54 protein-coding genes and 1 pseudogene are annotated in these 56,964 nt (G+C 29.9%); 8 read left to right on the forward strand and 47 right to left on the reverse strand.

The window, feature by feature from the left end:
* Positions 1–193: 193 nt before the first annotated feature.
* From Q3304_RS17690 to Q3304_RS17830, 29 genes are all read right to left on the reverse strand, one after another.
* On the reverse strand, positions 194–388 hold the full coding sequence (locus Q3304_RS17690) for a hypothetical protein (protein WP_054271985.1): 195 nt from the start codon (positions 386–388) through the stop codon (positions 194–196).
* Positions 389–696: 308 nt separating this feature from the next.
* The gene (gene lysS, locus Q3304_RS17695) at positions 697–2,226 is read right to left on the reverse strand and encodes a lysine--tRNA ligase (RefSeq protein WP_407815141.1); all 1,530 of its coding nucleotides are present in this window, start codon (positions 2,224–2,226) and stop codon (positions 697–699) included.
* Positions 2,227–2,240: 14 nt separating this feature from the next.
* The gene (greA, locus tag Q3304_RS17700) at positions 2,241–2,720 is read right to left on the reverse strand and encodes a transcription elongation factor GreA (RefSeq protein WP_054271987.1); all 480 of its coding nucleotides are present in this window, start codon (positions 2,718–2,720) and stop codon (positions 2,241–2,243) included.
* A 108-nt stretch (positions 2,721–2,828) separates the two neighbouring features.
* A complete protein-coding gene (gene dusB, locus Q3304_RS17705; RefSeq protein ID WP_054277779.1) occupies positions 2,829–3,797 on the reverse strand; it encodes a tRNA dihydrouridine synthase DusB in 969 nt (322 codons plus the stop codon).
* Between the two features lie 138 nt (positions 3,798–3,935).
* On the reverse strand, positions 3,936–4,706 hold the full coding sequence (locus tag Q3304_RS17710) for a type III pantothenate kinase (protein ID WP_021386477.1): 771 nt from the start codon (positions 4,704–4,706) through the stop codon (positions 3,936–3,938).
* Between the two features lie 18 nt (positions 4,707–4,724).
* Entirely contained in the window at positions 4,725–5,315 is a 591-nt protein-coding gene (locus tag Q3304_RS17715) for an ECF transporter S component (protein WP_021386471.1), read from the reverse strand.
* 183 nt (positions 5,316–5,498) lie between these two features.
* Complete coding sequence (locus Q3304_RS17720; RefSeq protein WP_407815142.1) at positions 5,499–6,467, reverse strand: P1 family peptidase; 969 nt, start codon at positions 6,465–6,467, stop codon at positions 5,499–5,501.
* A complete protein-coding gene (locus Q3304_RS17725; RefSeq protein ID WP_054271990.1) occupies positions 6,460–7,437 on the reverse strand; it encodes a biotin--[acetyl-CoA-carboxylase] ligase in 978 nt (325 codons plus the stop codon). The genes Q3304_RS17720 and Q3304_RS17725 overlap by 8 nt, the downstream gene beginning before the upstream one ends.
* Before the next feature lie 299 nt (positions 7,438–7,736).
* Positions 7,737–9,704, reverse strand: a complete 1,968-nt coding sequence (gene ftsH, locus Q3304_RS17730; protein WP_407815143.1) for an ATP-dependent zinc metalloprotease FtsH — start codon at positions 9,702–9,704, stop codon at positions 7,737–7,739.
* A gap of 33 nt (positions 9,705–9,737) precedes the next feature.
* A complete protein-coding gene (gene tilS, locus Q3304_RS17735; RefSeq protein ID WP_054271992.1) occupies positions 9,738–11,126 on the reverse strand; it encodes a tRNA lysidine(34) synthetase TilS in 1,389 nt (462 codons plus the stop codon).
* A gap of 182 nt (positions 11,127–11,308) precedes the next feature.
* Positions 11,309–11,737: a DUF1934 domain-containing protein gene (locus Q3304_RS17740; RefSeq protein ID WP_054271993.1), complete on the reverse strand. Its 429-nt coding sequence runs from the start codon at positions 11,735–11,737 to the stop codon at positions 11,309–11,311.
* Between the two features lie 16 nt (positions 11,738–11,753).
* Positions 11,754–12,560 carry a glutamate racemase gene (gene murI / locus Q3304_RS17745; protein ID WP_054271994.1) on the reverse strand — a complete coding sequence of 269 codons (807 nt, stop codon included), beginning with the start codon at positions 12,558–12,560 and terminating at the stop codon, positions 11,754–11,756.
* Between the two features lie 200 nt (positions 12,561–12,760).
* Complete coding sequence (locus Q3304_RS17750) at positions 12,761–13,246, reverse strand: cell wall hydrolase (RefSeq protein WP_054271995.1); 486 nt, start codon at positions 13,244–13,246, stop codon at positions 12,761–12,763.
* Positions 13,247–13,296: 50 nt separating this feature from the next.
* Complete coding sequence (spoIIR, locus tag Q3304_RS17755; RefSeq protein ID WP_054271996.1) at positions 13,297–13,956, reverse strand: stage II sporulation protein R; 660 nt, start codon at positions 13,954–13,956, stop codon at positions 13,297–13,299.
* 144 nt (positions 13,957–14,100) lie between these two features.
* Positions 14,101–14,781, reverse strand: coding sequence for a GntR family transcriptional regulator (locus Q3304_RS17760; RefSeq protein ID WP_223195706.1), 681 nt, complete (start codon positions 14,779–14,781; stop codon positions 14,101–14,103).
* Entirely contained in the window at positions 14,765–15,655 is an 891-nt protein-coding gene (gene ispE / locus Q3304_RS17765) for a 4-(cytidine 5'-diphospho)-2-C-methyl-D-erythritol kinase (RefSeq protein ID WP_407814920.1), read from the reverse strand. The genes Q3304_RS17760 and ispE overlap by 17 nt, the downstream gene beginning before the upstream one ends.
* A gap of 117 nt (positions 15,656–15,772) precedes the next feature.
* Positions 15,773–17,323: an SPOCS domain-containing protein gene (locus Q3304_RS17770; RefSeq protein WP_054271999.1), complete on the reverse strand. Its 1,551-nt coding sequence runs from the start codon at positions 17,321–17,323 to the stop codon at positions 15,773–15,775.
* Between the two features lie 92 nt (positions 17,324–17,415).
* Positions 17,416–17,682 carry a Veg family protein gene (locus Q3304_RS17775; RefSeq protein ID WP_009892135.1) on the reverse strand — a complete coding sequence of 89 codons (267 nt, stop codon included), beginning with the start codon at positions 17,680–17,682 and terminating at the stop codon, positions 17,416–17,418.
* Positions 17,683–17,829: 147 nt separating this feature from the next.
* On the reverse strand, positions 17,830–18,690 hold the full coding sequence (yabG, locus tag Q3304_RS17780; protein ID WP_407814919.1) for a sporulation peptidase YabG: 861 nt from the start codon (positions 18,688–18,690) through the stop codon (positions 17,830–17,832).
* Between the two features lie 83 nt (positions 18,691–18,773).
* Positions 18,774–19,712, reverse strand: coding sequence for a dipeptidase (locus Q3304_RS17785; protein ID WP_054277782.1), 939 nt, complete (start codon positions 19,710–19,712; stop codon positions 18,774–18,776).
* Positions 19,713–19,821: 109 nt separating this feature from the next.
* The gene (locus Q3304_RS17790) at positions 19,822–19,983 is read right to left on the reverse strand and encodes a hypothetical protein (RefSeq protein ID WP_054272001.1); all 162 of its coding nucleotides are present in this window, start codon (positions 19,981–19,983) and stop codon (positions 19,822–19,824) included.
* A gap of 9 nt (positions 19,984–19,992) precedes the next feature.
* Positions 19,993–20,490, reverse strand: coding sequence for an SEC-C metal-binding domain-containing protein (locus Q3304_RS17795; protein ID WP_407814918.1), 498 nt, complete (start codon positions 20,488–20,490; stop codon positions 19,993–19,995).
* A gap of 115 nt (positions 20,491–20,605) precedes the next feature.
* Positions 20,606–21,316, reverse strand: coding sequence for a UPF0489 family protein (locus Q3304_RS17800; RefSeq protein ID WP_407814917.1), 711 nt, complete (start codon positions 21,314–21,316; stop codon positions 20,606–20,608).
* A 144-nt stretch (positions 21,317–21,460) separates the two neighbouring features.
* A complete protein-coding gene (locus tag Q3304_RS17805; RefSeq protein ID WP_407814916.1) occupies positions 21,461–21,991 on the reverse strand; it encodes a hypothetical protein in 531 nt (176 codons plus the stop codon).
* A 16-nt stretch (positions 21,992–22,007) separates the two neighbouring features.
* The gene (locus tag Q3304_RS17810; protein ID WP_054272005.1) at positions 22,008–22,238 is read right to left on the reverse strand and encodes a hypothetical protein; all 231 of its coding nucleotides are present in this window, start codon (positions 22,236–22,238) and stop codon (positions 22,008–22,010) included.
* A 14-nt stretch (positions 22,239–22,252) separates the two neighbouring features.
* Positions 22,253–23,647 carry a sodium:solute symporter family protein gene (locus Q3304_RS17815; protein WP_054277784.1) on the reverse strand — a complete coding sequence of 465 codons (1,395 nt, stop codon included), beginning with the start codon at positions 23,645–23,647 and terminating at the stop codon, positions 22,253–22,255.
* Between the two features lie 127 nt (positions 23,648–23,774).
* Positions 23,775–25,028, reverse strand: a complete 1,254-nt coding sequence (locus Q3304_RS17820) for a nitrate/nitrite transporter (RefSeq protein WP_054272007.1) — start codon at positions 25,026–25,028, stop codon at positions 23,775–23,777.
* Positions 25,029–25,076: 48 nt separating this feature from the next.
* Positions 25,077–26,231, reverse strand: coding sequence for a PLP-dependent aspartate aminotransferase family protein (locus Q3304_RS17825; RefSeq protein ID WP_054277785.1), 1,155 nt, complete (start codon positions 26,229–26,231; stop codon positions 25,077–25,079).
* Positions 26,232–26,795: 564 nt separating this feature from the next.
* On the reverse strand, positions 26,796–27,365 hold the full coding sequence (locus Q3304_RS17830) for a recombinase family protein (RefSeq protein WP_074178786.1): 570 nt from the start codon (positions 27,363–27,365) through the stop codon (positions 26,796–26,798).
* A 202-nt stretch (positions 27,366–27,567) separates the two neighbouring features.
* On the opposite strand from Q3304_RS17830, the gene Q3304_RS17835 reads away from it, so the two are divergent.
* The gene (locus Q3304_RS17835; protein WP_054272009.1) at positions 27,568–27,795 is read left to right on the forward strand and encodes a single-stranded DNA-binding protein; all 228 of its coding nucleotides are present in this window, start codon (positions 27,568–27,570) and stop codon (positions 27,793–27,795) included.
* A 219-nt stretch (positions 27,796–28,014) separates the two neighbouring features.
* Here the strand turns inward: Q3304_RS17835 and Q3304_RS17840 are convergent, their stop codons facing one another.
* Complete coding sequence (locus Q3304_RS17840; RefSeq protein WP_054272010.1) at positions 28,015–28,758, reverse strand: DUF3298 and DUF4163 domain-containing protein; 744 nt, start codon at positions 28,756–28,758, stop codon at positions 28,015–28,017.
* A 168-nt stretch (positions 28,759–28,926) separates the two neighbouring features.
* Between Q3304_RS17840 and Q3304_RS17845 the strand changes: the two genes are divergently transcribed.
* From Q3304_RS17845 to Q3304_RS17855, 3 genes are read left to right on the forward strand one after another with little or no spacing between them, the layout of a single operon-like run.
* Positions 28,927–29,799, forward strand: coding sequence for a class I SAM-dependent methyltransferase (locus Q3304_RS17845; protein ID WP_054277786.1), 873 nt, complete (start codon positions 28,927–28,929; stop codon positions 29,797–29,799).
* Entirely contained in the window at positions 29,799–30,464 is a 666-nt protein-coding gene (locus tag Q3304_RS17850; protein WP_407814915.1) for an RluA family pseudouridine synthase, read from the forward strand. Before Q3304_RS17845 ends, Q3304_RS17850 begins: the two co-directional genes overlap by 1 nt.
* Before the next feature lie 20 nt (positions 30,465–30,484).
* Complete coding sequence (locus Q3304_RS17855; RefSeq protein ID WP_054272013.1) at positions 30,485–31,342, forward strand: MerR family transcriptional regulator; 858 nt, start codon at positions 30,485–30,487, stop codon at positions 31,340–31,342.
* A 146-nt stretch (positions 31,343–31,488) separates the two neighbouring features.
* Here Q3304_RS17855 and Q3304_RS17860 read toward each other — a convergent pair whose 3' ends face one another.
* The 5 genes from Q3304_RS17860 to Q3304_RS17880 all read right to left on the reverse strand — a co-directional run bounded on the left by Q3304_RS17860 (position 31,489) and on the right by Q3304_RS17880 (position 36,469).
* Positions 31,489–33,411: an ABC transporter permease gene (locus Q3304_RS17860; protein ID WP_407814914.1), complete on the reverse strand. Its 1,923-nt coding sequence runs from the start codon at positions 33,409–33,411 to the stop codon at positions 31,489–31,491.
* 6 nt (positions 33,412–33,417) lie between these two features.
* Positions 33,418–34,038 (reverse strand): ABC transporter permease, encoded by a 621-nt coding sequence (locus tag Q3304_RS17865; protein ID WP_407814913.1) that lies wholly within the window; start codon positions 34,036–34,038, stop codon positions 33,418–33,420.
* Positions 34,035–34,724, reverse strand: a complete 690-nt coding sequence (locus Q3304_RS17870) for an ABC transporter ATP-binding protein (protein ID WP_054272015.1) — start codon at positions 34,722–34,724, stop codon at positions 34,035–34,037. Before Q3304_RS17870 ends, Q3304_RS17865 begins: the two co-directional genes overlap by 4 nt.
* Before the next feature lie 82 nt (positions 34,725–34,806).
* Positions 34,807–35,796, reverse strand: coding sequence for a sensor histidine kinase (locus Q3304_RS17875; protein WP_407814912.1), 990 nt, complete (start codon positions 35,794–35,796; stop codon positions 34,807–34,809).
* Positions 35,783–36,469, reverse strand: coding sequence for a response regulator transcription factor (locus tag Q3304_RS17880; protein ID WP_054272017.1), 687 nt, complete (start codon positions 36,467–36,469; stop codon positions 35,783–35,785). Before Q3304_RS17880 ends, Q3304_RS17875 begins: the two co-directional genes overlap by 14 nt.
* Positions 36,470–36,829: 360 nt before the next feature.
* Between Q3304_RS17880 and Q3304_RS17885 the strand changes: the two genes are divergently transcribed.
* The 3 genes from Q3304_RS17885 (at position 36,830) to Q3304_RS17895 (ending at position 38,057) form a co-directional block, all read left to right on the forward strand.
* On the forward strand, positions 36,830–37,159 hold the full coding sequence (locus Q3304_RS17885; protein WP_054272018.1) for a PadR family transcriptional regulator: 330 nt from the start codon (positions 36,830–36,832) through the stop codon (positions 37,157–37,159).
* Between the two features lie 4 nt (positions 37,160–37,163).
* Positions 37,164–37,613 carry a permease prefix domain 1-containing protein gene (locus tag Q3304_RS17890; RefSeq protein WP_407814911.1) on the forward strand — a complete coding sequence of 150 codons (450 nt, stop codon included), beginning with the start codon at positions 37,164–37,166 and terminating at the stop codon, positions 37,611–37,613.
* A 66-nt stretch (positions 37,614–37,679) separates the two neighbouring features.
* Entirely contained in the window at positions 37,680–38,057 is a 378-nt protein-coding gene (locus tag Q3304_RS17895; protein ID WP_407814910.1) for a DNA polymerase III subunit delta, read from the forward strand.
* Positions 38,058–38,114: 57 nt separating this feature from the next.
* Here Q3304_RS17895 and carB (Q3304_RS17900) read toward each other — a convergent pair whose 3' ends face one another.
* From carB (Q3304_RS17900) to Q3304_RS17930, 7 genes are all read right to left on the reverse strand, one after another.
* Positions 38,115–41,321 carry a carbamoyl-phosphate synthase large subunit gene (gene carB, locus Q3304_RS17900; protein ID WP_407814909.1) on the reverse strand — a complete coding sequence of 1,069 codons (3,207 nt, stop codon included), beginning with the start codon at positions 41,319–41,321 and terminating at the stop codon, positions 38,115–38,117.
* A 181-nt stretch (positions 41,322–41,502) separates the two neighbouring features.
* The gene (carA, locus tag Q3304_RS17905; RefSeq protein ID WP_054272032.1) at positions 41,503–42,552 is read right to left on the reverse strand and encodes a glutamine-hydrolyzing carbamoyl-phosphate synthase small subunit; all 1,050 of its coding nucleotides are present in this window, start codon (positions 42,550–42,552) and stop codon (positions 41,503–41,505) included.
* A 257-nt stretch (positions 42,553–42,809) separates the two neighbouring features.
* Complete coding sequence (carB, locus tag Q3304_RS17910) at positions 42,810–46,016, reverse strand: carbamoyl-phosphate synthase large subunit (RefSeq protein WP_074178769.1); 3,207 nt, start codon at positions 46,014–46,016, stop codon at positions 42,810–42,812.
* A gap of 52 nt (positions 46,017–46,068) precedes the next feature.
* Positions 46,069–47,112 carry a glutamine-hydrolyzing carbamoyl-phosphate synthase small subunit gene (gene carA / locus Q3304_RS17915; protein WP_407815156.1) on the reverse strand — a complete coding sequence of 348 codons (1,044 nt, stop codon included), beginning with the start codon at positions 47,110–47,112 and terminating at the stop codon, positions 46,069–46,071.
* Positions 47,113–47,137: 25 nt separating this feature from the next.
* Complete coding sequence (gene pyrF / locus Q3304_RS17920) at positions 47,138–47,854, reverse strand: orotidine-5'-phosphate decarboxylase (protein WP_054277797.1); 717 nt, start codon at positions 47,852–47,854, stop codon at positions 47,138–47,140.
* Between the two features lie 375 nt (positions 47,855–48,229).
* Positions 48,230–48,865, reverse strand: a complete 636-nt coding sequence (locus tag Q3304_RS17925) for a DUF1847 domain-containing protein (protein WP_407815157.1) — start codon at positions 48,863–48,865, stop codon at positions 48,230–48,232.
* A gap of 23 nt (positions 48,866–48,888) precedes the next feature.
* Positions 48,889–49,803, reverse strand: coding sequence for a nitroreductase family protein (locus Q3304_RS17930; RefSeq protein WP_407815158.1), 915 nt, complete (start codon positions 49,801–49,803; stop codon positions 48,889–48,891).
* 368 nt (positions 49,804–50,171) lie between these two features.
* On the opposite strand from Q3304_RS17930, the gene Q3304_RS17935 reads away from it, so the two are divergent.
* On the forward strand, positions 50,172–51,401 hold the full coding sequence (locus Q3304_RS17935; protein WP_223153288.1) for an aminopeptidase: 1,230 nt from the start codon (positions 50,172–50,174) through the stop codon (positions 51,399–51,401).
* Between the two features lie 204 nt (positions 51,402–51,605).
* Here Q3304_RS17935 and Q3304_RS17940 read toward each other — a convergent pair whose 3' ends face one another.
* The 5 genes and pseudogenes from Q3304_RS17940 to Q3304_RS17960 all read right to left on the reverse strand — a co-directional run.
* Complete coding sequence (locus Q3304_RS17940) at positions 51,606–53,987, reverse strand: homocysteine S-methyltransferase family protein (protein ID WP_407815159.1); 2,382 nt, start codon at positions 53,985–53,987, stop codon at positions 51,606–51,608.
* Positions 53,965–54,684, reverse strand: coding sequence for a vitamin B12 dependent-methionine synthase activation domain-containing protein (locus Q3304_RS17945; protein ID WP_074178765.1), 720 nt, complete (start codon positions 54,682–54,684; stop codon positions 53,965–53,967). The genes Q3304_RS17940 and Q3304_RS17945 overlap by 23 nt, the downstream gene beginning before the upstream one ends.
* On the reverse strand, positions 54,674–55,129 hold the full coding sequence (locus Q3304_RS17950; RefSeq protein WP_021386558.1) for an S-ribosylhomocysteine lyase: 456 nt from the start codon (positions 55,127–55,129) through the stop codon (positions 54,674–54,676). The genes Q3304_RS17945 and Q3304_RS17950 overlap by 11 nt, the downstream gene beginning before the upstream one ends.
* A 273-nt stretch (positions 55,130–55,402) precedes the next feature.
* Positions 55,403–56,590, reverse strand: a complete 1,188-nt coding sequence (locus tag Q3304_RS17955; protein ID WP_407815160.1) for a sensor histidine kinase — start codon at positions 56,588–56,590, stop codon at positions 55,403–55,405.
* A pseudogene (locus Q3304_RS17960) lies at positions 56,580–56,792 on the reverse strand (helix-turn-helix domain-containing protein); the annotation flags it as partial. The pseudogene Q3304_RS17960 and the gene Q3304_RS17955, both read right to left, overlap by 11 nt.
* Positions 56,793–56,964: the final 172 nt, after the last annotated feature.

The following is a 56,964-nucleotide window of genomic DNA, read 5'->3' on the forward strand; positions in this document are numbered from 1 at the left end:
TTCATGTTTGCCCTTTTCTTAAGGACAAGTAATACTATATCATCTTAAAAATGTTTCGTCAACACTTTTTCAATATTTTTTTATTTTTTATTTCTAAAAAGGTTATAACTCTTTGTTTTTTTTAATAAATTTAATTAAAACTAATAGATATAACCCTTGATATTACAAGCAATACCTGCATATATAGTTTTACCTATTTTGCAATTTTATTTTCATAAGAATATGAATTAGCTCTGACTCTATCTGCCCAAACATTTATGCTCTTAACTTTATTAACCTTAGTTGTACTTTCAAAGATATCCATTGCATCTTTACAAAAATATACCATAACATCAAGAACTAAAAATCCAACACAGAATAAACATAAAAAATCAATTACTTGAAACATCAGACATTCCCCCAATAATTTTTTATATATAGTATTCTCAGAAAATATTCCTTTTACCTTCTCAAAAATTATTCTAAATATTTTCATAATAAATTACTTTCAATCATATTTTCTAAATATAAAGTCTCAATCAACAAAAATTAATATCATTTTTTAATGTTTGTTGGTAATTTATAAATTAAATATCTAAAAAGTAATTTGTCACATATAAAAAGCATTCTACAGTAACACTTTAAATAAAATAAAGCTATTTATTGCTAATTTAACAGCTATACTTAATTTAAAACTTAGTAGAATGCTTATATTTTTTAGTTCTCTTCTTCTTTATTTAGATTATTATCAATAGGTTTCATAGTAGGGAATAATAATACATCTCTTATAGATGGAGAGTTAGTTAATAACATAATTACTCTATCTATACCGATTCCTAATCCTCCTGTAGGAGGTAAACCTACCTCTAATGCTTTTAAGAAGTCTTCATCCATTTCAAAGGCTTCATCATCACCTAATTCTCTTTTTCTCAATTGGTCCATGAATCTTCCTTTTTGGTCAATTGGGTCATTAAGTTCAGAAAACGCATTAGCTAATTCCCATCTATTGGCAAATGCTTCAAATCTATCAGTTCTTCTTGGGTCTTCATTATTTCTTTTAGATAATGGAGATACTTCAACTGGATGATGAGTTATAAATGTTGGTTGGATTAACTTATCTTCTCCAAACTCTTCAAAGAAAGCATTTATTACTTCTCCTCTTCTCATTCCAGGTTTTATTTCTATACCTTTTTCTTTAGCAACTTCTAACGCTTCTTCGTCTGTATCTATAGTAGAAAAATCTACCCCAGAATACTCTTTAACACACTCTTCCATGCTCATTCTTTTCCAAGGAGGTGTAAAGTTTATTTCTGTTCCTTGATAGTTAATTATCATGCTTCCTGTAGCAACTTCTGCCATATGTGCGATAACATTTTCTGTTATTTCCATCATATCAGTATAATCAGCATATGCTTGATATAGTTCTATTGCAGTATATTCAGGATTGTGTTTTAAATCCATACCTTCATTTCTAAACATTCTTCCCATTTCATAAACTTTATCAAATCCACCAACAATAAGTCTCTTTAAGTATAATTCATTAGCTATTCTTAAATACATTGGTATATGTAAAGTATTATGGTTAGTTATAAATGGTCTAGCATTTGCTCCACCTGCTATAGTATTTAATATTGGAGTCTCAACCTCTAAAAATCCTCTATCATCTAAGTATGTTCTCAATGCTTTTAACGCTTTTGTTCTAGTTAAAAAAGCATTTTTTACTTCTGGATTTACTATTAAGTCAACATATCTTTGTCTATATCTTAATTCTTGGTCTTTTAATCCATGATATTTTTCTGGTAGTACTTGTAAAGATTTACATAGTAATACTACAGATTTAGCCTTTACAGATATCTCACCCTTTTTAGTTTTAAATATTTCCCCTTCAATTCCAACTATATCTCCAATATCATATGTTGAAAATACACTATACTCTTCTTCCCCTATAGCATCTAATCTTACATAAGATTGAATTCTTCCTTCTTGGTCTTGAATATCTATAAAACCAGCCTTACCTTGTATTCTCTTACTCATTATACGTCCTGCTATTTTTGTAGTTTTACTTTCAAGAGAATCAAAGTTATCTTTTATCTCAGTAGAATAATGAGTTCTATCATATCTACTTTCTTTAAAAGGGTCTCTATCTGATTCTTGTAATTTTTTTAGTTTATCTCTTCTTACTTGAAGTACTTCACTAAGGTCTTCCTGAATTTGTGCTTCTTCATTGCTTTGTTGATTATTTTTCATTTTTTTCCTCCAGATTATCTTCTTATTTCTAATATTTCAAACTTAGCAACTCCATCAGGAACTTGCACTTCTACAATCTCTTTTACAGCTCTACCTAAAAGTGCTTTCCCTACAGGAGACTCGTTTGATATTTTACCATCATATGGGTCTGCTTCTGTCGAACCAACTATAGTATATTCAACATCTTCATCAAATTCTAAATCCTTAACTTTAACTATTGATCCTATTGTGACAACATTAAGGTCTATTTTGCTTTCATCTATGATAACAGCTTTTCTAACCATATTTTCTAATTTTAGAATTCTTTCTTCAACTTGTGCTTGTTCCTTTTTAGCTTCATCATACTCAGCATTTTCAGATAAATCACCAAAAGATATAGCAACCTTGATTCTCTCTGCAACTTCTTTTCTCTTTACAACCTTTAAGTTTTCTAATTCTTCTTCTAATTTATCATATCCCTCTTGTGTCAATAAAAACTCTTTATTTTCTTCCATTATAAATACAACTCCTTCACAGATTTCTTAGGAATTTTCCTAATTATATTTTAAAAATTTTATAATCTTTTTTTAATTTATGCGCTATATTATAAGTCACTATTATTTTTATGTCAAGGAGTCTTCCATATAGTACTCCAATTTCGACACAACTTCTTGATAGTCTTCTATTTTGTTAATTTCATCCCTTAATCTTGCAGAATTCCTAAGTCCTTTTAAATACCAAGCGATGTGTTTCCTCATTTCTCTTACAGCTACATACTCTCCATGCTCTTCTACTGCAAGTTTTAAATGCTTAATGGCAGTACTTATTTTTTCGTTAAGAGTTGGCTCTGGCAAAATCTCACCTGTATTCATATAATGATTTATTCTTTTGAATATCCATGGGTTACCTTGAGCACCCCTACCTATCATTATAGCATCACAACCAGTTTTGTCTAACATATTTATTGAATCTTCTATTGTAAATACATCACCATTTCCTATAACAGGTATGTTTAAATTTTTCTTAATTTCTGCGATTATATTCCAATCTGCTTTACCTGTATAAAACTGTTCTCTAGTCCTTCCATGTATCGCTAGAGCACTTATTCCACAAGCTTCTGCTATCTTTGCTATTTCAACAGCATTTACACTATTATCATCCCACCCTTTCCTTATCTTTAAAGTTACTGGCTTTTTTGAATTCTTCACCACTGCCTTTAATACCTTCTCCGCGAGCTTAGGATTTTTCATAAGTGCTGACCCATCTCCATTTTTAACTACTTTTGGAGCTGGACATCCCATATTTATATCGAGAATCTCATTTGAATAATCATTCATTATCTCTGCTGCTCTTCCCATAAAATCTGGCTCTGAGCCAAATATCTGAACAGCTACTGGATGTTCTTCCTCTTCTATCTTAAGCATTTTTTTAGTATTTTCATCATCATAGCAAAGTGCCTTACCATTTATCATTTCTGTATATAAAAGTCCACAACCTTGTTCTTTACAAATTAATCTAAATGGTAGGTCTGTTACTCCTGCCATAGGTGATAGAAAAACTTTATTTTTCAATTCTAAATTTCCTATTTTCATTGCTTTTCTCCTATTTTTTTCCTTTATTTTACGATTTGATTTTAAAGTTCATATTTCCTCATTATAATATACCACATAAAGCTATGAAACTATCATAAAAAGGGAATTGGATATATAACCCAATTCCCTGTATATTAATTATTCTTGGTTTTTTTCATATATTATTCTTAATCCTTCTAGTGTTAAAAAACCATCTACATAATCTATACTTTTTGTCTCTGAAGCAATCAGTTTAGCTAATCCACCTGTAGCTATAACTTTAACATCATCACAATTTAATTCTTTCTTCATCATGCTTATTATTTTATCCACTAAACCAACATATCCATAAATTATTCCAGATTGCATAGCTGATACAGTACTCTTACAAATAGTCATACCTGGTTTAGTTAATTCTACTCTAGGTAATTTAGACGCACTTTGAAATAATGCCTCACTAGATATTTTTATTCCTGGCGCTATTGTTCCACCTAGATATTCACCTTTTTCAGAGATAGCGCAAAACGTAGTTGCTGTTCCAAAGTCAACAAGTATACTTGGTGCTCCATATTTTTCTATTCCTGCTACAGCATTAACTATTCTGTCTGCTCCGACTTGCTTTGGATTATCATATTTTATATTTAGACCTGTTTTTATGCCTGGACCTACTATTAATGGATGTTTTTTACAGTATTTTATACAAAAGTTTTCAAGAGAATGCATAACATTTGGTACTACAGATGATATTATCACATCATTAATAGAATTTATATCCACATTATCATACTCAAATAAGCTACTTATTAGGATTCCATATTCATCAGATGTTTTTTCTCTATCTGTTTTAATTCTCCAATAATTAACTAATTTATCACCTTTATATATACCTAAAACCATATTAGTATTTCCAACATCAAATACTAGAAGCATATGTCATTAACCTTCTTTCTATTTTTTGCTTTTCTTAAGTACAGTGGCAACGGCAGCTACTACTAAAGCTCCTACTATTGCTTCTGGTACTCCATTTGCTGCGGCAAGAGCCATTATTACTTTTCCTGCTGAACCACTTTGACCCATTGCATGAAGATATTTGTCAGCATATAAGACATATATCATTCCTAAAACTCCAGCTGTATTTAACAAGGAACCTATCGCTCCTGTAATTAAACCTGATATGTATACCTTATTTGTAGCCTTAATTATTAATTGATATACATAATAAGCCAATATACCTATCATAACTCTTGGTAATATTGAAACTAACGGATTTATAAAAACAAAGGATGTTATGGTTGGATTTATTATAGCATTTAAGAGACTTGATACTCCAAATATAAACCCTATTGCACCCCCAACTATTGGCCCCTCTATAATAGCCCCAATAATAACTGGTATATGCATTATAGTTGCTTTTGTAGGTCCAACTGGAATAAATCCCAATGGAGTCATAGATAGCATAATAGAAATAGCTGATAGTACTCCTATTATAGTCATTTTTCTTACATTTACTTTTCTTACTGATGCACTTGTGTTCATCATAAAAAATACACCTCCGTTCCAGCTCATAACGATGCCGGACTACTTAATTTTTTTGTTTTTCGGTCTTTTTTCTTATATTTCTGAGTCAGGCTACCATTCTAGGATGCCCGCTCTAACAAGAATAATTTTATCAAGACGAATTACTATTGTCAACAATTTGACAAGAAAAATATGCTAATTTCATCATATTTCTCGTTTTTTTACTATATCTTTATACGCTATTATATTTTTTACACTATCTGCTTTTTTCACCGCATTTATTATACTTTTTTCTACTGCTTCTACAGCTAATGAACCTAATAATGTTATATCTGTTTCTATTTTTCCTGTTGATATTGTGAATATTGTATCTCCATCATGAGGTGTGTGAATAGGAAAAATGGCTTTTGCATAACCATCATGCCCCATTTGAGATATCTTTTTACATTCAGCTTTAGTTAACTTAGCATTTGTTGCAATTACTCCAATTGTAGTATTATCTATACTAAATCCACCTTTACTTTCACCTTGTTTCATTAGCTTATATGTATCAATAGTCTCTGTCTTTTTATCATTTAAAGCCCCTGCTATAACCTTACCATTTTCATAAACATCTCCAAGAGCATTTACAGCAACCAATGCAGATACAATTAGACCATTATCCAATTTTATGGAATAACTACCTATACCACCTTTCATGGCATACCCTTGGCCTCTTATCTTTCCAACAGTGGCTCCACATCCTGCTCCATAATTTCCTTGATTTAAAATATCCTTGCTTGCGACTTCACAAGCTCTATAACCCATTTGTAAATCTGGTCTACACTTAAAATCTCCTGCTCCCAAATCAAATAACACTGCTCCAACAACTATAGGTACTTTTCCTACACCTACATCAAATCCAATTCCTTTTTCCTCTAAGTATCTACTTACACCACAAGTAGATTCAAGACCATATGCAGAACCACCAGCCAAAACTACTGCATGAACTTTTTGAACCATATTCACAGGGTCCAATAAATCGGTTTCTCTAGTCCCTGGAGCAGAACCTCTTACATCAACACCACAAGTAGCTCCTTCTTCACATATTACTACTGTACATCCAGTAAGACCATCTCTATCCTCCACTTGCCCAACCTTTAGACCTTCTACATCCAAAATACTATTATACATATCCCTTCTCTCCTCTTATAGAAACTTCACCTGAAATGATTTCTTTTACATTTCCATCACTGCTTTGAACTAACAAATTTCCATCCTCATTTATGTCCATACATTTCACTAATTCCTTATCATTACCTTTTAATACATATATATTTTTATCTATAATTGCAGAATAATCTCTACACATTTTTAAAGTTTTTTCTCTAGAGTTATTTACAATATAATCTAAATACAATTTTTCAAATTCAGTCAATACATTTCTAACAATATCTACTCTAGATAATTTATATCCTTCTTTATATAGTGATGTAGCTTTCTCAGCTATTTCTGGTTCAAAATCCATTGTCTTAACATTTATTCCAATTCCAAGAACAACATAGTTTGTTCTTTCAATCTCAGCAGATAACTCTGTTAATATACCACATATTTTTTTACCATTTAAAATAACATCATTTGGCCATTTTATTAGAGTATTTGCTCCTAAATTATTTAAAGCCTTTGTTACACTTGCCCCTGCTATTAAAGTTATAAATGGTGCTTTAAATGGTTCCATATCTGGTTTCAAAATAATGCTCATCCAGACTCCTTCATGAGGTTTAGAATCCCAGTTTCTTCCCAATCGACCTTTTCCCATATCCTGATGTTCACTTAAAATCACAGTTCCATCTATATTATTTGTAGCTATTCTTTTTGCATATTCATTAGTTGAATCTATAGTTTCAAGATGTATGACATTCTTTCCAATAAACTCTGTATTTAATTTATAGTAAATATTCTGGGGACTTAATAAATCAGTTGGGTTTTCTGATAATCTATATCCTTTCTTATTTACAGACTCTATATTATATCCTTCTTCTTTTAGAGCCTTCATATGTTTCCATATAGCTGCACGTGATACTCCTAATTGTTTTGATAATTCTTCTCCTGAAATAAATTCAGATTTATTATTTAATATAATTTCTATTATCTTATCTCGCATATTTCACCTCTAATATGACATGATTTCATGACTTATTTTCTTCTAATAAATAATTATACATTATTCATAGACTTTTAATACTATTAATTTCAAATTTCCTTTTCAATATGTTATCATAATCAGATTTATATTTTATGTAGATATTTTACTTAAACCTTTGTAAAATAATAAAAAAACTGAAAGTATCAATCAAATTAACACCTGCAAATATACTCTGCTCAGTAATTTAATATTATACTTTCAGTTTTAGTATTTAATCCATAACAGATAATAATTTTAAAATGACCAATATTTTAAAATTATTTATCTTCATCAGATTTATTATCTAAATTTTTATTTATATCAATAACATTGTTTCTTTCTTCATCTTTTTCTAATTTTATAGTTAGTTGTTCTTCAACTTCTTTAGGCGAATTTTCCTCTGTAATTGCATTTTCAATATCATTTAGTGGTAATTCTTTATTGAACGCTTTTACAAATTGTTCTGCATCTAAAGTTTCATATATAAGTAAGGCTTGTGCCACATACTCTAATCTCTCCATATTTTCTTGTAGTATACTTCTTGTCTTATCGTATGCACCATCAACTATACGTTTTGTTTCTTGGTCTATCTCAAAGGCAACTTCTTCAGAATAATTTCTCTTACTTGAAAAACTATTACCTAAGAACACTTCATCATCACTATCAAATGACATTGGACCAAGCTTAGAACTCATCCCATATTTTGTTACCATACTTCTTGCAGTAGCTGTAACTCTTTCTAAGTCATTTGAAGCACCTGTAGATACATCTTTAAGTACTAACTCTTCTGCTACTCTACCTCCAAGTAAAACTACAATATTTTCTTTCATTTCATTTTTTGTAGCATAGAATTTATCTTCAACAGGAAGCTGCATTGTAAATCCTCCAGCTCTTCCTCTTGGTACTATTGTAACTTGATGAACAGGACTTACCTCCTCAAGTACATGAGCACAAACTGCATGCCCACCTTCATGATATGCTGTAAGTCTTCTTTCTTTTTCACTTATTACTTTTGATTTTTTAGCCACACCTGCTATAACCTTAGTTATAGCTTCTTCTATAGTTTCCATCTTAATTTTCTTTTCTCTTTTTCTAGCTGTCAATATTGCAGCTTCATTCATTAAGTTCTCTATATCTGCAGGAGTAAATCCTGGTGTTCTTCTAGCTAATACATCCATTTTAACATCATCACTTAGTGGCTTATTTCTTGAATGAACTTTAAATATAGCCTCTCTTCCTTTTACATCTGGTGTACCAACAACAACTTGTCTGTCAAATCTTCCTGGTCTAAGTAATGCTGGGTCAAGTATATCTGGTCTATTTGTAGCAGCCATGATTATTATACCTTGGTTTACTCCAAATCCATCCATTTCAACTAGAAGCTGATTAAGAGTCTGCTCTCTTTCATCATGACCTCCACCAAGACCTGCACCTCTTTTTCTACCAACTGCATCAATCTCGTCTATAAATATTATGGCTGGAGCACTTTTCTTAGCTTGTTCAAATAAATCTCTTACTCTCGAAGCACCAACTCCAACAAACATCTCAACGAAATCAGAACCACTTATACTAAAGAATGGAACTCCTGCTTCCCCTGCGACAGCCCTAGATAGATATGTTTTACCAGTTCCAGGAGGACCTACCATAAGCATACCTTTTGGTATTCTTGCACCCAATTCAATATATTTCTTAGGATTCTTTAAGAAGTCTACTACTTCCTGTAAATCTTCTTTTTCTTCATCTAATCCAGCCACATCCTTAAATGTAACTCTAGTTTTTTCATCATCTTTATGAACCTTAGCCTTTGATTTACCAAAGCTCATAACCTTTCCGCCTCCACCTTGAGACTGATTCATAAATACGAACCAAAGAATTACCATAAAGAATATTAACAGTAATGTAGGCAACATTTCGACAAACCAAGGTGTAGATGGCTTAGCTTCACCACCAAAAGTTAGTTTCCCAGCTTTGGCTTGGTCTAACACCTCATCTGCAAGTTTATTTCCCATTACTTCTGTTGGAACATATGACTTAAACTTTGTATTTGTATCTTTTATAGTACCTTCCACCGAAGTTTGATTTACAAAGTATAATCTTGATATATTCTCATCGGTTAATTCTCTATATACTTCAGAGAATTTTAAATCTTTTATTTTTTCTGTAGGCTTACCTGAGAATTGAACTATACCCACTATAATTATAAAAACAAGTAGATAAAAACCTGCCCCTTTTAGCAACTTATTCAATATAGAAGCCCTCCTTTCATACATTGCTTTGCTCTATAATTTGTTAAAATTAATTTTTAATACTTCTTTTGTGTTCTCATCAATTTTATAATTCTCACTGATTTTATAATCTCCAACACATATTATCCCTTCACTATCTGCGACTATAGGAATTTTGCATCTTTCTTCTCTTGGGATTTTTAAATCTATGAATAAATCCTTCACTTTTTTACTTCCCATAGCAAGTTTTATCTTATCACCTTGCCTTCTGCTCCTTATTACTATACCCCCTTTTACCTTATTAAAATCAAACCCTTTAGATGAATTGTCTAATTTCATACTCTTATACCTATCTATACTCATTACTTGGGTCTCAATAATTTGTTTTGATTCTTTTATTTTAATAAACCCATTACTAGGTACATTGTAATAAAATTCAATCTCCTCATTAACAATTTCCTCATTGGTTAATATTATACTGTCTTTTTTTCTATAAACAAATATATTTCTTGGAAGAGTTAACATTTTATTTACTTTTGAATTATCCTCTAAAGACATTATATCCTCTATATGTCTCTGGTCAACAAAATTAGTATCTCCTAGTATATGTTTTATAGAATTTCTAAGAACCCTAACTTTGATAGCATCATGTAAGCAAATAAAATCGTCTAAATTTATCTCTACAAAGCCCTTTTCTTTTACACTTGAAACTTCTATAAATTTAGCCTCTGCCTCTTTCTCAATATAATCGTTATCAATTTTTAAACTATTGCTCATCCTCACTATAGATTCTATTACATTTGAATTAAAATTATCCTTCATATATGGTAAAAGGTCTAACCTTATCTTATTTCTAGTGTATATATTCTCTAAATTTGTTTTATCTATTCTAGGATTTAAATTATAAGCTTCACAATAATCCTCTATATCACTTCTTTCCACATCTAATATTGGTCTAATTATACAATTATCTCTAATATAATCAATTCCTTTTAAACCTGTTAGACCTGTTCCTCTCATGATACGCATCATAACAGTTTCAGCTTGGTCATTAAGATTATGACCTATGGCTATCTTATTAGCTTTAATCTTATCCTTAATTTCAAAAAACATTTCATATCTTAATTTCCTTGCTCCTTCTTCTAATGACACTCCCTCATTTTCACAATATTTTGGTACATTAATAGACTTTACAAAGAATACAATTCCCATTTCCTCACAAAGTTTAGATACATATAATGCATCTTTTTGAGCTTCTATCCCTCTTATCTGATGATTTAAATGTGCTGCATATATTTCTATATTAAAATCTTGTTTTAATCTATTTAGTACATGCAATAAACAAACCGAATCAGGCCCTCCAGAAAGACCTAAAACTATTTTATCGCCTTTTTGTATTAAATTATGTTTATTTATAGTACCTAGTACCTTATCAAATATCATATTTATCCCTCTTACACTTAGTTTTATTCACTTTTAAGTATACTTTCTATAAAAAAACGCTAAACCCTTGTATCAATTTTAAGAAATTAAAGTTTAATATAAATATAATAATACCAAATAAATTAAATAAAAGGTAGTTTTTTCACTACCTTTATAAAATTTCTAGAAAATAGCTATAGTTATTATTTAATACCTATGTATATATCTATTTTATTCCTACCTAAAAATAAATCTTGTATCTTTATATTATAGTCTATTTTCAATTTTATGTGTTCCCCTTCTTGTATATTTATATCCAATTCCCTTGTATTAATATCAATTAATAAAGTACCTTGTGGGGTCACATATTTTGTAGTGCTATTTTCTCCACACTTAAACAACATTGTTGAATTAATAGCACCAAATTTTTTGATACTAACTTTATCTTTAAGTATCTTTATAGTATTAGTTATCTCTATATTTTCTTCTTTTTCTTTGTAAATAACATATATTCCATCATTTTTATAAAAAATTTTACCAAAGGTAGTCATCTCTATGGTGTCCATATTTCCTTTTTCATCATACTGTCTAGTATTTATACTTATTTTTACACTCAACGATTTTCCCTCCATAGATTCTTCATATACGCTAATATTTTTGTATTTCTACTTTTTGAATCTTATCAATCTTTTTCTTTAAGAATTCTCTTGCTATATCCGAAAACTTTTCATGTATGTCTGATACATAATATTGATATGCTCCATGAACTTCTTTGTTATTTATCATATTTTGTACTTCTAAAATAGTCTTTAAATCTTTAGCAGTCTCTTTAGCTGGGTTAACCAGTTTTATATGTTCTCCAACTTCTTCGCCTATTGTTCTCTTCAAAATAGGGTAATGAGTACATCCTAATACCAAAGAGTCTATATTCTTTTCTTTTAATTCTTGTAAATATATCTTTGCTGTTAATTTAGCTACTTCTGTATTTGCCCATCCTTCTTCAACAATAGGTACAAATAAAGGGCATGCTTTGTTAACAATTTCTATGCTTTCATCTATTTTAGATATTTCTAAATTATATGCTTTTGAACTTATAGTTCCCTCAGTTCCTATTATTCCTACAATTTTGTTTTTTGTAGAACTTACAGCAGTTCTAGCTCCTGCTTCTATAACACCAATTATAGGTATATCATATTTTTCTTGGGCTTCTTTTAAACTCCTTGCAGTAGCAGTATTACATGCTATAACTATAGCTTTTACATCTTTAGTCTTTAGAAAGTTTATAGCTTGAAACGTATATTTAATTATGGTTTCTTTAGATCTTGAACCATATGGTATTCTGGCAGTATCTCCAAAGTATATTATATCCTCATTTGGTAATATTTTCATTATCTCTTTTAGAACTGTTAATCCACCTAATCCTGAATCAAAAACTCCTATTGGCTTATTACTCATCTTTATACAACACCTACTTTACATTTTTGTGTTTAACAACAACTTATTTATCGCTAAAATTTATATTTATATTCATAGTTAATATATTATTACCTAAATGATTATTATAGTTTATTTTACACAAAAAATAAAGGAGCTATCTCAAATTAGAAAATAATTTCTAGAAAAAGACAACTCCTTTCACTACTCAAAATTTATATTTATTTTGCAAACACATGATTTCCTATTCTCATATATGGACTTAGTCTATTTATCCATTTGCAAGTGGCTATTTCTGGATTCCAGAAATATACTGCTTTATTAGTTGGGTCAGTTCCATAAAGTGCATCTTGAGCTGCTTTACATGCTGAATCTGTTGGTGCCATATTTATCGAACCATCAAGCACAACTGAGAACGCATTTTTTTGATATATGACTTCTTCTATTGTGTCTGGAAATCTAGGGTCCAATATCCTATTTATTACTACAGCTGCTACAGCGACCTGTCCCTCATAGCTTTCTCCTCTAGCTTCTCCTGCAACCAACCTAGATAATAGCATCAAATCGTCATTAGATAAATTTATGACTTCCTTCTTTGCTATATTTTCTTCTTTTTTATTTATTTTATTAACTTTCTCTGCTGGTTCATATGCAAACACCTCTTCAATAGGCATAAATATACAAGTAAAAGCTAATAGTATAGCCATCAGTTTACTCCACCTGTCCATGATTAAAACCACTCCTTAAAATCTTATTTTTAGAACTTTTTCTCTAAATCTTTTACTACTTCAAGTACCTTAAACTTAATTTTTACTCTACTTGTTTTCTTTGGTGTATCTTGTTTTATCAACTTATATTCTTTATCTGTTAATACTTCTTTCAACTTATCATCTGTAGATTTATCTATCACTCCATTAGATTCATCAACAAAACATAATGGAGGAAACATGACACACCACCAATTTTTCCCTTCACCTTTTCCAATGATAATTTTTAAAGCTTTATATTCACCAGCTGGAAGAACTATATTAGAATATTGTTTAGTAGGAAAATTACTATATTGTATACCTACCTTTACACTGTAATTATATCCATTTTCAAGAATAATATTTTTACTTATTTCTTCCAAACTACTATATTCTCTTTTTATAATTGCTTCACTTTCTTCTATACTTTTTGAATTTTGAAGCTTAGGTTGTAGATATTTTATCACTTCATCTCTAACTTTTAATTTAAGTGCTTGGTCTTCATCTGTATTACTATTTGCTATAACATGAAATCTTATTAATTTATCTTTATAGTCTTTTGATATATTATCGACTTTTTTTACTTCACCATTTATTACTATTGTCATTATTGATATAACTGATATAAAACTTAATATTAATAATCCCAATCTAATCTTAACTTTTCTCACTGAAAATTCCCCCTTAAGATAAATTTATATCATCAATTATGTCCAATTTAATTTAATTTATTCATAATATTTTTTAATATTAATAAAAAAAGCTATTTTAAAATGATTATAATCATTTTAAAATAGCTTTTTTTACTTTATATTTTATAAGTCTTTATTAATCATAGCTTTATCTATCATAAACTGTTCTGCTTTTTCTATATGTTCAGTAGCATATTGCTTAGATAATTCACTATCTCCTTTAATTATAGCATCAAGTAAATATCTATGTTCTTCAACGATATTGTGCGATGTGTCATAATCAGACATGTAAGTAACTCTAAACCTATATACTTGTTCCCATAGTGAGTTTATCAATTGGATTAATTTTTTATTGTTTGTTGCTTTAAATATACATTCATGAAATTCTACATCAAGTCTTAATAATGAATCTACATCACATTCTAAAGTGCTTTTTTTAAAGTCTTCTGATATATCTTTAAGTTTTTTGATATCTTCATCACTGATTCTTTCAGCTGCAAGATATGCTGCTAAACCTTCCAAACTCGCTCTTACTTCTAATACATCCATAATATCTTTTAATGACATATTTGCTACATAAGCACCTTTTCTAGGCAACATAACAACTAAACCTTCTAATTCAAGCTTTCTTATTGCCTCTCTTACTGGAGTTCTACTTACTCCTAATTGTTCTGCTAGTTGTACTTCCATTAGCCTTTGACCAGGCTTTAATTTTCCTTCTAAGATTGCTTCTCTTAAATTCTCAAAAACTACATCTCTCAATGGCTTGTAATTATCCAAGTTCAGTTTAGTTAAATTCTCCACAAATTTCAACCCCTTTTTGACTGCTATTAACAACATATACCTGTTTATATTTTTTTAATAATTCTTTTTTTCCAATTAGAGCATCTTCTTTACTTTCAAATAGTCCAAAAACTGTAGGACCACTTCCACTCATCATAGAACCTAAAGCATTATTTTTCATCATGACTTGCTTTATATTATCTATTTCTTTATGTTTACTTATAGTAACATTTTCAAGAACATTTACCATATTTTCTGATAAAGCTTTTATGTCTTCAGACTTTAAACACTCTATCAAACATTTATTATTTGGTCTTTTTTGAATATTATTCAAATCTAAACCTTGATAAACTTCCTTAGTAGAAACAAATAAATCTGGTTTGCATATCAATATATTTATATCACATGGCAAACCTTTGATATTAGTTAGCTCTTCTCCAACTCCTTGAGCTAAAGCAGGTTGTCCTGATATACAAAATGGAACATCTGCTCCTAAATTAAATCCTATGTCTTTTAATTCATCTTCAGATAATTCAAGCTTCCATAATTGATTTAGACCTACTAATACCGCAGCTGCATTAGAACTTCCTCCAGCCATTCCTGCTGCTACAGGGATATTTTTTTCTATGAATATTTCTACACCTTTTTTTATATCAAATTTATTCTTAAGTATTTTGGCGGCTTTATAAACAATATTATCTTCATCTAAAGGAATATCTAAACTAGTGCTTTTTACCTTTATTTCATCTTCATTTAATCCTTTTAATTTTACTATATCGTATAAATCTATCGTTTGCATTATCATTTCAACAAAATGATAACCATCTTGCCTTTTTCCTAAGACATCAATGGATAAATTTATTTTTGCCTTACTTTTTAGTTTTATAAAATCCATTCTATCCTCCTTGTTTAAAGAATAATGCATCACTAACAATAATATTATACTACAAAAAATAAAATAATAGGGTATTATAATACCCTATTATACTTAATTACTTTAAATTTTTTAATATTAATCTACTAATACGACTTTTTTTTCTAAAATAAGACACTTGCCAGGCTTAATTGGTTCATCCAGTTTTATATCATTAAGCTCTGCAATTTCATTTTCTGTTGTATTGTATTTTTTTGCGATATTCCAGAAAGTATCGCCCTCTTTACATATATATACAATTATACTAGGAGCTTTAGACAAGTCATATACACCTTGGTCTTCACCTTTGATTATAAAGTTTTCTGCCTTCTTGTCTAGTGCCTCAGTAAATCGCTTAATTTTTATAACTAAATCTATTTGATCTCTATTTAAATCAACTTCAATTTTATCAATACATGCTGTATTAAACACAGATGCTGTATCAGTTAAGTTATCCATCTCTATATCATGTTCAAATGGAATTTCTTCACTAATTTTATAAACTAATTTTAGACCCTCAACTGGAACAAATAAAATCTCAACTTTTATAATCCCTTGTATAATACTTTTATTTTCTTCAATATAACTATTTTCTATAGACATAGTTGGACAAACGCTTACAATATCTTTTATTTGTATATCATCATTATCATTTCTTATGCCTTCTCTAACCATAAATGTCTCTTCGCTATTTCTTAGAGTCTTGTTTAATTGAATAGGCTTATGATCAAATTTTATTATTTTTTGAGGAGAATATGCATCTTGCAATACCTCTCTTGTCACTTCATCTGTAACTTTTACTTTACAAGAAGCCATACAATCTATTTCTAGAAGACCTGTATTACTTTCACTATTTTGTTTGAAGATATGATTGAAGTCTGACATAGACAACAAGACTTCTTCAATCATGCCATCACTAACTCCAGGCACCTCTACAAATTGAGTAAACTCAATACCTACTCTATCTAACTCTACAAGTTCACCCTCATATGTACAAGCTAATGGATTTATTTCCAATACTCCACCAATGATAACCTTATTATCAGTCACTCTACTTTCTTTTACTCTAATAGATGGATTTAAACTTATTATAGACTGAATTTCTTCTGTATTTATAGTTATAGTATCTCTTATAGAACTTTCTGCTTTTTCTATTCCAACTATATCTTGGAAACAAATTTCTTTTCTATGTTTCTGTATCCCCTCTACTTGTGATACATCTTTTACTATATCTAATCTTTGCTTTTCAAATAAACTTCCTCTTATATTCATAAGAGCTCCTACTTTGATTTTTCTCTCATTCATTATAGTACAATCCATATGCTCTACTTCTGAGAATAACATGTATTCCATATCTTGAACAACATTATCTTTCTCTATAACTTCGTTTATATCTACTTTTCCATCTACATTAGAAATAGTATTTTTATCATCTGCAATATAAATTACATTATAATTAAAACTTCCTCTACAAAGTATCTTCCCATCTGCCATTTCAATTTTTTTAAGTGATATGTATCCTTCTGTCTTTACGATTTCATATACATCTAATTTTTTGTCTGGTACTACCGCCTCCGCCTCAATAAATGTTTGAAATTTCCCGAAGTCTATTCTATTGTCAATCTTTATTACATCTTTAATTAATTCCATAGTTTACCTCCTTAAGTATTATAAAAGTATCACACTATATTTATATTTAAGGAGCAAAAAAAAAATTACACCTATTTTTAATAGGTATAATTTTAACTTATCTGTAATTTATCTTGATCTCTAAAAACTTGCAATTTTACATTAGATGTTAATAAATCTGAGTAACTATAAGATACCCTAGGATATCCATTACTTTCATCATCTAATTTTATAACGAACACGCTTGGATAAACTTTTTCTAGTATACCCTCTTTTGTAATAATCTGCTTTCTTCCTTTATTAGCTTTCAACAATATTTTCTTTCCTATATGTCTCTCTAAGCTTACTCTTATCTTATCTAGAGTTTGAACAGTAGCCACAATATCACCTTCTTTAACGTTTATATGTTTACATAATATCACATATAAACATTTTTGTCAAATGTTTAAACTAATTATTTTATATATTTTTTGCAAAAATGTCAATACTATTTTTGAAGATATACAGTATAATTATTCTATTTTTTTTTAATGCAATATTGTTTTTGGCATTGCCCATCTAAATTTGCCTCTTGTTTCAGAGCCACCAATCCCCTTAACACCTGTAATAGTCTGCTCTATAACCTCATCAATAGGCACTACTACATCGATTCTTGAACAAGCAATTTTCTCCACTACAAAAACTGGGTCTAAAGCATGTATCATTATTCTTCCAGGTGAACTTGCATAATTTGCTCCTGCACTTATTATTTTTTCATAATTTGATTGGCATGCTCCTGCAAATATAACAAGATTATCCAAATTTGGTTGCCATTTACGTGCTTCTTTTACTGTTTTCATAAAGTTCAGAGAGTTTCTATAGTTACTCATATCTTCTATATCGCCTCTTTTTATTGTCATTGCATCATGACCTGTTATTACTAGTATATCCGGATTATATTTTTCTAGCAGTGCTCTTACTTCTTTATATTGATTTTGTTCTGAAACTGCCACTCCTACAGCAGGTATTCCAAGTTGAGCATATACATCCAAACAAATTTTTAAATATTCTTTATCTCCATCTATCTGTAATACTTTTCCAGGCATTCCATATGTGTTAGGATTTAATTGAAGTTTTGGAACTGCTCTTGTCATTCTTTTCTGTCTTTCTTTAGCTTTTCTTACTGACTTATATAATAAATTTTCTACATTTTTATCTATTAATATATCTTTTATATCAGGTGCTTTTACTAATTCTAAATCATCAATATAAGCATCTGCTATTACTCTAAATGCAATTCCCTTTAGTATAGCTATTCTTTCATTATTTTCATCTACACCAAAAGAGACTATTTTAAATACTATATCTTTGTTATGTGACTTTCTAGCTACAATGTCTCCTACCTTCATAGTTAAACCTCCAATAAATTTTTATCTTAGTTTATACTATGTTCGATATAAAACTTTGTTTCCTAATGTCAAAAAAACATTTCTTATAATACTTCTTTTATCACTCTTAAAGCATTTTTATAGTATATCTTTTCTATATCATCTTCACTAAACCCTTCTTTTTTTAGAGGTTCATATAATTTACCCATCTGAGATATATCCTCAATCTCAACCTTTGAATCTATTCCATCAAAATCTGAGCCTAGAGCTACAACATCTATTCCTCCAACATTTACAATATGTTTTATATGTCTTACCATATCTTCAAGCTTACTTTCGCTTTTATCACTTAAAAACAAATGGAAAAAGTTTATACCTGTAACTCCACCTTTATTTGCCAATACTCTAATCATATCATCAGTTAGATTTCTAGAATGATTCATCATTGCTCTTGAATTAGAATGTGTAGCAATTATTGGTTTAGAAGAAATCTTAGCAATTTCATAAAATCCACCATCTGAAATATGTGAAACATCCACTAACATTCCCAATTCATTCATTTTATGTACTACTTCTCTTCCAAAATCAGTGAGACCTTTTTCTCTATACTCTACTTTATTATGAGGAAAACTTAATTCATTCACATGATTCCAACTTATTGTCATCATTCTAACCCCTAAATTGTAAAATTTCTTTAAATTCTCTATCTTACCTTCAAGTACTGCTCCCTCCTCAATAGATAAAAGTGCAGTAAGTTTTCCTTCTGATTGATTTTTCATAATCTCTTCATAATTAGTAGCTAAAGCTATTACATCACTATTCTTTTTCATTTCCTCATGAAATTTATTTGCCATGCTCATACAATAATCAAAAGGATGCTTTACTTCTTCGGTATCAACAAAAAGAGCAAATGTTTGAGCTAACGAATCCCCTTTTTTCAATCTGTCTATATCAACAGAATACTTGTTAGACTTAAGTTCACTTGTTTCTACATTTTCCATTAGCTTTGCTATAGTATCACAATGTAAATCAATAAATTTCATATTTATACCCCCTGTATATTTTATATTTATATCCAAAAATAGAAATAGTTGTCCTTATAGACAACTATTGACAACTATTTTTTAATATTCTTTTTTATATTACTTAATCTTATTCCTCTTTTAAGTTGGGTATTACTCTTTTAACTTCTTCAATTTGATGCCATGTTTTATCTATATCATTTTCACTAATATATTTTTTTAAATCAGTTAAAGATGTAAAATCTTTAACTGATAAATTGTCATCATCGTCTGCAAATCTTAAAATAAACATAAGACTACCTTACTTCCCACAACATTTCTTATATTTTTTACCACTTCCACATGGGCATGAATCATTTCTTCCTATTTTTGCTTCTTTAACTACTGTTTTAGATTTTTTGTACGCTTTTATTATTTCTTTTCTTTGTTCTGCTGGTAATATTTCTTCCCAACCTTGTAAATTATATAGCCAATGAGCTTCAACAGTCACCATATTGTTATATAATTTTTCCCAATCTATTTTTATAGAAATCTCTTTATCAGCTTCTACATCTTCTAAAACTATATCTTCTTTTAGACTTTCACTGATTCCATCTATGAATCCCATGAAAAATTCATTAGTAGTTCCAAATTTTTCAGCCAATTCACTTACTTTACCTTCAACAACATCCATTTTATTGTTTAATATTTCATTGTATATTCCAGCTTCAATTTTTAAATATTCTTCCCAGAATTTTACCTCTGCTTCTTGATTTTCATGATTATCGCTTAAATTTCTCCATTCAGTATATAAACTCATACTTTTTTCCTCCTAAGTAAATCTATATTTTTATAGTTTTTATAGTATAAAATCTTTTGGTTAGATTGTAAGTTTCTTCTTTTTGATTATACCATATTCTATTTAAAGTTAACTCTTATATTATATCATAATTAAACAATTCTTTTAATACTTTTATAGCATACTCTTGGTTTATAAAGTAAGGGCTTGTGGCAATTGTTATGACTTTAGCTTTTTTAATTAAGTTTTTTATCTTATCCAGTTTGAAATCAAACGGTATGTAATCCATATCACTTGAAAATATATCCAAATCTATATCGAGAACAAACTCTGGCTCTATATCTAAATCAAATCCATATAAACTATCTATTATTATTAATTCCGAGAATATTTTATGTTGCAATGCTGGTTTTATAAAGCTTCCTACATTTAAAACCTCATTTGTATACCTAAATACATCTTCTATATTGTTTATATCTACATCATAGTTATCAGGTTCTCTAGTATCCTTATGTTGGTCTACATGTACTAACTTGCATCCTCTTGTAAATTCATCATTCATCATAGATTTTAACCAAAAATAAAATGCATGATTATGATTATCAAATACATATATTTTTTTATTTCCCAGGACATATTCGACCATATTCTCCAATCCTATTGCTTTTATTTCCTCATTTTCATCTACTTCATTAAAAACTACTTTATTACCCAACTTTACATCATCTAATGTGCCACTTATAAGTTTTGGTACATATATACTCTTATTATCTCTTTTATCATATGAAAATACATTATTTCCCATTGGCTTTTCTATATAAAATCCATTGTATTCATAATTTTGCATAAGACTTAATTTCCTCCATTTTTATAATCTGTAAAACTTAAAATGCACTTATTGCAAATCATATTATCTACTATAGAAGACATCTTATACAACTAAATATAACATCTTCCCTTAATATGTATTATACAATAAGTGCAAAATATTTTACATTCCTATAACAAAGCCATCAGCTTCAATTGGGAGATAACTAACTCTTGTATTCAATTCGACTTTTCCAAAAAATACTACCCAGTATGGCCTAAAAATACTTTCGATTTTAACTATTTCAATCTCTGGAATTCCTCCCATAAACCTATGAGTTAACCTCATAGCCATCTTATTTGCCTTTGCTCTTACTCTTCTTTCATCTTTATCACTATATTGTACAATATTACAATCTACGTTTTTAACAATTTCACACACTGGCAACTCTTGCACTATACTACCAGAACCAGTAGAACCATTCACCAAAATTTTCAATTCATTTATATTATTAGAATGCTTTTTCTTCATAAAAATAGATTTATTTTTATGAATTTTAAGCGTAACAATTTTAAACTCTATATAGTGAAGTCTAACTTCATGAGTATCCTTATTCTTTAATATCAATTTGCTAATTAAAGAGTTTTTTCCACTTTTAGCTATATCTATAGCTTTATCTTTTGTAATTTTTATAGGTAACGCTCTTATATCCATAAAATCATTCTCTTTCTTATTTTTTTCTTGTCATTTTTAGAACTCTATATATGTAATCAAAAAATATTATAACTACAACTGTCATAACTCCATATGGAATTATCTTGCCAACTATAATATCATTTCTAGTCACTATACCATAAAATATAAATCCTGTTATTAAAAAGTACAATAATACTAGAAAACCATCTATCCCAAACCATTTTATTTCTAAATCTTTTTTTACCTTAGACACTAATTTAGACATAGCAGTTTCTCCTTTTATAGATTATTTTGTGTATTTAAATTCTTACCTATTCTATTTCCAATCATCCATGCAATAAATGAAAGAGGTATAGCCACTACAAGAGGCTCTAACTCAAAGCTTTGAACTGGGAATATTTTAAAGTAACCAAAAGTCACTCCTCCTACAATCATTCCTAAAATACCACCCATAGATGTTCTTCTTCCACTTCCAAGAAGTCCACCTACTATAGGTACAAATGCAGAACCCATCCAAATACTTCCTACAAATATACATGCATCATATACATTTTCAAATCTAAACGCTACACTAAGTCCCATAACTGCTGCTAAACATACACCTATCCTAGTAAATTTTACTAATTGTTTCTGAGATAACTCCTTTTTAGTAATTCTTCCATATATATCATTGGCTAATGTAGCTCCTGCTGCTAGATAATAACTATCTAATGTTGATACTATAGAACCTAAAATTCCTATTATGAATATTACTCTTATTCCTTGTGGCAATGTCTCCAAAACTAAAGTTATATACCCAGCGGCTGGTGCCATTTCTGGATAAGTAGCTCTTACTATAAGACCTGTCATAGTTAAAACCATATCAAAACATATCCATAGTGAGAAACAAGTTAATAAGGCTCTTCTACCAACTTTAGGAGAGTCTGCTGCCGAAAATCTCTGATAAAAAGTTGGGTCTGAATAAGCTCCAAAAGAATATACAATTAGCATCAGTGCTTTCATCGCTGACATTCCTTTTGTAGGATGCATAAGCTGAGGCGCATCTTTAAGTGCTTCTGTAAGCCCTTGGAAACCTCCTATTTGTTCAAATTGACCTGGCATAACCATAGTTAGACCAAATACCATGCAGAAAAATAATACCATATCTGTAATGGCAACTCCCATAAGTCCACCAAGTACTGTAAGTACAACGACTACAACTACCATTATTAGGCCTATCAATTCTTTATCTATTCCCCAAGCTACATTACCTATAGTTCCCATAGCTGTTATTTCTCCAAGTTGTGCACAATATATAAACATTAAGATTGCACCAATTATAGCAACATGTTTCCCATAAAAACTTTCTAATAAATCAGGAACTGTTATATTGGTTCTTATATGGATTCTTGGTCCAACCCATAATGCTAAAGGCATTCTTCCAATATGTGCAGCTATTGACCAAACTGCCCAAGCAGATATCCCATATATAGCCGCATACTCCACACTACCTACTGTACCAACTCCCCCATACCATGAGGCAACTAAAGTACCTACTATCAATGACCATGGTAAACTTCGATTTCCTAGGTAATAGCTCTCCATATCTTTTACATTTCTAGAAAAATAATAACCTATCCCTAATAATATAAATGCAAATATAACTATAATTCCATTTTCCCACAATGTTAACATATCTAATCTCCACGTTCTTATATTTTAATTTTCCTTCTTTAATATTTAAATATGAACAACTCTACCCATTTTCATAAAAAATAGGTAGAGTTATATAATAATTATAAGTATCTAATCAGTCTTGTTATTAAGCAATCTTGTTATTCAAATTCTTATTTTCTTTTTTATTTATTTTATTTAGAGCATAAGTAGCAAATATACCTATAACTGCACACACTACAGATAAAATGAATATATAAGTATATCCTGTTTGTCCATATTTGTCTAACCAATTACCTGCTACAGTGTAATAAAATGCGTCTGGAGAAAATCCTATAAATGAAGCAAATCCAACTACAGCTCCTGTAGTTTCTAAAGATATATTAGATTCTGAAACAGATGCAAAGTATATACCTCTAAATCCAAATAAGATTACACTTAGTATTATCATATTTATTACAGCTATCCATATAAATCCCGCTCCTTTAGGAATTACCAAGTAGGCAGCTGTACTTACTGTCATTAGTATAAATCCTACAAACATTACTCTTATAGATGAACCCACTTTATCTGTTATGACACCAGCAATAGGAGATGCTCCCATTTTTATAACATAAGTTCTAATTATTGATAGAGCTGAAACTAGAGTCATTGGCATTACATAAACTTCTGATAAATATGGGCTTAAATAAGTTAAACTTGAGAATACTAGATAAGTTGAAAATATTATAAGACCAATTAACCAAGCTTTTGGCATTGTAACTACTTTTAATAATGACTTAATGCTTAGACCTTCATCTGATGCTCCAGTATCTTTTTTCTCTTCTACTAAGAAGAATAAAAGTATACCACATATTATAGATGCTGCAGAATATAACCATACTACATATTTGAATCCTATTGTTATTTCAGCAAATTTACCAAAGAAGTAAAGACCTATAAAAGAAATTAATGTACCTGATACACCTGATAATCCTTCATAAAAACCAAATATTCTACCTTGCTCTGATTCACTTCCTTGCATTCTAACAATTTTAACAGATGCTGAGAAGAAAGTTAATATTGTTGTGAATCCCCATAATACAAATATTAAAAGTATCATACTATATGATGGGAATGTTGAAAAATAAAACCCTAGTAACCCTGAAGTGATTAAAGAAAAAGTTATCAGCTTTCTAACTGAGAATCTATCCGCAAACCATCCTCCTATAAAATAAGATACCATTCCTACTAATCCGTATAAACTCAATAAGTTCCCTATTTGTGTATGACTCAATGCTAAAGCTTGTTGCATTGGGTCATAAAATGATGATTTCATATATGGTAAACTATACATAGCTGTTGTTCCAAATGCCAATATGAATATTATTAGAAATCTTTTAACATTACTTTTGTTCTCCATTGATTTTCTCTCCTTAAAATTTTTATTTATAAGTTTATGCATGTAATTTTATTTTAATTTTTCGATTGCTTGTTTAAAATCATTTATTATGTCATTTGAAGATTCTAATCCTACAGCTATTCTTATTAGATTCTCTCCATTCATTTGAACTAATGTATGCTCTTCTCCTAAACTTGTTGCTATTGTTGCAAGTTCTAAAGAGTTCATTAATCTTCTACTAGCTTGGTCTCTTGTCAAACCATTGATACCATCTTTTAGTTTAAATGAGACTACTCCTCCACCTAAACCGTTCATCTGAGTTTTACAAAGTTCATATTGAGGATGAGATTTTAGTGCTGGATATTTTACTAATTCTACACTTTCTTCCTGCTCTAAAAACTCTGCTACTGCTAATCCATTTTCACAGTGCTTTTTCATTCTCATATCTAACGTTTTCATACCTCTTAGAATCATCCATGCACTCATTGGTGGTAAAGATGCTCCTGTAAAACAACATAAACTTGGCCATCTAACTAAATCTATTAATTCTTTTGAACCTGCTACTGATCCTCCTAAAGTGTCTCCATGTCCATTTATAAATTTAGTAAGACTATGTATTACTAAGTCTGCACCTAGATCTATTGGTCTTTGTATAATTGGTGTACCAAAAGTACTATCAACTATAGCTAAACTCTTATTTTCATGAGCAATTTCTGCTATTGCTTTTATATCTACTAAATCTAAAGATGGATTTAAAGGACTTTCTATATAAACTATCTTAGTGTTTGGTTTCATTGCATCTTTTATATTTTGTGGATTTACTGCATCTACAAATGTAACTTCCACTCCAAATTTAGATAATAATTCAGACATAAATAATTTAGTGTGTGAAAATATACCATCTGAACTAACTATATGGTCTCCACTTTTTACTAATGCTAAGATAGTAGATGTTATTGCTCCCATGCCTGATGTACTAGATATAGCACTTTCTGCATTTTCAAGCATAGCTAATTTAGTCTCTAACTCTGTAAGTGTAGGATTACATTCTCTCGTATATACATATCCCCATGTCATGCATAACTCTTCAAAATGCTCTACTGTTTTTGCTGCAAATGTTGCTGTTTGGCATATTGGTGTAGCTAATGCCCCTGTCGTTGGGTCTGCACTATGTCCCCAATGTATTATTTTTGTCTCCAAATCTTGATTAATATTATTGCTCATTTTAATTCCCTCCTGGTTTGACTTATTTATACAACGTTTTCCCTGCCAAATTTCACCAATTTGACTTAATCTTAATACAAATTTTTTAAGTATACTTTTATATTTGTTATAATTTCTAAAAATCTGACATTTATTTTGTCTTTTTACAGTTCTAATTATAAACTCTATAGTAACTATAGAGTCAATATGTTTTTGATATTTTTTTTACAATGTTTAAAATATTTAGCACAAAAATAGGTATACCTTAGAATAACTAATGTCACTCTAAGATATACCTATTTTTATATTGTGCCTTAAATAATTACATAAATCATTAATTTTTTATGTAACACATAAATTTTTAAAGATTTATTACCTCTTTATAGATATACTACAGTTAAATATTTTAATATTACTTAATATTTTTAATCAGTCATACCCTGACAATAAAATTATATAATATAAAAAATAACTTACAAAAACTTTAAGAATCTTTTATGCATTATAGCTGAAAATAAGATTAGTTAGAAGTATAAATATCTTTAGTTTATTTATACCTCTAATTTTTCATAAATTATACCTCTATTATATTGATTTCTTTGCACGAATAAGTGTACTTTTAGAGATGCCAGTCATCTTCACAACCTCTCTATATGGCTTAGAGTTTAATAAACCTAATGCATATTGTATCTGTTGATTACTGTATTTCTTTGGTCTACCATCTTTAAAATCCTTTTTCTTTCTAGCAAATTCTTTACCTAATTGAGTACGCTCTATTATCATATTTCTTTCAAGCTCTGCAACTGCAAGCAATGTAGTTAGAAAGAATTTTCCCATTGAAGTATTTTCTAAGAGTCCTATGTTTAAAATGTGAACACTCACTTCTTTAGCAAACAATCCCTCTATTAATTGTATTCCTTCTGATGTACTCCTAGCTAGTCTATCTAATTTAGTTGCAACAAGTAAATCGCCCTTTTTTAAAGATGATATAACTTTTTCAAACTTAGGTCTATTTGTAGTAGTACCTGTATAAGTTTCTTTTATTATCTTAGCATCATTATATTTACTCAATATTTCCTGTTGTTGCTGATACAGACTATTGTTATCTGTTTGATTTTTTGTGCTTACACGACAATATCCATATATAATAATAATCACTTCCTAACATAAAGATTTAGTACAGAAGTTGCCTAGAGGCTTGTATCTAATCATCTTTATCCATTTTACTAAAATGGTTTTTTGGTGTCAATACTGTTAACTTTTGACACCATAATAATTCCTTTATAATTTGTTTGACTCTGTCAAAATTTACCAATATAATGAAATTAATGAGTTTATACAAATTGGAGGAAATAATATGAATAGTCTGTTAAAAGAAGCAATAGATGAATTAAAAAACATCAATTGTGGAGAAGTTTTTTTATTAAAAGAATTGTTCAAAGGCTATGAATGGAACAGGTTGGAGATGAATATCAGATTAAAATTAGGAAAGCTCTTTTTATATGAAGTGGTAAGTAATCCCAATTTAGATGTAGAGGTTATCAATAAAAACTCTGCTTATCAGCAAATGTATAAAAAAAAATAGTGACTTAAATGTATATAATAATATAAACCTCTTGTGGATTCAAAAGTTAAAACTTTTAATACAAAACAATCGTGCTATTTTAAATATTTATCAATATGTCTAAATTTATATAATTAACACATATAAATAGTACAGTTTAAATCACATTATTTAAGATAGATAAATCTTAACCCTACTCCAGTATAAATACTAAAATAGGGCTCAGAATTATCTATATTTTTATACTATAAAATGTTTCGATTTTCCTCTTGATTGAACATATATATCTGGAGAAATACAATAGAAACGTGAATTTATAAAATTGCCGAAATCAGAAAATTTCATCTCAAACTTAGGTATCCCGAAGCTTTCAGGTGCTATTTCATCGACTCCAAAATAGATAACGATTCCATCATCTGTAAGATAAAAAGCTTGGTCTTCAGGTATAACCAATTCTACATTAGAATAATACATATCTCTATTTTCATTTATCTGAGACTTTATATAATCAGTTATTATATTTATATAATCAGTCCCATCTCTAAAAATATCACCAATTAAAAGTTCTTTCCCAGTTGTCAAATCTATGTTGTAATTATTCAATGTATTATATTTAGGTCCAGCATTATTAGCAAATCCCATAAGGCTTAATATCATACTTAGTACATAATTTTTATTAAAAGTAACTGCATAACTAGTTGATACCCAGTAACTTTGTTTTGGAAGTGAATTTTGAGAAGCTGCATTATTATACTCTTGTTCTTCTTCCTTTAAGCCATTTTTAAAATTGTTTACAGTCATTCTTACAGCGTTGTTTATATTATTTAAAATAGCTGGATTTACGAAAGTAGATTGATTTCTGATATTGTATATAATCGGATACTTTACATCATAAGAAAAATACTTACTTCTTTCAAAGTCTTCATTAAATTGCACATATAATATATTATATGTACAAGTATTTGTAGATTGATTATTTTCCATTAAAATCCTCCCCCTTTTATTAAAAAAATCAGATACAATATAATATGCTTAAAACAGTAATAATGTTAATAGTAAATGTAAAGAATAGAAAGTATCTAAAACAGCAAAAAATGACTAATTTTGTGGTATAATACATAGGATTGAGAGTTATTTTATAGGAGGAAAGATATGTTATTATTAGCAGATAAATGGAAAGATTATGAACTTATAGATATGGGAAATGGAGAAAAATTAGAACGTTGGGGTAATTATGTACTTAGAAGACCAGACCCACAAGTTGTATGGCCAATGGAATCTGAATGGGCATTATGGAAAAACCCTCATGGACATTATCATAGAAGTAATAAAGGTGGGGGGCAATGGGAACACAAAAAAAGATACCCTGAACAATGGACTATAAATTATAAAAATTTAAAGTTTCACATTAAACCAACTGGATTTAAACATACTGGATTATTTCCAGAACAAGCAGCCAATTGGGATTGGATGATAGACAAAATAAAGAAAGCTGACAGACCTATAAAAGTGTTAAATCTATTTGCATATACAGGTGGGGCTACAGTAGCTTGTGCATCTGCTGGTGCAGAAGTATGCCATGTTGACGCAGCAAAAGGTATGGTTAATTGGGCAAAAGAAAACATAGAGTTATCTGGTCTTAAAAATCAAACAGTAAGATTTATAGTGGATGATGTTGTAAAGTTTGTTGAAAGAGAAATAAGAAGAGGGAAAAAATATGATGCGATAATAATGGACCCACCTTCTTATGGAAGAGGTCCTAAAGGAGAGGTATGGCAAATAGAAGAAAAATTATATAGTTTTGTAGACTTATGTATGGGAGTTTTATCAGATGACCCATTATTTTTCTTGATTAATTCTTATACAACAGGTTTTTCTCCAATAGTCCTTGAAAATGTACTATCTACAACAATAGGCAAAAAAGCAAATGCAGGAGATATATATGGTGGAGAATTAGGAATACCAGCTTCTAGAGATGGTAAGATACTTCCTTGTGGTATATTTGGAAGATGGGAGAAAAAGTAATGATAAGAGTCATATATGAAGATAACCATTTACTCGTTGTAGAAAAACCAGTTAATATATTATCTCAAGGAGATGATACTAATGATAAAGATATGGTAAATCTTTTAAAAGACTATGTAAAAAAAAAGTATAACAAACCTGGAAATGTATATATTGGTTTAATACATAGATTAGATAGACCAGTAGGTGGAGTTATGGTTTTTGCAAAGACATCAAAAGCAGCATCAAGATTGTCTGAACAAGTAAGAAATAAGACCTTCAATAAAACTTATCTCGCTATTATACATGGCAATATGAAATCTGATAAAGATACATTAAAAGATTTTTTATATAAGAATAAAAAGACTAATATGGTAACTGTAGTGAAAAAAAATCATAAAGATGCCAAAGAAGCTGAACTTGACTATAAGATATTAAACTTTAAAGAAAACCTAAGCTTGGTTCAAGTAAACTTGAAAACTGGTCGTTCTCATCAAATAAGAGTTCAATTTTCAAGCAGAAAACATCCATTATATGGAGACCAAAGGTATGGTAAAGAAATAAATAAAGTTGGACAACAAATAGCTCTTTGGTCTAATAAAATAGAACTCTACCATCCTACTACAAAAGAAAAAATGGAATTTACATGTAATACGCCTGATAAATATCCATGGAATATATTTTAAATCTCAAATGAGGTGATTGTATGAGTAAAAAGTTTTCAATAGGAGAGATGTCAAAGCTTCATAAAATAAGTATACAGACACTAAGATACTATGACCAAATAGACTTATTTAAACCTGTTCATGTTGATCAAGAAAGCAATTACAGATATTACTCAATTGACCAATTTTCACAATTAGATATTATAAAATACTTAAAATATCTAGGTATGCCTTTAAAGGAAATTAAATCAAAACTTGATGAAAATAATGAAGAAATTCTAAAACTGCTAACTAATAAAATTAATATAGTGGACGAGAAAATTAAAGAATTAGAACTTATAAAAAAAGTGCTAAGTACTAAGAAAGAAACAATGGAAAAAGGTATGAAAGTAGATGATGTTAATAAAATAGTTAGAAAGCATATTCCAAGAAGAAGTATATTATCTATAGAATATGAAGAAGGGTTAAGTAGTGAAGAAACTATGGAACTTTCAAGAAGACAAATAGCGAATATATTAGAAGATAATATATCTGTATTTTATGGTGGCGTAAGTGGACTTGTATCTATAGATAAATTTTTAAAGGAAGATAAAGTCATTTATGATAATAGCTTTGTTACAGTTGAAAGAGATTTATTTGATACAAAATCGCAAAAATATATAACAGAAATTTCAGCTGGCGATTTCATCTGTATGACATATAAAGGACCTTACAAAGAAAATTATACTGCTTTTAAAAAATTAGTTGATTATGTTGAGTATAAAAGAATACCTATTGAAAATTATATATATGAAATACCTATAATAGACCCTTTATCTACAAACAATGAAGAAGAACTTCTAACTGAAATTCAGATACAAGTTAAAAAGAGAGAAATTGACTTAAGATGTTTAGTTTAATTGACCTTTCTCAGTAAATTTTTTAAGAAAATAGGAGGGAATGTAGCTAATGCTAATTCCCTCCTATTTTTAGTATAAATTACTATTCTTTTATTATGCGCCATCTCTTAGAATTATTTTTCTATAAAATTAACATATACCTTAAATTAAGCCATATCATCTCGCAGTGCATCGATAATATTTTCTTTTTTTATCTTATTAGTAGTATACAACATTGTAATGAATATGATAAAGAGAACGCCAAACACACTTATTCCGATACTTACCCATGGAAACATAAAGTTAATATCATCTGCTACCATTCCTTTATGAATTAACCAGGAAGAAATTACTGCTATAGGTAGCCCAAATAGAAGAGCCCTCATACCATAAAATATACACTCAAAATTCATCATTTTTTGGAAATCACGCTCAGACATTCCAATAGAACGAAGCATGGCAAGCTCTCTACGACGCAACTTGATATTCGTAGAAATTGTATTGAAAACATTAGCGACAGAAATAAGTGAAATCATAATGATGAAAGTATAGGCGAATACGTTGACAATGAATATGTAATTACGATTATCGTCCATCATTCCATATATATTGTAGAGATTATGCTCAACTGTAACGCCCTCACTCTCAATAATCTTTTCCATTTCTGCAACTGACTGAGTTGGATTTTTTGATTGAAATCCCATACTCTTGATTCCTGTAGAAACATCAAGAGCCTCAAACTTATATTTGACTGAATAAGGAGCTAGTATTCTGAAGTTTACTTGCTTATTCTTAGAATTTCTTGCACTTGGAGGAGAATCAGGTGGCACTATTTTTACAAATGTAATGTTTACATTTTGCTTTTCAACATTATCCAAATTACCATCAGTTTCAGAGGTAAGATTAACATTCATAGAGGAGTTTGTAAAAATATCAATAGTATGGTCATCCTCAACAGCCATAGAAACAGCAAGCATCTTTGCATTTTCTCCAGTATATTCTTTTGTGTTTAAGCCAAGACCTTTGATAATATTCAGATAAGTACTGTCATCAAGAAATTGCATATCTACTGGTAAATTGACTGTTTCATTTGTTGCATGCATATTTTCATGTTGTAAGTAATTTTCTGTAAGCTTACTTCCTTTAACGATACATGAATAAGTAATCATTTCTTGATACAAACCTTCGTAAACACCATTAGCACTCTTCATCTTATCATATAGCTTTAGCATTTCACTGTCACTCATGCCTTGTGTGGAAAAGATAATGTCATGGTCAGTAACCTCTGATTTCTGGCTTGACATCTGTTTTAAATCTCCTACTAAAGCACTAGTCGATATAAATAACACTATACTGAGAGCTAATGATAAAACTATACTGCGATAGCGTTTCTTATTTCTTTTAAAATTTTTCAGAGCGAGAGTTCCCTCCAAACCATAAATGCGTTGTGAAAGATTTGATGTCTTCACAGCTTTAGATTCGACTTTTACTTCATTAGTCTGGCGTATACACTCCATCACTGGTGTATTAGCTGCCTTTCTGGCCGGAATATAAGCTGAGATTAAGATAGTAACCATACTAACCACTACTGCAACAATAATTGCGAGAATAGATAAAGTCAAGGTCAGAGGGACGTTAGTATATAGAACATTTGCAAAGTTTTTGGAAATAACAGAAATCACAAGCTTAATACTGAGTATTCCAACTGCGACACCAATTGGTATCCCAACAGTACCAATACAAAATCCCTCAAACAACACTGAATTCCGTAACTGCTTTGCTGTAGCTCCAACAGATGAAAGGATTCCAAACTGTTGTGTTCGTTCATTCAACGACATATTAAACGAATTATAGATTAGAAAAATCGAGCCAATCATTATGATAGCAAGCACAATCCCACCAACCGAATATAAAAACACATTGAATAGCTTGTTGTCAGAAGCTCCCATGAAACGTAACACGTTATCATTGAAAACATAAGCACGTTCTCCAGTGCTACTTACATAAGAATGGGCTTTACGAGGATTTTTCAATGTGGCAAACAAGCTAAAACTATCCCCTTTGAATTGTGCATCAGCTTTAGTTATCAAGGTATATCATGGTGCAGAAGATTCCTCAAAGATAGGCTTTCGACATATACCAACAACTTTATATGTCCTCTTATCTTGTGATACAAGAGTTTCCCCTCCAGCAGTGTATAAATCACCTTGACCAAGCCTCTCATTTACATCATTTATACGTCTACCTATATCTAATGAAACAGTGTCGCCTACTGCGAATTTGACACCACCATCTGTTGCAACTTTACTGGAAACAAGAATCTCTCCACTGTTTTTAGGCAATCTTCCTGAAATCAAATCTATAGGCACAGTATCAAAGGTTTCTTTGTTGAATCCAGCTATAAAAAGATATGGCTTATCTGGATTTCTGTTGCCACTAAGTGTTGCATAGCCGATATTTTCAAAGACTGTGGTATTTGTAACTTCATCATTACCTGCCTGTTTCTGGATGAAAGATGAATCAACATCTAAAAACTCAACATGCCAATCACCATACTTCGAAATAGCACCTTTTGTCAAATAGTCTATCAAAGAAACTCCAAATGTTGTGACTGCCGTAATCATGGCAGCAGATAGTACGACCCCTATAATTGTTACAAGAGTTCGTGTACGATTTTTTTTCATACCTTGCAGTGCAACTTTGTTGAAAATGTTCATGAACGATTCACCAGCCTTTCATCACGCACTACTTTTCCATCTGCAATACAGATAATTCTATCTGCCTGTAATGCAATATTTTCATCATGTGTGACAATTATAAGGGTCTGATGATATTTATTATGACTTTCTTTCAATAGCTGGATAATATCCTGTCCATTTTTACTGTCTAAGCTACCAGTAGGTTCATCAGCAAGCATAACTGCTGGTGCATTCATTAAAGCACGACCGATTGCTACACGTTGTTGCTGACCTCCAGAAAGTTGATTTGGCAAATGCATTCTTCGCTCTTTTAATCCAAGTAACTCCAACAGGTCATTTAGTCGTTCCTTGTTAACCCTACGCTTATCCATAAGTATAGGCAAAGTAATATTTTCCACTACATTTAGTGTTGGTATCAGATTGTGAAACTGATAAATCAATCCAACTTGACGTCTACGAAAAATAGCAAGTTTTTCATTACTCTGGCCATATACATCTTGCCCATCTAGGTATATCTTTCCACTTGTTGGCACATCTACACCTGCAATGGCGTGTAGTAATGTAGATTTACCAGAACCAGAGGAGCCTATAATAGCAGTAAATTCTCCTTTTTGGATAGTAAGTGAAATATTGTCAAGTGCAGTAACCTGATTTTCACCTTTTCCATATACCTTGCATAAATTTTCAATTTTTAAAAACTCCATTATGTGAGTCTCCTTTCTTATGGTTTACCCATATAATAGAACTTTCAGCTTACATCTCTGTGACTTTAAGATGAGAGATTAGTCACTTTGGAAAACGTATAGCAAATATCGCGCCACCCTGTGGATGATTTTTCGCATTAATTGTTCCTCCTTGACGTGTTATAATCATCTTGCATAGAGACAATCCAATCCCATACCCTGCCATGTTTGTGTTTTTCCCACGATAAAACCTGTCAAAAATAAATGGCAAATCTTCTTTTCCAATTCCCATCCCGCTATCATGAATGGTAATCTCAGTAAACAGTGTGTTATCCTCACAAACAATCTCAATCTTACCACTATCTCCTACCTTTTCTATGCAGTTTTTGAGGATGTTTTGAATTGCTTCCGAAAGCCAACTTGAATCACCATTAATAAACATCCTTTTAGGAATATCTATTTGTAAATCGATATTATGTAGCTCCATTGAAATCATAAATGGTCTAAGAGAAGCATATATCAAGTCATTTATGTCTATCTGTTCACTTTGAAACTCCACAATGCCAGCATCCAATCGAGATAATTTTAATAGAGAGGTAAGTAACCAATCCACCTGCAAGAGCAGTTCCTCTGTCTCTCGTATTAGACCTTTCCGTTCATCTTCATCAGTATTAGTCTCTAATAATGACATAATAAGAGTTACTGATGTAAGAGGAGTTCGAAGCTGGTGCGCTATATCAGCTAAAGAATCAGCAAGATGTCTTTTTTCTCTTTTTAGTGCTTCATTTTGTTCCCGAATACGCAATGTCATTTTAGTTATCTCACTTTGAAGAATAGAAAGTTCTCCCTCATCTATTTCAGCAATATACATATGGTCAGTATTATGAAGCACAATATCAATTTGTTCTGAAATATGTGCAATACTTTTGTATCGGGCCCTAGTAAATATAAGAAATAATGTACCAAAAGTAGTGTCAGATACAATTACAAGGATTCCAGCCATCATATTGATTGCAAATCCTAGAGTTACAGTGACAATAGTTATTAATAAGAACAAAATAGCAAACCTACGAAACTCTCTATTCCGAAACATGTCCTCCCCCCAATCTATACCCTGTTCCACGAACAGTCAAAATTATCTGTGGACTTGAAGGGTCATCCTCTATCTTCTCCCTCAGGCGTTTAATGTACACAGTCAATGTATTGTCATTTACAAACTCACCTGCTGCATCCCACAATTCATCAAGCAATTTAACCCTCGTAATAATACTTTTGGGATTACTAATAAACACCAGCAACAATCGATATTCTAGAGCTGAAAGAAAAACTTCATTACCATTTTTTTTCACGACACCACTTGCTGTATCAATATAAAGACCACAGATTTCAAAAGTTGCCCCAAAACGCTCACTTTTTCTCAGTGCTGTTTTAATTCGTGCAATCAATTCACGTGGACGAAAAGGTTTAGTGATATAGTCATCCGCACCCATGTTCAGCCCAGTAACAACACTCGATTCATCACCAGAAGCTGTCAGAAAGATAACTGGGATGTCTTGTGTTTCTTTAATTTCTGTACAAACTGTAAATCCATTTCCATCAGGCAAGGAAATATCAATCAGTGCCAAGTCAAATTTATTGCTAGCAATCTCATCAAGTGCTTCACTTCTTGTGGAAGCATGGATTACTGTAAATCCTTCTGCATTTAGCAAAAGAATAAGGTTCTTAGCAATTGCCTTGTCATCCTCAACCAAAAATATCCTCTTCATTTATTTTCATCCCCCTTTATTTTACTGATTTTATACTCTCTATCTGTAGTTTTCCAAATTTTATCAATCTATTTTGTTGTTATATAATAATAAATAACCCTTTATTGATTTATTATATTTCTTTTATCACAAAGATACAAGTTGGGTCATAAAACACGATATAAGTACAATAATTTTCGCATAATTAGTCTATAATCATACACCCTAGTCTCTATAATGAAAAAGTATATTCTTTCTATTATTCCTAAAATTAGTGTATCTTTTATAATTTATACTTGAAAAATTAAATTGAAAGTCTTATTATATAATTATATATACCTCATATTATAAGGTATATGATAAAACAAAGTAGGTGAATTTATGGACTTGAACAAAGAAGTACTTAAAGGTCATATTGATACTTTAATATTATCAATACTAAACAAAGGTGATTCATATGGATATGAAATAGCAAAAGTGGTTAGAGACGAAACAAGCTTTGAATTAAAGGAAAGTACTCTCTATGTATCTCTTAAAAGATTAGAATCCAAAGGTCTAATAAAATCATATTGGGGAAACGACCAAGGTCTTGGAAGTAGAAGAAAATATTATAATATAACTGATTATGGAAAAGAAAATTTAGAAGTAAAAATTCAAGAGTGGAACTTTATACAAAATGTTATGAACAAATTTCTAAAGAGAGGTGAATAGATTTATGAAAATAATAGAAGAGTATTTAGGAGCACTATATAAAAATGATACTAGCAAAGAAATTCAAGATTTAAAAGAAGAATTAAGAGAACATCTAATGGATTCTACAAACGAGTTTATTGAGAATGGATATGATATAAATGAGGCACAAAATAAGGCAATAGAAAGATTTGATGGCAGTAACGAAGTATCAGTAGAATTACGCTCAATATTTAAACAAAAAATAGAACCTAAAAAGGTTTTATTACGAAAATTATCAAATTTAAGAATTGTATTTTTAAACTTATTTGGATGGCTTCTTGCCGCTACTGCATTTACAATCAATAGAAGTTTTGGTCATGTAGCTCCACCATGGTTGATTATAGCTTTAATAATATTAATAATTGTATTAATAATGTTAAGTATTTTAATTAAGAAATTAAAAAAAGAAATAAAAAAGGATTACAGTATGTAGCTAAATAACTGTATTTTAAATTCTTAATTATTTCTATAAATAAACATTATGAAGGGAGCTTTTTATATGGATAAAAAAATGCTATTAGAAAAATTTCTTGATACTTCAGGGGTTTCATATATCAATGAAAAAGTAAATCTATTTAAAGATACTAAATGGATTTCATTTGGCACTTATATAATGACTGTTGATAGTTTTTGCTATAGAGAAGATTCAAAACACTATAACCCAATAATGGGTACATTTGATTACGAATCAGAGATTTTTATAGTTAATGCTTCATACAAAAATGATATATATTCTATCAAGAGTAAAAAACTTTATAAAAATGTATCTAAGGGAGATAAGATAGTTGTTACAATTAAATATTCTTATGATAAATATGAAAATCTTATACATGAAGAAATTCATGATTATCATCTTTATCCTCTATTTATTGATTAAAATAAAAGGCGAAAGCCTCTATGGCTAACGCCTTTAAAATATTTTAATAAACTTACTCTACTCAGCTATATTATAAACTTTTAACTTGTCTTTATTTAGGTGCTTCTTCTTAACTTCTACTAAAGCTTTTAATGTATCTAAAGATGTCATTATCTCAGTAGAGAACTCAATCGCTGTTCTTCTCATTTTAAATCCATCTCTTGTAGAATCATTTCCTTTAGTTGGTGTATTTATTACTATATCAACTTGTTTATTTCTTATAGCATCTAATATGTTTGGTCTAGGCTCTTCAATTCTATTTACTGTATCAGCCTCTATTCCATTTTCTCTTAAGCTTTTAGCTGTTCCTTCTGTAGCGACAAAAGTGTATCCTAACTCTTTCATGTCTTTTGCTATCTCTATAAACTCATCTTTATCAAGATTATTAACAGTAGCAAGCACTACTCCTCTTTCATCAGACATATGTCTACCTGCTGCTAAAAATCCTTTGTATAGAGCTTCTTCTAAGTTTTCTCCTACACCTAGAACCTCTCCTGTAGACTTCATCTCAGGTCCTAGACTTACTTCAACTTTAGATAATTTAGACATTGAGAATACTGGCACTTTTACTGATACTAATTTTGGCTCTTTGTAAACTCCTGTACCGTATCCTAAATCTTTTAATTTGGCCCCTAACATACATTTAGTTGCTAAGTCAACTATTGGTACTCCACTAACTTTACTTATATATGGAACTGTTCTACTAGCTCTAGGATTAACCTCAATTATATATAACTCATTTTGGAATTCTATAAATTGTATATTAACCATACCAAGTACGTTAAGCTCTAAAGCCATTTTCTTAGTATATTCTACTATCTTTTCTTTTATTTCATCAGATATATTTTGACTTGGATACATTGTTGTACTGTCTCCAGAGTGAACTCCAGCTCTTTCTAAATGCTCCATTATACCAGGTATTAATATATCTTCTTTATCACATATCGCATCTACTTCTATTTCTCTACCAGTTAGATATTTATCTATTAGTACTGGATTTTTGTGGTCTCTATCAAACGCATCATCCAAATACTGAATTAATTTTTCTTCATTATAAGTTATTTCCATACCTTGACCACCAAGTACATAAGATGGTCTAACTAATACTGGATAACCTAACTCCTTAGCAATCCCAACACCCTCGTTAGTTGTCCATACACCTTTTCCTTTTGGTCTATTTATGTCTAGTTTTTCTAATAAATCATCAAACTTCTCTCTATCCTCTGCTGCATCTATATCTCTAAAATCTGTTCCTAATATAGGTATATTTTTCTCATGTAAGAACTTAGCTAATTTTATAGCTGTTTGCCCACCAAACTGTAATATCACACCTTCTGGTTTTTCTTTTTCAATTATATTTAAAACTTCTTCTTCTGTTAATGGTTCAAAATATAACTTGTCTGAGGTATCAAAATCTGTACTTACTGTCTCTGGGTTATTATTTACAATTATAGTCTCAATACCCATTTTTCTTAAAGATTTTACACAGTGAACTGAACAATAGTCAAACTCTATACCTTGGCCTATTCTTATTGGCCCAGAGCCCAACACTATTACCTTTCTCTTATCACTAACAACTACTTCATCATATTGCTCATAAGTTGAATAATAGTAAGGTGATAAAGCTTCAAATTCTCCCCCACATGTATCAACCATTTTATAAACTGGCTGTATATTATATAGACTTCTCAACTCGTATAATTTTTCTGGACTTATTTTCATTAAGTCAGATATACCTTTATCAGAGAATCCTTTTTTCTTTAATTCGTGTAAATACTCTTTGTCTAAGTTTTCTATTTTTAGAACTTTTAATTTTTCTTCTTGCTCTACTATCCATTTAAATTTATTTATAAACCACTTATCAACACCAGTTATTTCTGAAATCATTTCTACTTTATAGCCTCTTCTTATCATTTCAGCTAAGTCAAATAGTCTCTCATCATCAGGTACTACTACTCTAGCCTTTAATTCTTCTAATGTTCTACCTTCTGATGGGGCATGAACTAATGAATATTTTCCTGTCTCAAGCGATCTTATTCCTTTAAGAATAGCTGCTTCAAAGTTACTTCCTATACTCATTATTTCACCAGTTGCCATCATCTTAGTTCCCAATTTTCTATTGGCATGTCTAAATTTATCAAATGGCCACTTTGGTATTTTTACTACTACATAATCTAATGTTGGCTCAAAGCAAGCATATGTTTTTTTAGTTACTGCATTTTCTATCTCATCTAAAGTGTATCCTAGAGCTATCTTAGCTGCTACTTTTGCGATTGGATAGCCTGTAGCTTTTGATGCTAAAGCTGATGACCTACTAACTCTTGGATTTATTTCTATTATCGCATATTCTAAACTATGTGGATTTAAAGCTATTTGAACATTGCAACCACCTTGAACTTCTATTGCATTTATTATATCTATTGATGCTTTTCTAAGTAGTTGATACTCTTCATCACTTAAAGTTTGACTTGGAGCAACAACTATACTGTCTCCTGTATGAACTCCAACTGGGTCTACATTTTCCATATTACATACAGTTATACAGTTACCATTTCCATCTCTCATTACTTCATATTCTATTTCTTTCCATCCTTTTATACTCTTTTCAAGAAGAACTTGACCTACTGGACTTAATTGTAAACCATGTGTAAGAGTTTCTCTTAATTCTTCCTCAGTATCAGCTATACCTCCACCAGTTCCACCTAATGTATATGCTGGTCTTACAACTACTGGATAGCCTATTTTATCAGCAAATTCAAGCCCTGCTTCTAAATTTGTAACTATATCACTAACTATTACTGGCTGATTTATTTCTTTCATTACCTCTCTAAATAAGTCTCTGTCTTCGCCCTTTTTTATAGAGTTTATAGATGTTCCTATAACTTTTACATTGTATTTTTCTAATATCCCAGCATCATGTAGTTCTACAGCTAAGTTAAGCCCTGTTTGACCTCCCATACCTGCAAGTAAACTATCTGGTCTTTCTTTTTCTATTATTTTTTCTATAAATTCTATTGTTAATGGTTCTATATATATTTTATCTGCAATCTCTTTATCAGTCATTATAGTAGCTGGATTACTATTAACTAATACGACTTCTATTCCCTCTTCTTTTAATGCTTGGCAAGCCTGTGTTCCTGAATAGTCAAACTCTGCAGCTTGACCTATTATTATTGGCCCTGACCCTAATACTAAAGTTTTCTTTATACTATTTAATTTAGGCATAACTCTTTCTCCTTATCTAAACAATTTTCACGGTTCTTATCTTTATCATCTATATAATCAATTTTAATTACTTTATTTCATCTTAAATTTAGATTTCCTCATTATACATATCTATGTTAATTAAACCAATGCATTTTTTGATTTAAATTATTCTTATTTTTTAATTATATCTTAGTACTCTTTATTTTACTAACTCTAAAAACTTGTCGAAAATATAATCATTATCTTTTGGTCCTGGGCAAGCTTCAGGATGGTACTGAACACTGTATACATCTAGACTTTCATGTCTCATTCCTTCAACAGTATTATCATTTAAATTTATATGTGTCATTTTCATTTGTTCAGGAACTTCTGAAACATAATATCCATGATTTTGAGAAGTTATAAATACTTTTCCTTCTTCTAAATCTTTAACTGGGTGATTTCCACCTCTATGCCCAAATTTAAGCTTAGCAGTCTTCCCTCCAAGAGCTAAAGCTAAAAGTTGATGTCCTAGGCATATTCCAACTATAGGTTTTTTACCGATAAGAGCTTTTATATTTGCTATAACATCTTCTAGGTCTTCTGGATCTCCAGGTCCATTTGACAAGAATATTAAGTCAGGATTTATACTTAATACATCTTCTGGAGATGTTGTGGCTGGAAATATTGTTATATCACATCCACGAGCTGCAAATGATCTTAATATGTTTCTCTTAACTCCAAAATCCATAACAGCCACTTTTGGGCCATTTCCTTTTATATGCTCTACTTCTTTTCTTGTAACTGTTCTAACTGCTTCTGTATTCGAAAACTTATCCAATTTATGTTTAACATCTTCTAACTTACTGTCTTCTAATGTAATTATCCCTTTCATTGTTCCATTATTTCTAAGTATCTTAGTCAAAGCTCTTGTATCTATTCCCTCAAGCCCAATAACTTTATTTTGCTTTAGATATTGGTCTATATCAATTTCACATCTAAAATTACTTGGAGAATCACTTTTCTCTCTTACTATAAATCCCTTTACTTGTACTTTTTCAGATTCTGCTGATGATAAATTTATACCATAATTCCCTACAAGAGGATAAGTCATAGTAACTATTTGACCATAGTAAGAAGGGTCTGTTAGAACTTCACCATATCCTATCATAGAAGTGTTAAATACTACTTCTCCTACACTTTCTTCTAAATATCCAAATGCCTTTCCTATAAAAATTGTGCCATCTTCTAATATTAACCTTGCTTTCATATTACAGTACCTCCTATAATTCTCTTTAGGTAAACTAAAGAACATTAACTAAATATAAGCTTTTAAATATCTATATATATTTTTCACTTTTACATTCTAGTTTTATACTTATTTACACTTATTTTTTATCTTTTTCTATTATACTACAAATTTCTTAAAAAAAAGAAGTTATCTCAAAAGTAAAAACTCATAGAAAAAATAACTTCTTATTTTTAATTTAATAATTAAATTCTTAAACTATAAAATCAAATTAATGTCTATTCAGCTATATTGTAAACTTTTAACTTATCTTTGTTTAGATGTTTCTTCTTAACTTCTACTAAAGCTTTTAATGTATCTAAAGATGTCATTATCTCAGTAGAGAACTCAATCGCTGTTCTTCTTATCTTAAATCCATCTCTTGTAGAATCATTTCCTTTAGTTGGTGTATTTATTACTATATCAACTTGTTTATTTCTTATAGCATCTAATATATTTGGTCTAGATTCTTCTACTCTATTTACTGTATCAGCCTCTATTCCATTTTCTCTTAGACTCTTAGCTGTTCCTTCTGTAGCGACAAAAGTGTATCCTAACTCTTTCATATCTTTTGCTATCTCTATAAACTCATCTTTATCAAGATTATTAACAGTAGCAAGTACTACTCCTCTTTCATCAGACATATGTCTACCTGCTGCTAAAAATCCTTTGTATAAAGCTTCTTCTAAGTTTTCTCCTACACCTAGAACCTCTCCTGTAGACTTCATCTCAGGTCCTAGACTTACTTCAACTTTAGATAATTTAGACATTGAGAATACTGGCACTTTTACTGATACTAATTTTGGCTCTTTGTAAACTCCTGTACCATATCCTAAATCTTTTAATTTTGCTCCTAACATACACTTAGTTGCTAAGTCAACTATTGGTACTCCACTAACTTTACTTATATATGGAACTGTTCTACTAGCTCTAGGATTAACCTCAATTATATATAATTCATTTTGGAATTCTATAAATTGTATATTAACCATACCAATTACATTAAGTTCTAAAGCTATTTTTTTAGTGTATTCTACTATCTTTTCTTTTATTTCATCAGATATATTTTGACTTGGATACATTGTTGTACTGTCTCCAGAGTGAACTCCAGCTCTTTCTAAATGCTCCATTATACCAGGTATTAATATATCTTCTCTATCACATATCGCATCTACTTCTATTTCTCTACCAGTTAGATATTTATCTATAAGTACTGGGTTTTTGTGGTCTCTATCAAATGCATCCTGTAAGTATTGAGATAATTTTTCTTCATTATAAGTTATTTCCATGCCTTGACCACCAAGTACATAAGATGGTCTAACTAATACTGGATAACCCAATTCATTAGCAATTTCAATACCTTCACTAAGTGACCATACGCCTTTTCCTTTTGGTCTATTTATATCTAGTTTTTCTAATAAGTCATCAAACTTCTCTCTATCTTCTGCTGCATCTATATCATCAAAATCAGTACCTAATATAGGTATATTTTTTTCGTGTAAGAACTTAGCTAATTTTATAGCTGTTTGCCCACCAAACTGTAATATTACACCTTCTGGCTTTTCCTTTTCGATTATACTTAGAACTTCTTCTTCTGTTAATGGTTCAAAATACAACTTGTCTGATGTATCAAAATCTGTACTTACTGTCTCAGGATTATTGTTTATAATTATAGTTTCTATGTCCATTTTTCTTAAAGATTTTACACAATGAACTGAACAATAGTCAAACTCTATACCTTGGCCTATTCTTATTGGCCCAGAACCCAACACTATTACCTTTTTCTTATCACTAACAACTACCTCATCATATTGTTCATAAGTTGAATAATAGTAAGGAGATATAGCATCTATCTCACCTGCACAAGTATCAACCATCTTATATGCTGGTTTTATATTATATAGACTTCTCAATTCATATAATTTTTCTGGACTTATTTTCATTAAGTCAGATATACCTTTATCAGAAAATCCTTTTTTCTTTAATTCAAGAAGATAATCTTTAGTTAAATCTTCAATTTTCATAACTTTTAATTTTTCTTCTTGCTCTACTATCCATTTAAATTTATTTATAAACCATTTGTCTATACCTGTAATTTGCTCTATCATTTCTACTTTATAGCCTCTTCTTATCATCTCAGCTAAGTCAAATAGTCTCTCATCATCAGGTACTACAACTCTTTTCTTTAGTTCCTCAATACTTCTTTCTTCAGATGGTGTGTGAACCAATGAATATTTTCCTGTCTCAAGTGATCTTATTCCTTTAAGAATAGCTGCTTCAAAGTTACTTCCTATACTCATTATTTCACCAGTTGCCATCATCTTAGTTCCTAATTTTCTATTTGCTTTTTTAAATTTGTCAAATGGCCATTTTGGTATTTTTGCTACTACATAATCTATAGTTGGTTCAAAACAAGCATAAGTTTTTTTAGTTACTGCATTTTCTATCTCATCTAAAGTGTATCCTAGAGCTATTTTTGATGAAACTTTAGCTATTGGATATCCTGTAGCTTTTGATGCTAAAGCTGATGATCTACTAACTCTTGGATTTATCTCTATAACTGCATATTCAAAACTATGTGGATTAAGTGCAAATTGAACATTACATCCACCTTGAACTTCTACTGCATTTAATATATCTAAAGATGCTTTTTTAAGCATCGCACATTCTTTATTGCTTAGAGTTTGAGTTGGGGCAACAACTATACTATCTCCTGTATGAACTCCAACTGGGTCTATATTCTCCATATTACATACAACAATACAGTTACCTTTTGAATCTCTTATTACTTCATATTCTATTTCTTTCCAACCTTTTATACTCTTTTCAAGAAGAACTTGACCTACTGGACTTAATTGTAATCCATGTGAAAGTATTTCTCTTAATTCTTCTTCATTATCGGCTATACCTCCACCAGTTCCACCTAATGTATACGCTGGTCTTACAACTACTGGATAACCTATTGTAAGTGCATAGTCAAGACCTGCTTGTAAATCTGTAACTATATCACTAACTATTACTGGCTGATTTATTTCTTTCATTACATCTCTAAATATATCTCTATCTTCACCTTTTTTGATAGATTCTACTGAAGTTCCTATTATCTTTACTCCATATTTATCTAGTATTCCTTTTTCATAAAGCTCAACTGCTAAGTTTAGCCCTGTTTGCCCACCCATACCTGCAAGTAAACTATCTGGTCTTTCTTTTTCTATTATTTTTTCTATAAATTCTATTGTTAATGGTTCTATATATATTTTATCTGCCACTTCTTTATCAGTCATTATCGTAGCTGGATTACTGTTTATTAATACAACTTCAATTCCCTCTTCTTTTAAAGATTGGCAAGCTTGTGTCCCTGAATAGTCAAATTCCGCTGCTTGACCTATTATTATTGGTCCTGACCCTAATACTAAAGTTTTCTTTATACTATCTAATTTAGGCATAAATTTTTCTCCTTATCTAAATGGTTTTTACTATCTGTAAATAATACTAAATCTATATTAATGCTAAGAATTTGTTAAATATACAATCTAAATCTTCTGTTGTTGTGTATTCTGGAATGTACTGAACACTATATATTGGTAATTCTTTATGTTTCATTCCTTCTATAGTATTGTCATTTAAATTTATATGAGTTATCTCTGTATTTTCTGGCATTTCTGAAACATTATATCCATGATTTTGAGAAGTTATAAACACTTTTCCAGTTTCTAAACATTTAACTGGATGATTTCCTCCTCTATGTCCAAATGTAAGCTTTGAAGTTTTTCCTCCTAATGCCAAGGCTAAAATTTGATGTCCTAAACCGATTCCTGTCAGTGGCTTTTTACCTACTAAATTTTTTATATTTTCAACTATATCATTTACATCTTCTGGATTCCCTGGTCCATTAGATAATAATATTAAGTCAGGATTTATATTTAAAATTTCTTCTGATGTAGTCATCGCTGGTACTATAGTTATATCACAGTTACAAGCTTTAAGAGACTCTAGTATACTATTTTTAACACCAAAATCTATAACTACAACTTTTGCACCAGTCCCTTTAATATTTTCAATTTCTTTTCTTGTAACATTTTTTACTGAATCCTTGTTACAATGCTCTGCTAACTTAGATTCAACATCTTGTAATGATGCATTTTCTAAAGTTATGATACCTCTCTTTGTTCCATTATTTCTAATAATTTTAGTTAATGCTCTTGTATCTATCCCTTCAAGCCCTATTACCTTATTTTGCTTTAGGTATGTGTCTATATCCATCTCACATCTAAAATTATTTGGGTTATCACTTTTTTCTCTTACAATAAATCCTTTTACTTGTACTTTATTTGATTCTACATCTTCTAGATTTATCCCATAGTTACCTATAAGTGGATAAGTCATAGTAACTATTTGTCCATAATAAGTTGCATCTGTTAATAGTTCTCCATATCCAGCCATTGAAGTGTTAAATACAACTTCTCCAACAGTTTCTTTTAGATATCCAAATGCTTTTCCTTCAAATACTGTTCCATCTTCTAAAATTAATTTCCCCTTCATATAAGCTACCTCCCAAATATTTTATCTAAGCATTTTCTATTTCTTTTACAATATTAATCGCTGATTCTCTTGGATTTTCTGCTTTTGTTATAGGTCTTCCAACAACTAAATAATGAGCTCCTCTTTTTATTGCATCTGATGGAGTTACAACTCTTTTTTGGTCTCCAACCTCTGCTGATTTAGGTCTTATGCCTGGACAAACTGTTATAAAATCAGTTCCACATGCTTCTACTATCTTATCTACTTCTTGTGCTGAACAAACAACCCCATCTATTCCTGATTCTTTTGCCAGTTTAGCTCTCTTTATAGCTAACTCTTCTGTTGTCATATTGCATCCTATATCTTGTAAGTCTTGATTGCTTAATGAAGTTAGAACTGTTACTCCAACTACTAAAGGCTTTTCTATATTTAATCTTTCTGCTTCTTCTTTAGCAACTAGTGCACACTGTCTCATTCCTTCCATATCTGATACATGTATTGTCATTAACCAAACATTATCTCTCACTGCAGCTCTTACTGCACTTTTCATAGTATTTGGAATATCATGGAATTTAAGGTCTAAAAATATTTTTTTCCCTTTTTCTTTAAGATAATCTATTGTTTTTCCTTTTGTAGCAACATATTGTTCTAATCCTACTTTAAATATATCTACACTATCCTCTAATTTGTCTATTAATTCTTTAGCTTTATCAAATTCGTCAGTATCAATTGCAACTATTAATTTTTCTTTACCATTTATCATTTTTACATCTCCTTTTTAATAAAGCCTAAATCTTCATAAAAAAATCCTCACACCAAAAGAGGCACAAGGATTTTATCTATACATAACTCAATTCTTAGCTATGAGATATCTTTCCCAGTCTCTCTGGACTAGTTTAAAAGACTTTATTATATTTAAATTTTTATTTTATACTCATCAAAAACCTCTAGAAGATTTACTAGAGGTTATATATTAACACTATCTATAACCCTTTAGTCTCTCTGGACTAATTTAAGGAATTTAGCTGTAATATTTTTCTTTATTAATATAACTTTATGTATCTCTAAGATAATTTAAAGTTTTATCTTTTTTTATAATTAAACCACTAATTGCTTTTTATGTCAATAAGTCTTTGAATTATTCTTCATCTTTATCAAACAATTTTTTTTCAAAATATGACTCTGCGTTATATATCGCAGCAGCTGGATTATGCCCAGTTACTCTATCTTTGACAATTAGAGTTGTTATAGGAGCTTCCATATATTTCATGGCTAATGTATCATGTCCAACACATAATCCAAGAATTACATTAAGGTCAACTTTAGCTTCATTTAAAAACAAAGCCTGTCCTATTGGATTACACATTATTTCATCTGCACACTTTGATATTGTTTGAGATGCTTCTAAGCCAACGGTGCTCTTATATATTGCTCCATTTTTACATATAACCGAAAATACTTCAAATCCATGGTGTTCAAATATTTTTTGTACTGTTTGCATTTCTCTTTTTAATCCAATACAAAATGCTATACCTATTTTTTTATAATCACATTTCTTAGCAAACTCTATTATCTCTTTTAGTCTAGTATATTGACAATACCCTTCTGACTCAACTAATCCAGCATTATAAGCTATTTTTCTATTTTCCTCTTCCTCATAAAGTTGTTTTGCTTTTTGTTGTAGTTCAACTTCTCTAGTAGGACATATCTTCATTAGCTTATCCATATTTCCATCAGAACAACCCCTAAGATTACACTTTCCACACTTGTACATATCCAATATCCCCTTCCAAAATTTTATTCTTCTTGTGATTCTTCTTTCTCTGGACTTACACTTTCTTCTGGTATCTCTTCTTCTGGTTTCACATGCTCAACTACAGTTATAAAATATGATTTTCCTATTTTATTTCTTATTGGAAGTTTTTCATATGAAACATCTATTTTATTTTTTATACATGCTATGTCAAAATGTCTTAATCCTACGCCTAAGCTAACTTTATTCATATCTTCACAATGTTTCTTAGGTTTTTTTTCAAATAAATGAAGACCTCGTTCATCCTTATGGAAATACCACGGTTGAGAATTCTTTATAGATGGAGCTCTTCTTGTAAATTCTAATACTTCTTTCCACTTTTTATTTCTGTTTATTTTATTTATCATATCTTTTACTGGTTTTCTATCAGGTCTAGCATATCTTGTTCTAAATAAATCCTCATTTCTCGCTGGATATCCAAAAGCTATTATTATATAAGGATACTCTATTTCTTCTTCCTTATCTTCTTCTGTTTTTATTCCAGCTAAATAATCTAAATCGTCTTCTTCATCTTCTTCAGAGTTTTTATTTCCTATATCTACAAATTCTAAAATATCTTCTCTCTTTAAGTTTCCCTCCAGCCAACATGTAGCTACACCCAATGTTGTAAGACGTAAAACTACACCTTCTGTAGCAAAACCTATATTTTGTAAATAATCTTCACCTTTATTTGATGTGATTACTATATAATGAGGTGCTTTTACTTTACATTCCTTACCCATTAAGAAATGTATTATATGACCTCTATCAACAACATGCGCTTTAATATTTAAATCTTCATTTAAATATTCTAAATTTTTACAACTTCTCTTTATTTCTTCCATTAATGGCTTTTTTATCTTATTACTGGAAAAATTTCTTACAGATTTTCTATAAAAAATGGCTTCATAAAGCTCCATTTATGCCCTCCTAACTGAAATCTTCTGTTCATAATATATAAACTACTATATTTAAACATATATAAGCTTTGCCAGAAAATTTTTTATTTCATTATTTATATTTATCTCATTATTATATTATAAGTTTTTTTCAGTATTCTTGTATAGCTTTTCACTAAAAAAGTATTTTTATTTCTACTTTAATACTAATATCAACAAAAAATATTCTTCCAATTAAGTTTGTGCTTCTAAACAATCTGTTTTAATTAAAATAGATATTTTTTATTTCTTAGTTTATAGAGTATAAATATTTTAAATATGACCCAAAATCTAAGTAATGTTATAATACTTTATAGGTTATTCAATATTAAAAATATAGGAGGATAAACATGGATTTAAATAGAAATTTAGAGAAATATGCTGAATTGGCAATCAAGGTCGGGATTAACATACAGCCAGGTCAAACTTTACTTATAAAATCACCAATAGAATGTGCTGATTTTGCAAGAAATGCACTTAAAGAAGCATATAAATGTGGTGCTAAAAATGTATATATAGAATGGTCTGATGAAGAAAGTGCTCTTATTAAGTATTTATATGCTCCAGATGAAGCATTTCATGAGTTCCCAAAATGGACAGCAGAACAATATGTAGATATAGCAAAAGAAGGTGGGGCATTTTTATCAGTATATGCTCAAAATCCTGACTTACTAAAAGACGTTGACCCTGAAAGGGTGGCAAATTTTCAAAAAGCATCTGGTAAGGCTTTAAAAGAATGGCGTTCTTATACTCTAACTGATAAGTGTAAATGGAGCATAGTTTCTGTGCCAACAAAAGCATGGGCAAAAAAAGTATTTCCAAATTTATCAGAAGAAAAAGCAATAGAAGAATTATGGGATGCTATATTTAAGTGTTCAAGAGTAGATGGTCAGGACCCTATAAAAGCATGGGAGGAACATAATAAAAATCTTAAGTCTAAAATGGATTTCTTAAATAAAAATAATTTTAAAACTTTAAAATATAAATCTTCAAAAACTGATTTGACTTTAGATTTGCCAAAAGGTCATATTTGGTTAAGTGGAGCATCTAAAGACCCTAATGGAATAAGCTTTAATCCTAACATCCCAACAGAAGAAATTTTTGGAATGCCACATAAGTTTAAAGTGAATGGAACTGTTTATAGTACTAAACCTCTTGTTTATGGTGGAAATATAATTGATAATTTCTTCTTAACTTTTAAAGATGGAAAAATAATAGATTTTTCTGCTGAAAAAGGACTTGAAACTTTAAAGAAACTTATTGAAACAGATGAAGGTTCTCAATATTTAGGAGAAGTTGCTCTTGTTCCATACAACTCACCAATATCCAATACAGATATAATTTTTTATAATACTCTATATGATGAGAATGCTTCTTGCCATTTTGCAATTGGTTCTGCTTACAGAACTTGTCTAGATGGTGGAAACAATTTAAAAGATGAAGAATTGGATGAATATGGTGTAAATGATAGCTTAACACATGTAGACTTTATGATTGGGTCTGATGATATGGATATTATAGGAGAAACTTATGATGGAAAGCAAATACAAATTTTTAAAAATGGCAACTGGGCTTTTTAATCTATGCTTTAACTAAAAAGGGCTGATGGAAGTTATACCAGACTTCCCAGCCCTTTTTAATGTTGATGATAAATATTTTTTTATATTAATTAATCTCATTTTTATAGATTAATTCCTATTGTTTCAAACATAAGTATCTAAAACTTATATCTATATTATATATAAAATATCCTATTTAGTAAAACCTTTATTTTAATTTACATGCTAAAAATTTAACTTTGCTATTTCAACAGCAGATTTTGCATCCTTTGAATAATAGTCAGCACCCATTTCTTCTGCATATTCTTCTGTCAAAACTGCACCTCCTACAAATACTTTCGCATTTATATCATTATCTCTTAATGCTTGAATCGTATCTTTCATGCTTTGAACAGTTGTAGTCATAAGTGCACTTAATCCTACTAATTTTATATTTCTTTTTTTGGCTACTTCTACTACTTCTTCAATTGGAACATCTTTCCCTAAATCTATAACTTCATATCCATAATTTTCTAGCATTATTTTTACTATATTTTTTCCAATATCATGGATATCGCCTTTTACTGTGGCAACTATTATTTTTCCTTTAGATACATTATCACTACTTTTACTTAATAAAGTTTCCTTTATTGTATTTAATGAAGCTTTAACTGTCTCTGCTGATTGAATCAATTGTGGTAAGAATATATCTCCACTATCATATCTCTTTCCTACTTTATCAAGGGCAGGAATTAAAATCTCATCTAATATATAATTTTCATCCTTTTCCTTCAAAAGATTCAGTGTTACACTTTTTGCTTCATCTTTTAATCCTCTTTCAACTAAAACATCTAGAGACAAATCTTTGTCAGTTTTCGTAGAAGAGTCTGATTTTTTTGAATTATTTATATTGCTATATTGATTTATATATTTGATACATCCTTTATCTGTATTATTTAAGATTCTAAAAGAGTTAATAGCCTCCATCATACTATATTCATTTGGATTTATAATTGCTAAATCAAGACCTGCTCCTAAAGCTAATGTTAGAAAAGAAGCATTAAGTGCTTTTCTATTTGGAAGTCCGAATGAAATATTTGAAACACCTAAAATAGTTTTTACTCCCAATGTCTTTACCATTGTTATAGCCTTTATCGTCTCTATTGCTTCCTCTTGTTGTGCTGACACAGTTAATGATAAACAATCTATAAATATATCTTTTGGCTTTATTCCATAAGAAACTGCTCTATCTACTATTCTTTTTGCTATTTCAAATCTTTCTTCAGCTTTTTTAGGTATACCTTTTTCATCAAGAGTAAGTCCAACTACACATGAACCATACTTTTTGACTATTGGTAATATACTTTCTAAAGACTCCTCTTTGCCATTTACAGAGTTTACTATTGTTCTACCATTATAATATCTAAGCCCTTGTTCTAATGCCTCTACATTGGAAGAATCGACTTGTAAAGGTGTATCTACTACTGCCTGTATTTCTCTTATTAATTTTGGCATTAATTTTTTCTCATCTACCTCTGGTAAACCAACATTTACTCCTAATATTTGTGCCCCAGCATTTACTTGTTCTAGTCCTAAGTTTATTGCATAATCTAAATTTTCATTTTTCAATGCTTCTTGAAGAGATTTTCTTCCTGTAGGATTCAATCTTTCTCCAACAACTATAGGTGATTCTACTTCTACAAATTTTGATGGTGAACAAACTACACATTTGTCAATTTTCTCTATATTTCCCTTTACAACAGAATTTATATTATCAGATATTTCTTTTATAAAGCTTGGATTTGTACCACAGCATCCACCTATTATAGTAGCACCAACCTCAACGAATTTCTTAACACCTTCAAAAAACTCTTTTGCATCAACATCATATATAGCCTCTCCATCAACTATATTTGGTAAACCAGCATTTGCTTGAACCATCACAGGTATTGTAGCTCTTGATACTATTTTTTTTACTATTGGTAAAAGTTGTTTCGGTCCTAATGAACAGTTTACTCCTATTGCATCAACACCCAATCCTTCTATAGTAGCCACCATACTCTCTGGCATACATCCAGTAAAACTTCTTCCTCCTTCATCAAATGTCATAGTACAGAAAACAGGTAAGTCAGAATTTTCCTTTGCAGCTAATACAGCTGCTTTAGCTTCATATAAATCCATCATAGTCTCTATTACTATCACATCAACACCAGATTTTGCGCCCTGTAATACTTGTCTTTTAAATATTTCATATGCTCTATCAAAACTTAAAGTCCCCATAGGCTCTAACATCTCTCCTATAGGCCCAATATCTAATGCTACATATCTAGGTTTAGTTTTATCTACATTTTCTATAGCTTTCCTAGCCACTAAAACAGCATTATCAATCACTTCTTCTACTGTATAGTTACTATCTAATTTTAGCTCATTACATCCAAAAGTATTTGTAAGAATTACGTTTGAACCTGCCTCTAAATATGAGGTATGTATTTCTATAAGTTTGTCTGGATTTTGAATACCAAACACTTCTGGGTTTTCACCTAACTTTAAACCTTTTTGTTGAAGCATTGTTCCCATTGCACCATCAAATATTAGTATATTATTCTTAAGATATTGTCTTATTTCCACAAGAATTCTCTCCTTTTCTATATGTACAGTTTCTATAGTTTTTACAATTTTCACACGATTTTTCTTTTTTAGATTCATCTATTTTTATATTAGAAATACCTATGATAGCCACTACTGACTTTCTAGGTATCATAATCCCATTGGAAGTAATTGTTAAACCTATTTGTTTTTGAGCATTTAACACATTTAATATATCTATATTTTTTTCTATTGGTAAATCTCCATATCCTGGACTATATCGCATAGTTATAAATTTATTTTGTTCTAAAAAAACCTTTTCTACATTATCTTGAATGATGTCACATACTTCTTCTATTGCTGTTGTTCCACATGAATCTATTATTAGTCCTTTTGTTAAATCTGAATAAGAATGTCTTTTTATTTCTTTTTCTATCTCTAATCCTAATGTAGCTGCCATAATTACACATTCATTACATTCTTTTAAAAGTTCATATATATCTTTACTTTCTAATGTTAAATTTGTCCCCTCTAACTCTACAACATTATCTTTATTTATTTTAATAGGATAAATCCTAGATAAATATCTAGGATTTATTTTATTTTTAGTTATATCTACACATTCATCAATAGTATCTTTAAGGTCTTTATCTATCTCTTGACCTCTGTATTGTAAGTATCTTAAAACTTCACTTTGATTTATGTTTATATTTCCTTTTTCAATTAAATTATTCTCCATATATGTTTAAAGAAAATCCTTTGTCCAAAACATCTTTTGCGTATTCTTTTGCTCCAAATAAAGATAAATCTCTGTAGTTCCCACATTCTATTGCTGTAGCTGCTGGCATTTCATCTGATTCAACCACTTTTTTTAATGCTTCTTCTAAACCAACCTTAACTGTATTGGCATCTACATCTCCCCATAGTATTAAATAAAATCCTGTTCTACATCCCATTGGAGATAAGTCTATTACTCCCTCTAATGTATCTCTTAAATAAGTTGCTAACAGATGCTCTAAACCATGCATAGCAGCAGTTCCAAAACTCTCTACATTTGGTTGTAAAAATCTTAGGTCAAATTTACTTACCTTATCTCCCTTTACTCCATCAAGTACGCTACATTTTCTTACAAAAGGAGCTTTTACTTTTGTATGGTCTAACTTAAAACTTTCCACTTTTTCCATTATTTAATCCTCCATTATCTTTTAAATTCATTACATTAATTCTAAAAAAAACTCCCCCTATCCATTATTGATAAGAAGAGTATATTATTTCAAATCGTCTCATCGTTGTTAGCAGGACCACCTAATAAAAGGTTGGTATAGGATCACTGAGCTAACTCTCTCCCCTAACTCTTGATAAGTATCTTATTAAACTGACTTAAATTATATATTACTTTTTTATTTTTGTAAACACTTTATCGCTATATTATTTATACATCTAATTATACTTTTATTTTATAACTCAACTGATTGTATTATTGGCAGTTGTACCTCAAATACAGTTTGATGTTTATTGCTTGAAACAGTGATTTCTCCACCATGTAAGTTTACAATGTTCTTTGTGATTGCAAGACCCAACCCAGACCCTCCAGCATTTCTATTTCTTGACTTTTCAACTCTATAAAATCTGTCAAATATATTTGGTAAATCTAATACTGGAATTGGTTCTCCATAATTTATGACCTTTACAATCGCCATATCTTCTTTTTTCTCTGTGACTATATCTACATAGAGCCCATCTTTTCCATACTTCATAGCATTAGTCATAAGATTCTCAAATACTCTTACTAATTTATTTGGGTCAGCTTTTACAATTAATTTTTCTTCATTAAAATTAACTCTACTAACCATAAATTCCTGCTTAAAATAAATTTCAAATTGAGATACTATCTGACTTAATAACTCTACTAAATTTATTTCTATCTTATTTAATCTCATTGTATTGTTTTGCATTTTAGTAAGTTCAAACAAATCATTTATGAGTACATTTAAATTTTTCGATTTTTCATATGCAATATTAACATAATACATCATCTGTACTTCATCTTTATACTTACCTTCTTCTATCAATCCTAAATAACCCATTATTGATGTCAAAGGTGTTCTTAAATCATGTGACACATTTGTTATTAAATCTGTTTTGGTTTGCTGAGCTTGTCTCTCTTCAACAGTTATGTTTCTAAGTTGATGAATAATACTATTAATTTTATGTGCTAGTTCATCAATATCATCAACTTCTTTATCCTTTAATTCTTCTAAATCATACTCGATATCTATATTCTTTTGCAAATCACTTTCATCCATTGAATTTACAGCATCTAAAATAACTTCTAACTTCTGATTCTTTTTACTAGCTTTTTTTATAAAATCTACAACTTGCTTATTTCTCTTGTATGATATTAAAGAGTAAATTGCTAACGATGAAATTAGAAATAAAGATGGATAAAACAATCCCTCTCCCATAGATGCTCTTAAATCTCTTAAATTATATACAAGATAATTAATTGTAGATAAATGAGTATTAACATATAACAATTTTATTATATAAATGCTTGTTAACATAATTATTAAAGTAATAATGCAACTTATTGCAAAATCTATTATAGGACGAAACATATGATTTAATAAGCTTTTATTTTTCAATTTTATATCCTACTCCCCATACAGTATGAATTATTTTTTCTCCATCTGTATATTTTTCAATTTTATCTCTTATTCTACTCATATGGACCATTACAGTATTATTAGATTGATAATATTTCTCTTTCCATACCTTTTCAAATATTTCTTCTGTACTATATACTCTTCCCTTATTATTTGCTAGTAAGTACAATATCTGAACCTCCCATGACTAAAGTCACAGGGTTCCTGCTTCATAGAATTTTGCATACTAAAATATGTCTTACTAATTCTCCACAGGCTATCCCCATAGTTCCTACGGTTCTTACATAAGTTATTTATTTTAAACTGTTATTAGTCTTAATCCTTCTTTTAGTATATTTATACTCGCATTTATG

It is taken from the genome of Clostridioides sp. GD02377, from assembly GCF_045899875.1.
Classification (GTDB): Bacteria; Bacillota; Clostridia; order Peptostreptococcales; family Peptostreptococcaceae; genus Clostridioides; species Clostridioides difficile_A.

Bases quoted from the DNA above. Each gene is read 5' to 3' on its own strand.
- Q3304_RS17690 (WP_054271985.1), bottom strand. From the start codon at position 388: ATGTTTCAAGTAATTGATTTTTTATGTTTATTCTGTGTTGGATTTTTA.
- lysS (WP_407815141.1), bottom strand. From the start codon at position 2,226: ATGAAAAATAATCAACAAAGCAATGAAGAAGCACAAATTCAGGAAGAC.
- greA (WP_054271987.1), bottom strand. From the start codon at position 2,720: ATGGAAGAAAATAAAGAGTTTTTATTGACACAAGAGGGATATGATAAA.
- dusB (WP_054277779.1), bottom strand. From the start codon at position 3,797: ATGAAAATAGGAAATTTAGAATTGAAAAATAAAGTTTTTCTATCACCT.
- Q3304_RS17710 (WP_021386477.1), bottom strand. From the start codon at position 4,706: ATGCTTCTAGTATTTGATGTTGGAAATACTAATATGGTTTTAGGTATA.
- Q3304_RS17715 (WP_021386471.1), bottom strand. From the start codon at position 5,315: ATGATGAACACAAGTGCATCAGTAAGAAAAGTAAATGTAAGAAAAATG.
- Q3304_RS17720 (WP_407815142.1), bottom strand. From the start codon at position 6,467: ATGTATAATAGTATTTTGGATGTAGAAGGTCTAAAGGTTGGGCAAGTG.
- Q3304_RS17725 (WP_054271990.1), bottom strand. From the start codon at position 7,437: ATGCGAGATAAGATAATAGAAATTATATTAAATAATAAATCTGAATTT.
- tilS (WP_054271992.1), bottom strand. From the start codon at position 11,126: ATGATATTTGATAAGGTACTAGGTACTATAAATAAACATAATTTAATA.
- Q3304_RS17740 (WP_054271993.1), bottom strand. From the start codon at position 11,737: ATGGAGGGAAAATCGTTGAGTGTAAAAATAAGTATAAATACTAGACAG.
- murI (WP_054271994.1), bottom strand. From the start codon at position 12,560: ATGAGTAATAAGCCAATAGGAGTTTTTGATTCAGGATTAGGTGGATTA.
- Q3304_RS17750 (WP_054271995.1), bottom strand. From the start codon at position 13,246: ATGGCTATACTATTAGCTTTTACTTGTATATTTATGCCTATTGAAGAG.
- ispE (WP_407814920.1), bottom strand. From the start codon at position 15,655: ATGGATTTTATAAAACTAAAAAGTAAGGCAAAAATAAATTTATCCATT.
- Q3304_RS17770 (WP_054271999.1), bottom strand. From the start codon at position 17,323: ATGGAATTAATTAAAGATGTAATAAAGATTGACAATAGAATAGACTTC.
- yabG (WP_407814919.1), bottom strand. From the start codon at position 18,690: ATGAAGGTAGGAGACATTGTAGCTAGAAAGTCACATAACAAAGATATA.
- Q3304_RS17785 (WP_054277782.1), bottom strand. From the start codon at position 19,712: ATGAAATTTATTGATTTACATTGTGATACTATAGCAAAGCTAATGGAA.
- Q3304_RS17790 (WP_054272001.1), bottom strand. From the start codon at position 19,983: ATGTTTATTTTAAGATTTGCAGACGATGATGACAATTTATCAGTTAAA.
- Q3304_RS17795 (WP_407814918.1), bottom strand. From the start codon at position 20,490: ATGAGTTTATATACTGAATGGAGAAATTTAAGCGATAATCATGAAAAT.
- Q3304_RS17800 (WP_407814917.1), bottom strand. From the start codon at position 21,316: ATGCAAAATTATGAATACAATGGATTTTATATAGAAAAGCCAATGGGA.
- Q3304_RS17805 (WP_407814916.1), bottom strand. From the start codon at position 21,991: ATGGATATAAGAGCGTTACCTATAAAAATTACAAAAGATAAAGCTATA.
- Q3304_RS17810 (WP_054272005.1), bottom strand. From the start codon at position 22,238: ATGTCTAAATTAGTGTCTAAGGTAAAAAAAGATTTAGAAATAAAATGG.
- Q3304_RS17815 (WP_054277784.1), bottom strand. From the start codon at position 23,647: ATGTTAACATTGTGGGAAAATGGAATTATAGTTATATTTGCATTTATA.
- Q3304_RS17820 (WP_054272007.1), bottom strand. From the start codon at position 25,028: ATGGAGAACAAAAGTAATGTTAAAAGATTTCTAATAATATTCATATTG.
- Q3304_RS17825 (WP_054277785.1), bottom strand. From the start codon at position 26,231: ATGAGCAATAATATTAATCAAGATTTGGAGACAAAAATAATACATTGG.
- Q3304_RS17835 (WP_054272009.1), top strand. From the start codon at position 27,568: ATGAATAGTCTGTTAAAAGAAGCAATAGATGAATTAAAAAACATCAAT.
- Q3304_RS17840 (WP_054272010.1), bottom strand. From the start codon at position 28,758: ATGGAAAATAATCAATCTACAAATACTTGTACATATAATATATTATAT.
- Q3304_RS17845 (WP_054277786.1), top strand. From the start codon at position 28,927: ATGTTATTATTAGCAGATAAATGGAAAGATTATGAACTTATAGATATG.
- Q3304_RS17850 (WP_407814915.1), top strand. From the start codon at position 29,799: ATGATAAGAGTCATATATGAAGATAACCATTTACTCGTTGTAGAAAAA.
- Q3304_RS17855 (WP_054272013.1), top strand. From the start codon at position 30,485: ATGAGTAAAAAGTTTTCAATAGGAGAGATGTCAAAGCTTCATAAAATA.
- Q3304_RS17865 (WP_407814913.1), bottom strand. From the start codon at position 34,038: ATGAACATTTTCAACAAAGTTGCACTGCAAGGTATGAAAAAAAATCGT.
- Q3304_RS17870 (WP_054272015.1), bottom strand. From the start codon at position 34,724: ATGGAGTTTTTAAAAATTGAAAATTTATGCAAGGTATATGGAAAAGGT.
- Q3304_RS17875 (WP_407814912.1), bottom strand. From the start codon at position 35,796: ATGTTTCGGAATAGAGAGTTTCGTAGGTTTGCTATTTTGTTCTTATTA.
- Q3304_RS17880 (WP_054272017.1), bottom strand. From the start codon at position 36,469: ATGAAGAGGATATTTTTGGTTGAGGATGACAAGGCAATTGCTAAGAAC.
- Q3304_RS17885 (WP_054272018.1), top strand. From the start codon at position 36,830: ATGGACTTGAACAAAGAAGTACTTAAAGGTCATATTGATACTTTAATA.
- Q3304_RS17890 (WP_407814911.1), top strand. From the start codon at position 37,164: ATGAAAATAATAGAAGAGTATTTAGGAGCACTATATAAAAATGATACT.
- Q3304_RS17895 (WP_407814910.1), top strand. From the start codon at position 37,680: ATGGATAAAAAAATGCTATTAGAAAAATTTCTTGATACTTCAGGGGTT.
- carB (WP_407814909.1), bottom strand. From the start codon at position 41,321: ATGCCTAAATTAAATAGTATAAAGAAAACTTTAGTATTAGGGTCAGGG.
- carA (WP_054272032.1), bottom strand. From the start codon at position 42,552: ATGAAAGCAAGGTTAATATTAGAAGATGGCACAATTTTTATAGGAAAG.
- carB (WP_074178769.1), bottom strand. From the start codon at position 46,016: ATGCCTAAATTAGATAGTATAAAGAAAACTTTAGTATTAGGGTCAGGA.
- carA (WP_407815156.1), bottom strand. From the start codon at position 47,112: ATGAAGGGGAAATTAATTTTAGAAGATGGAACAGTATTTGAAGGAAAA.
- pyrF (WP_054277797.1), bottom strand. From the start codon at position 47,854: ATGATAAATGGTAAAGAAAAATTAATAGTTGCAATTGATACTGACGAA.
- Q3304_RS17925 (WP_407815157.1), bottom strand. From the start codon at position 48,865: ATGTACAAGTGTGGAAAGTGTAATCTTAGGGGTTGTTCTGATGGAAAT.
- Q3304_RS17930 (WP_407815158.1), bottom strand. From the start codon at position 49,803: ATGGAGCTTTATGAAGCCATTTTTTATAGAAAATCTGTAAGAAATTTT.
- Q3304_RS17935 (WP_223153288.1), top strand. From the start codon at position 50,172: ATGGATTTAAATAGAAATTTAGAGAAATATGCTGAATTGGCAATCAAG.
- Q3304_RS17945 (WP_074178765.1), bottom strand. From the start codon at position 54,684: ATGGAGAATAATTTAATTGAAAAAGGAAATATAAACATAAATCAAAGT.
- Q3304_RS17950 (WP_021386558.1), bottom strand. From the start codon at position 55,129: ATGGAAAAAGTGGAAAGTTTTAAGTTAGACCATACAAAAGTAAAAGCT.